General features: G+C 56.1%; 52 protein-coding genes and 2 pseudogenes (1 of these 54 only partly in view). 23 read left to right on the top strand and 31 right to left on the bottom strand.

All coding sequences use genetic code 11. The annotated features are described in order from the left end of the window. The 4 genes from pqiB to F568_RS0109415 form a co-directional block, all read left to right on the top strand. On the top strand, window positions 1–131 hold the end of the coding sequence (gene pqiB, locus F568_RS0109430; protein WP_019018473.1) for an intermembrane transport protein PqiB. The gene continues 1,516 nt to the left of window position 1, outside the view; 131 of the gene's 1,647 nt are visible here — the last part of the coding sequence; its start codon lies off the left edge, out of view; its stop codon occupies window positions 129–131. A 59-nt stretch (window positions 132–190) separates the two neighbouring features. Continuing rightward, window positions 191–763: a PqiC family protein gene (locus F568_RS0109425; protein WP_019018472.1), complete on the top strand. Its 573-nt coding sequence runs from the start codon at window positions 191–193 to the stop codon at window positions 761–763. Between the two features lie 162 nt (window positions 764–925). Continuing rightward, a complete protein-coding gene (locus tag F568_RS0109420) occupies window positions 926–2,251 on the top strand; it encodes a DEAD/DEAH box helicase (RefSeq protein WP_019018471.1) in 1,326 nt (441 codons plus the stop codon). Between the two features lie 161 nt (window positions 2,252–2,412). Further along, on the top strand, window positions 2,413–3,639 hold the full coding sequence (locus F568_RS0109415) for an EAL and HDOD domain-containing protein (RefSeq protein ID WP_019018470.1): 1,227 nt from the start codon (window positions 2,413–2,415) through the stop codon (window positions 3,637–3,639). A gap of 18 nt (window positions 3,640–3,657) precedes the next feature. Here the strand turns inward: F568_RS0109415 and F568_RS0109410 are convergent, their stop codons facing one another. The 26 genes from F568_RS0109410 to fliD form a co-directional block, all read right to left on the bottom strand. Continuing rightward, window positions 3,658–4,359: an RNA polymerase sigma factor FliA gene (locus tag F568_RS0109410; RefSeq protein WP_019018469.1), complete on the bottom strand. Its 702-nt coding sequence runs from the start codon at window positions 4,357–4,359 to the stop codon at window positions 3,658–3,660. 153 nt (window positions 4,360–4,512) lie between these two features. Further along, window positions 4,513–4,929: a flagellar protein FlhE gene (locus F568_RS0109405; RefSeq protein WP_019018468.1), complete on the bottom strand. Its 417-nt coding sequence runs from the start codon at window positions 4,927–4,929 to the stop codon at window positions 4,513–4,515. Then, complete coding sequence (locus F568_RS0109400; protein ID WP_019018467.1) at window positions 4,926–5,426, bottom strand: hypothetical protein; 501 nt, start codon at window positions 5,424–5,426, stop codon at window positions 4,926–4,928. Before F568_RS0109400 ends, F568_RS0109405 begins: the two co-directional genes overlap by 4 nt. A 19-nt stretch (window positions 5,427–5,445) precedes the next feature. Next, entirely contained in the window at window positions 5,446–7,722 is a 2,277-nt protein-coding gene (gene flhF, locus F568_RS0109395) for a flagellar biosynthesis GTPase FlhF (protein ID WP_019018466.1), read from the bottom strand. Then, window positions 7,719–9,803 carry a flagellar biosynthesis protein FlhA gene (flhA, locus tag F568_RS0109390; RefSeq protein WP_019018465.1) on the bottom strand — a complete coding sequence of 695 codons (2,085 nt, stop codon included), beginning with the start codon at window positions 9,801–9,803 and terminating at the stop codon, window positions 7,719–7,721. The genes flhF and flhA overlap by 4 nt, the downstream gene beginning before the upstream one ends. Beyond that, the gene (gene flhB / locus F568_RS0109385) at window positions 9,800–10,966 is read right to left on the bottom strand and encodes a flagellar biosynthesis protein FlhB (RefSeq protein WP_019018464.1); all 1,167 of its coding nucleotides are present in this window, start codon (window positions 10,964–10,966) and stop codon (window positions 9,800–9,802) included. The genes flhA and flhB overlap by 4 nt, the downstream gene beginning before the upstream one ends. Before the next feature lie 191 nt (window positions 10,967–11,157). Next, window positions 11,158–11,817, bottom strand: a complete 660-nt coding sequence (gene cheZ / locus F568_RS0109380; protein ID WP_019018463.1) for a protein phosphatase CheZ — start codon at window positions 11,815–11,817, stop codon at window positions 11,158–11,160. Window positions 11,818–11,834: 17 nt separating this feature from the next. Next, window positions 11,835–12,224 carry a chemotaxis response regulator CheY gene (cheY, locus tag F568_RS0109375; protein WP_019018462.1) on the bottom strand — a complete coding sequence of 130 codons (390 nt, stop codon included), beginning with the start codon at window positions 12,222–12,224 and terminating at the stop codon, window positions 11,835–11,837. 163 nt (window positions 12,225–12,387) lie between these two features. Then, window positions 12,388–14,115, bottom strand: a complete 1,728-nt coding sequence (locus F568_RS26060; protein ID WP_019018461.1) for a methyl-accepting chemotaxis protein — start codon at window positions 14,113–14,115, stop codon at window positions 12,388–12,390. A gap of 36 nt (window positions 14,116–14,151) precedes the next feature. After that, window positions 14,152–15,213, bottom strand: coding sequence for a protein-glutamate methylesterase/protein-glutamine glutaminase (locus F568_RS0109365; RefSeq protein ID WP_019018460.1), 1,062 nt, complete (start codon window positions 15,211–15,213; stop codon window positions 14,152–14,154). A 63-nt stretch (window positions 15,214–15,276) separates the two neighbouring features. Further along, entirely contained in the window at window positions 15,277–16,179 is a 903-nt protein-coding gene (locus F568_RS0109360) for a CheR family methyltransferase (protein ID WP_019018459.1), read from the bottom strand. A gap of 23 nt (window positions 16,180–16,202) precedes the next feature. After that, the gene (locus F568_RS0109355) at window positions 16,203–16,442 is read right to left on the bottom strand and encodes a hypothetical protein (protein ID WP_019018458.1); all 240 of its coding nucleotides are present in this window, start codon (window positions 16,440–16,442) and stop codon (window positions 16,203–16,205) included. 67 nt (window positions 16,443–16,509) lie between these two features. Then, on the bottom strand, window positions 16,510–18,213 hold the full coding sequence (locus F568_RS26055; RefSeq protein WP_019018457.1) for a methyl-accepting chemotaxis protein: 1,704 nt from the start codon (window positions 18,211–18,213) through the stop codon (window positions 16,510–16,512). A gap of 349 nt (window positions 18,214–18,562) precedes the next feature. Then, window positions 18,563–20,164 (bottom strand): methyl-accepting chemotaxis protein, encoded by a 1,602-nt coding sequence (locus F568_RS0109345; RefSeq protein ID WP_026300445.1) that lies wholly within the window; start codon window positions 20,162–20,164, stop codon window positions 18,563–18,565. A 161-nt stretch (window positions 20,165–20,325) separates the two neighbouring features. After that, window positions 20,326–22,497, bottom strand: a complete 2,172-nt coding sequence (locus F568_RS0109340) for a methyl-accepting chemotaxis protein (RefSeq protein WP_019018455.1) — start codon at window positions 22,495–22,497, stop codon at window positions 20,326–20,328. A gap of 139 nt (window positions 22,498–22,636) precedes the next feature. Beyond that, window positions 22,637–23,152 (bottom strand): chemotaxis protein CheW, encoded by a 516-nt coding sequence (locus tag F568_RS0109335; RefSeq protein WP_019018454.1) that lies wholly within the window; start codon window positions 23,150–23,152, stop codon window positions 22,637–22,639. Next, window positions 23,149–25,260 (bottom strand): chemotaxis protein CheA, encoded by a 2,112-nt coding sequence (gene cheA / locus F568_RS0109330; protein WP_019018453.1) that lies wholly within the window; start codon window positions 25,258–25,260, stop codon window positions 23,149–23,151. Before cheA ends, F568_RS0109335 begins: the two co-directional genes overlap by 4 nt. A 19-nt stretch (window positions 25,261–25,279) precedes the next feature. Then, the gene (gene motB, locus F568_RS0109325) at window positions 25,280–26,236 is read right to left on the bottom strand and encodes a flagellar motor protein MotB (RefSeq protein ID WP_019018452.1); all 957 of its coding nucleotides are present in this window, start codon (window positions 26,234–26,236) and stop codon (window positions 25,280–25,282) included. After that, on the bottom strand, window positions 26,233–27,105 hold the full coding sequence (gene motA / locus F568_RS0109320) for a flagellar motor stator protein MotA (protein WP_019018451.1): 873 nt from the start codon (window positions 27,103–27,105) through the stop codon (window positions 26,233–26,235). The genes motB and motA overlap by 4 nt, the downstream gene beginning before the upstream one ends. A 145-nt stretch (window positions 27,106–27,250) precedes the next feature. Then, entirely contained in the window at window positions 27,251–27,841 is a 591-nt protein-coding gene (gene flhC / locus F568_RS0109315) for a flagellar transcriptional regulator FlhC (protein ID WP_019018450.1), read from the bottom strand. A 6-nt stretch (window positions 27,842–27,847) separates the two neighbouring features. After that, on the bottom strand, window positions 27,848–28,174 hold the full coding sequence (gene flhD / locus F568_RS0109310; RefSeq protein WP_026300444.1) for a flagellar transcriptional regulator FlhD: 327 nt from the start codon (window positions 28,172–28,174) through the stop codon (window positions 27,848–27,850). Between the two features lie 313 nt (window positions 28,175–28,487). Then, entirely contained in the window at window positions 28,488–28,763 is a 276-nt protein-coding gene (locus F568_RS0109305) for an EscU/YscU/HrcU family type III secretion system export apparatus switch protein (protein ID WP_026300443.1), read from the bottom strand. After that, window positions 28,760–29,974 carry a flagellar hook-length control protein FliK gene (gene fliK / locus F568_RS23875; RefSeq protein ID WP_019018447.1) on the bottom strand — a complete coding sequence of 405 codons (1,215 nt, stop codon included), beginning with the start codon at window positions 29,972–29,974 and terminating at the stop codon, window positions 28,760–28,762. The genes F568_RS0109305 and fliK overlap by 4 nt, the downstream gene beginning before the upstream one ends. Continuing rightward, window positions 29,971–30,339 carry a flagellar protein FliT gene (gene fliT / locus F568_RS0109295; protein ID WP_019018446.1) on the bottom strand — a complete coding sequence of 123 codons (369 nt, stop codon included), beginning with the start codon at window positions 30,337–30,339 and terminating at the stop codon, window positions 29,971–29,973. The genes fliK and fliT overlap by 4 nt, the downstream gene beginning before the upstream one ends. Before the next feature lie 6 nt (window positions 30,340–30,345). After that, entirely contained in the window at window positions 30,346–30,741 is a 396-nt protein-coding gene (fliS, locus tag F568_RS0109290) for a flagellar export chaperone FliS (protein ID WP_019018445.1), read from the bottom strand. An 11-nt stretch (window positions 30,742–30,752) separates the two neighbouring features. Further along, window positions 30,753–32,117 (bottom strand): flagellar filament capping protein FliD, encoded by a 1,365-nt coding sequence (gene fliD / locus F568_RS0109285; RefSeq protein ID WP_019018444.1) that lies wholly within the window; start codon window positions 32,115–32,117, stop codon window positions 30,753–30,755. A 210-nt stretch (window positions 32,118–32,327) separates the two neighbouring features. On the opposite strand from fliD, the gene F568_RS0109280 reads away from it, so the two are divergent. From F568_RS0109280 to F568_RS0109265, 4 genes are all read left to right on the top strand, one after another. Then, window positions 32,328–32,834, top strand: a complete 507-nt coding sequence (locus F568_RS0109280) for a hypothetical protein (RefSeq protein WP_019018443.1) — start codon at window positions 32,328–32,330, stop codon at window positions 32,832–32,834. Window positions 32,835–32,878: 44 nt separating this feature from the next. Beyond that, a complete protein-coding gene (locus F568_RS0109275; RefSeq protein ID WP_019018442.1) occupies window positions 32,879–33,391 on the top strand; it encodes a hypothetical protein in 513 nt (170 codons plus the stop codon). A gap of 8 nt (window positions 33,392–33,399) precedes the next feature. Then, entirely contained in the window at window positions 33,400–34,617 is a 1,218-nt protein-coding gene (locus F568_RS0109270) for an MFS transporter (protein ID WP_019018441.1), read from the top strand. A 70-nt stretch (window positions 34,618–34,687) separates the two neighbouring features. Beyond that, complete coding sequence (locus F568_RS0109265) at window positions 34,688–35,734, top strand: asparaginase (protein ID WP_019018440.1); 1,047 nt, start codon at window positions 34,688–34,690, stop codon at window positions 35,732–35,734. Here F568_RS0109265 and F568_RS0109260 read toward each other — a convergent pair. Further along, complete coding sequence (locus tag F568_RS0109260; RefSeq protein WP_026300441.1) at window positions 35,731–35,964, bottom strand: DUF2835 family protein; 234 nt, start codon at window positions 35,962–35,964, stop codon at window positions 35,731–35,733. The genes F568_RS0109265 and F568_RS0109260 overlap by 4 nt on opposite strands. Before the next feature lie 206 nt (window positions 35,965–36,170). Between F568_RS0109260 and F568_RS0109255 the strand changes: the two genes are divergently transcribed. Both F568_RS0109255 and F568_RS23870 read left to right on the top strand, forming a co-directional pair. Further along, a complete protein-coding gene (locus F568_RS0109255) occupies window positions 36,171–37,253 on the top strand; it encodes a FliC/FljB family flagellin (RefSeq protein ID WP_019018438.1) in 1,083 nt (360 codons plus the stop codon). A 198-nt stretch (window positions 37,254–37,451) separates the two neighbouring features. Then, entirely contained in the window at window positions 37,452–42,641 is a 5,190-nt protein-coding gene (locus F568_RS23870) for an O-linked N-acetylglucosamine transferase family protein (protein ID WP_083933009.1), read from the top strand. 390 nt (window positions 42,642–43,031) lie between these two features. On the opposite strand, the gene F568_RS26050 is transcribed toward F568_RS23870, so the two are convergent. The 3 genes and pseudogenes from F568_RS26050 to cysC form a co-directional block, all read right to left on the bottom strand. After that, window positions 43,032–43,721 carry an acetyltransferase gene (locus F568_RS26050; protein ID WP_280513485.1) on the bottom strand — a complete coding sequence of 230 codons (690 nt, stop codon included), beginning with the start codon at window positions 43,719–43,721 and terminating at the stop codon, window positions 43,032–43,034. Between the two features lie 55 nt (window positions 43,722–43,776). Beyond that, window positions 43,777–44,886, bottom strand: a complete 1,110-nt coding sequence (locus F568_RS0109240; protein ID WP_019018435.1) for a DegT/DnrJ/EryC1/StrS family aminotransferase — start codon at window positions 44,884–44,886, stop codon at window positions 43,777–43,779. A 395-nt stretch (window positions 44,887–45,281) separates the two neighbouring features. After that, a pseudogene (cysC, locus tag F568_RS25655) lies at window positions 45,282–45,819 on the bottom strand (adenylyl-sulfate kinase). A 400-nt stretch (window positions 45,820–46,219) separates the two neighbouring features. Between cysC and F568_RS25650 the strand changes: the two are divergent. The 9 genes and pseudogenes from F568_RS25650 (at window position 46,220) to F568_RS0109185 (ending at window position 51,757) form a co-directional block, all read left to right on the top strand. After that, window positions 46,220–46,638 (top strand): annotated as a pseudogene (locus F568_RS25650) (flagellin N-terminal helical domain-containing protein). Next, window positions 46,635–47,549: a hypothetical protein gene (locus F568_RS0109220; protein ID WP_019018432.1), complete on the top strand. Its 915-nt coding sequence runs from the start codon at window positions 46,635–46,637 to the stop codon at window positions 47,547–47,549. Before F568_RS25650 ends, F568_RS0109220 begins: the two are co-directional and overlap by 4 nt. 44 nt (window positions 47,550–47,593) lie before the next feature. Next, window positions 47,594–48,481, top strand: coding sequence for a flagellin (locus F568_RS22535; protein ID WP_229804080.1), 888 nt, complete (start codon window positions 47,594–47,596; stop codon window positions 48,479–48,481). Between the two features lie 100 nt (window positions 48,482–48,581). After that, complete coding sequence (locus F568_RS0109210; protein ID WP_019018430.1) at window positions 48,582–48,941, top strand: hypothetical protein; 360 nt, start codon at window positions 48,582–48,584, stop codon at window positions 48,939–48,941. Between the two features lie 28 nt (window positions 48,942–48,969). After that, entirely contained in the window at window positions 48,970–49,224 is a 255-nt protein-coding gene (locus F568_RS22530; RefSeq protein ID WP_019018429.1) for a hypothetical protein, read from the top strand. A gap of 125 nt (window positions 49,225–49,349) precedes the next feature. Continuing rightward, on the top strand, window positions 49,350–50,036 hold the full coding sequence (locus tag F568_RS0109200) for a hypothetical protein (protein ID WP_019018428.1): 687 nt from the start codon (window positions 49,350–49,352) through the stop codon (window positions 50,034–50,036). 11 nt (window positions 50,037–50,047) lie between these two features. Further along, window positions 50,048–50,608: a FlgO family outer membrane protein gene (locus tag F568_RS0109195; RefSeq protein WP_019018427.1), complete on the top strand. Its 561-nt coding sequence runs from the start codon at window positions 50,048–50,050 to the stop codon at window positions 50,606–50,608. Window positions 50,609–50,821: 213 nt separating this feature from the next. Continuing rightward, window positions 50,822–51,310, top strand: coding sequence for a hypothetical protein (locus F568_RS22525; RefSeq protein ID WP_019018426.1), 489 nt, complete (start codon window positions 50,822–50,824; stop codon window positions 51,308–51,310). Between the two features lie 66 nt (window positions 51,311–51,376). Next, window positions 51,377–51,757 (top strand): flagellar protein FlaG, encoded by a 381-nt coding sequence (locus F568_RS0109185; protein ID WP_019018425.1) that lies wholly within the window; start codon window positions 51,377–51,379, stop codon window positions 51,755–51,757. 285 nt (window positions 51,758–52,042) lie between these two features. On the opposite strand, the gene fliE is transcribed toward F568_RS0109185, so the two are convergent. Further along, on the bottom strand, window positions 52,043–52,372 hold the full coding sequence (fliE, locus tag F568_RS0109180; RefSeq protein WP_019018424.1) for a flagellar hook-basal body complex protein FliE: 330 nt from the start codon (window positions 52,370–52,372) through the stop codon (window positions 52,043–52,045). 317 nt (window positions 52,373–52,689) lie between these two features. Between fliE and fliF the strand changes: the two genes are divergently transcribed. The 4 genes from fliF to fliI are packed head-to-tail and all read left to right on the top strand — an operon-like array spanning window position 52,690 to window position 57,565. Next, the gene (gene fliF / locus F568_RS0109175) at window positions 52,690–54,438 is read left to right on the top strand and encodes a flagellar basal-body MS-ring/collar protein FliF (protein WP_019018423.1); all 1,749 of its coding nucleotides are present in this window, start codon (window positions 52,690–52,692) and stop codon (window positions 54,436–54,438) included. Further along, entirely contained in the window at window positions 54,431–55,426 is a 996-nt protein-coding gene (gene fliG / locus F568_RS0109170) for a flagellar motor switch protein FliG (RefSeq protein WP_019018422.1), read from the top strand. The genes fliF and fliG overlap by 8 nt, the downstream gene beginning before the upstream one ends. After that, window positions 55,419–56,153 (top strand): flagellar assembly protein FliH, encoded by a 735-nt coding sequence (fliH, locus tag F568_RS0109165; RefSeq protein ID WP_019018421.1) that lies wholly within the window; start codon window positions 55,419–55,421, stop codon window positions 56,151–56,153. Before fliG ends, fliH begins: the two co-directional genes overlap by 8 nt. Further along, window positions 56,150–57,565, top strand: coding sequence for a flagellar protein export ATPase FliI (gene fliI, locus F568_RS0109160; protein WP_019018420.1), 1,416 nt, complete (start codon window positions 56,150–56,152; stop codon window positions 57,563–57,565). The genes fliH and fliI overlap by 4 nt, the downstream gene beginning before the upstream one ends. Window positions 57,566–57,671: the final 106 nt, after the last annotated feature.

The following is a 57,671-nucleotide window of genomic DNA, read 5'->3' as shown; positions in this document are numbered from 1 at the left end:
CGCTGGAGAGCCTCGATCAGCTGATCCGCGATCTTCAGCCGATCGCCAGAACGTTGAGCGAGCAGCCCAGCGCCCTGATCTTCGACCGTAGCGGCGGCACAGATCCGGTTCCCAGGGCCCCGAGTCGCTGAGTGTTGCCGGCGCCCAGACGGCGCCGGCAGAAGATTTACCAACGGAGGACGACACCACGATGCGAGTCCTGTTCTTGCTTTTGCTGATGGTTTGGCTGACGGGGTGTGCCGCGGGTGGCGGTGGCTCCTCGCTGGAGCGCTATACGCTGCCACCAGGCACTTATACTGCCGAACAGACAGAGCCATCGCCCGAACGCACCCTGATCATCGATAGTGTTCAGCTAGCCAACTATCTTGCGGGGCAAGGCATCGTCCTGCAGCGTAACGATGTTTTGATGCATCAAGCCAGCTCCCACTTGTGGGCCGAGGATCTGGGCCGACAGTTGCGCCGTGGCCTTCGTCAGCGGCTGGCTGAGCGTCTGCCCGACACTCGCGTGCTGGATAGTGGCAACACCAGTAATGCCTGGCATCTCCGCATGGAAGTCGATGAATTCCAGGGTCGCTACGATGGCATGGCCGTGGCCGGAGGCCGCTGGCAACTCCGTGATGCCGACGGCGAGATCCTGACGGTCGAGCCCTTCTCTGCAAGTGTCCCACTGACCAGCGATGGCTACCCGGCCCTTGTCCGCGCCTTGGGCAAGAGCTGGGACGAAGTGGCCAACAACGTGGCCCAACGCATCCGGGCTCTCTAAGCCGCGCTCCGATCGGCGTGCATCATGCATGACTTTCTGTCATGATGCGCGTCGCGGCTTTTTCGTCCCCCTGCTGCGCCTCCACTGTCACCGTTTTTTTCTACGCATTGGCCCGGGACGCACCCTTCAGGTGTGCGGCAAGTGCGTTTATCCGGAGCTTGCATGAGTTTTTCCGACCTTGGCCTGCGCACCGAACTGCTACGTGCCGTCGAAGAGCAGGGCTATTCTACACCGACCCCTATCCAGCGCCAGGCGATACCCGCCGTGCTCAAGGGCGGTGATCTGCTGGCCAGCGCCCAGACGGGCACTGGCAAGACCGCGGGGTTCACCCTGCCCCTGCTGCAACGCCTTAGTGCTGGTGGCCGCCCCGGCCCCCGTCAGGTACGTGCCTTGGTTCTCACCCCGACACGCGAACTTGCCGCCCAGGTCGGTGACAACGTGGCTACTTACGGGCGTTATCTCAAGCTGCGTTCACACGTCATCTTCGGGGGCGTTGGCGCCCAGCCACAGATCGATGCCATCCGTCCGGGGCTCGATATCCTCGTTGCAACTCCTGGCCGCCTGCTGGATCTGCATCAGCAGCGCCATATCGACCTGTCACAGGTCGAGACGCTGGTACTCGATGAAGCCGATCGCATGCTCGACATGGGCTTCATTCATGACATCAAGAAACTGCTGAAGCTGCTGCCGGTCAAGCGACAGAACCTACTGTTCTCGGCGACCTTTTCCGACGAGATCCAACAGCTCGCTGGCAAGTTGCTGGACCAACCCACAATGATCGAAGTCGCACGCCGCAATACCACGGCCGAGACTGTCGATCAGGCCGTCTATAGTGTGGACAGGGAAAAGAAGCGCGACTTGCTGGCCCACCTGATCAAGCGCCATCAGTGGTACCAAGTGTTGGTATTCACGCGCACCAAGCATGGGGCCAACCGGCTTGCAGAACAGCTGGGCAAGCAGGATATTCCAGCCATGGCCATCCATGGTAACAAGAGCCAGTCCGCACGCACCCGTGCGCTGGCTGCCTTCAAGGATGGAAGCCTCCAAGTGCTGGTGGCAACTGACATCGCCGCCCGCGGCCTCGATATCAGTGAGCTACCCCACGTCGTCAACTTCGAGCTTCCTAACGTCGCTGAAGATTACGTCCATCGTATTGGACGTACCGGTCGGGCCGGTAGCGAAGGTCAGGCAGTCTCGCTGGTCTGTGTCGACGAACATGGCCTGTTGCGAAACATCGAGAAGCTGATCAAGCGCGACCTGCCCAAGCATGTCGAGACGGGATTCGAGCCCGACCCCAACGCCAAGCCTGAGCCCATCGAGAACGGTCGCCGCAGTGGCAATGGTCGACAGCAGCCACGCAACAAGGCTGCAAGCCCTCGTCAAGGGAAGTCGCAGAACGATTCACGCAACGACACCCAGCAACGCCAGGGTGACAATCCCGCCAACAAGCGCCGCCGCCGCCGTCCCCAACGTTCCCAGCAAGCCTGATCACGCTCACGCCGGCACCGACATCGCTCGGTGCCGGCGACCTTGCGTTGAAGCCCAGGCCCTTGATGCCGCATGGCATCAATTGTTTCAACTCGCCTGGCCGAGTACTCTTATGCTTTGCAAAAGATTGACTTGTCTCACTTTTTATCGAGAGATCCTGTGTGAGCGCTTCCGTCGAGGACGACGATCAATACTGCATTGCTCTGCAACCTGTATGCGATGCGCATTTTCATCATGTTGGCGATGAACTGCTCTATCGATCATCACCGCAGGCAAACACGGCTGAAATATCCGACCCTCTGCTGGCCACCGCTCGCGCCTGCAGTGCTGCCATCTACGATATCGGCCTGGAAAAACTGGTCGGAAATCGCTGGCTGTTCCTGAATGTCTCTAGCGAGTGGCTAGCCCGCCCCGAGTTGCTGCCCACGCCAGCGGAACAGATCGTCATCGAGATAACCGAATCGGTTGCCGCGGATAGCGAAACCATTCGTGCCATCCAAGTCATCAAGGCTTATGGCTACCGCATCTCGTGGACCTTGGGAAGCGATGACAGCCGCACTCGCATGCTTGGCGAACTCGCGGATATCATCAAGGTCGATACGACCCAGCCCTACGACAAGAAAGCCATTCAGTCGCTGGACAATGGCGAGCGCACATTCCTTGCCGAGAAGGTCGATGATCTGGACGTCTTCAAACGTTACAGATCGCTGGGTTTTCGGTTATTCCAAGGCTATTTCTTTGCCAAGCCGAAGACTCATGCCTCAAGCATGAACGCGCGCCGTGGCAATCAGAGCATTCAGTTGAGGCTGATTACCGAACTCTACCGCGACACGGTGAATCTCGACGAACTCGCCAAGCTCATTGCCCAGGATCCGTACCTTTATGTCACGGTGCTCAAGCGTGCCAACTCGGGGTATTTCGGCCAAGGCAGGCAGATAACCCAACTCAAGCGCAGCCTGCAATTACTGGGTTTGATCGAGCTGCGTACCTTGGTTGCCACCGTGATGTTGTCTCAGAACGGGCCGGTCTGTCGTTTGACCATAAAATTGGCATTGACCCGTGCGCTGATGTGCCGGCTGCTGGCCGATCCTTTCCCTGGTATCGACAGGGAAAGTGCTTTCACGGCAGGCCTGTTCTCGCTGATGGATGTGATGCTCGGCCTGCCCATGGAGACCTTGTTACACGAGGTCCCCTTGCCGGAAGACGTGATTGTCGCGCTGCGCTCTCGCGCAGGGAGCCTCGGTGCCCTGCTGACCCTGGCGGAGGATTACGAGAAGATGGCTGTCGATGACAGCGGGTCTACAGAACGCGCCCAGTTGCGCCGCTGTTATCTGCAAGCCAACGAAGAAGCGGATGCCCTGCTGCAATCGATCAAGACATTCGGTTAGGGCAATCGGTCTGGCCGATCAGATATCGGCCAGTTTCGCACGCAAACGCGCCACGGCCTGGCTATGAAGCTGGCACACGCGTGATTCACTGACTCCCAGAACCGCCCCAATCTCCTTGAGGTTCAAATCTTCCTGGTAGTAAAGGCCAAGCAGTAACTTTTCACGCTCGGGCAGGCGCTCAATGGCCGCTACCAGGCGCTGGCGCTGTTCGCCGCTGGCGAGGGCATCGAAAGGCGATTGTGGCGAACGCTCGTCCGCCTCGGGCTCGCCGCCTTCAGCCACGATATCCTCGTAGCCGAGCAGCTGCCCACCATTGGTGTCCGCCAGACGCTGATGATACTCCTCCAGACTCAACGACAGCGCTTCAGCGATCTCGCGCTCTTCTGCAGTGCGCCCCAGTTGCTGTTCCAGGCTGCGAATCATCTCTTCGATTTCGCGGGCATTGCGCCTGACACTGCGCGGTACCCAGTCGCGGCTACGCAACTCGTCGATCATCGCGCCGCGAATACGCTGGCTGGCATAAGTGGTAAAGCTGGCTCCCTGGGAGGAGTCATAACGTCCCAGAGAGTCCAGCAAGCCGAGCATGCCTGCCTGAATCAGATCATCAAGCTCGACGCTGGCCGGCAGCTTCACCTGAAGCGCCAGCGCCTGTCGCCGCACGATGGGAAGGTATTGATCGAGTAATGCGCGTTGGTCGATCTTGCCCTGTGCCGTGTACATTCCACTCGCCTCGAAAAGAGTAAGCGGCAGCACGTAAACATATGTGATTGGCTGCCGATATTTACATTATTGCGTTGTGCCGGCAGCGACCAAGCAACGAAAACCCCCTATTGCCATGGTTTATTCGTGCTTTAGCGACACGCGATGCACTCACTATCGAAAATCCACGATGACCTGAAGACCCTCAACGCGAAACGGCTTAGCCGGCTGACGCCCCTCGGGTAGGCGGAAACGGAAATGCAACGGTTGATCCGCCGCCAGGCCGGCCAAGGCACGGCTGGATCCACGTGCGCCTCCCAGGCGAATGCATTGCCGTGAAGCGCAGAGCCAGGCCTCAAGGAAAGGCTGGCCGGGGGGGCTCCGATATTGCCAGTGGATCTGACGAATACGAGTGCCCTTCATCAGATCACCGCGCGGCACCAATGGCTGCGATTCGACCGCCCGGCCAGCAGTGAACAATCGCACGCTCTCCCCAGCACTTACCCAACTACCCGGTGCGGCAATACTCGTTGTGGGGGCCAAGCTGCAGGCTGTCAGCATCAGCCAAGCAATACCTTTGAGGAGCCTCATCTACGCTTACTCTTGGGTTTCGCGAAACCGATCATGACGAGTTGGATTTCAAAGAAGTGGGATGCCGCATCGCGCAGATTACCCAGCAGGCCGGCACCTGATAGTAACGGCGGATGTACCATCAGCAGTCGACGCGGTGCCCCTGGATGCTGAGCCAATTGCTTCAACGTGCGGTAGGCGCGCCGAAAGCCATCCGCATCATCGTCCACCCAAAGGGCCCAGCGTTTCTGCTGGCTGGCCAACGCCGTGAAGTGCGGGCTTTGCACATCCAGTGCCACCACTCGCCAAGCCGAAGGGTCGCCGACCCATGATTGCCCCTGCTCATGCCAACGACGCAGCGCGTCAACGACAGGCTCAATATCGCTCCCCGCACCCTCCGGCAACCCCAGCGTCAACAAAACGCGTGAAGGCATAGCCTCGAAAGAAGGCTTGGGCTCTGCCGGCGCCATGGACTCAGCCCAGCGACGCAGTCCCGCCGCCTGATCCGTCTGACTCACCTGTTGCCTCCCTAGACAATTACTGTGCGCCGACCAAGCGGAAGGCATCACGTGCCGTCAACACGTTTATCAATCCTTCCAGCAAGGCAGTAGATGAGCGTGCCCGCCGCCCTCCAAGCACGGCCATGACGTGTGCCCGAACGTCCATCGCCCAATCGGCACTCTCCTGATCGAGGCGGGACGCGACCGCAGCCAGACTCGCAGCGACCAGGAGCTGCAGTTCGGGATCGAGGGGAGTTCGACTGGCCTCTCCCACCATGCGCCAGGCACGGCGAGTCAATAACGGCAAGTCGTCATGGCCCAATTGAGAGACCATTGCCTTCATGATGGTCTGCTCCCTCGCATCGTCGCGCGGTGCCAACCAGTAGCGCTGCCCCAGCTGTCGGCCGGTTTCGGTTTCCGAAAGGGTGCCGAACCAGGCATGGAGTCGCTCGCCATCGTTCAAGCCAACAGCCAGGCGAGACAACTCGAGGCGCGAGTCCCGACCACGGTACCGGCATGTGAGATGGGCGCGTGAGTCCGCATGAACATTCAGGTTTGCCAGCGCATGTCGCTCCCCAGCGGCAATGACCCGGGAATTTGCCTGTCCTATCGCTAGCCATGCCATGCCAAGGTTGTCCAGCATGTCACGCGCCAGCACACCAGGGCAGCTGGGTAGCAGATGCCAGGCCGGCCCCAACTCGGCTTCGGCCCACATCAAGCGCTCGGCCTCGCCCGCCGGCAGCAGATGCGCCAACCACGGCATGGCCTGGGCATGGCCGGCCGTATTCAAGCTGACCGCCGGCATCGCCCAATCCATGCCGCTAACGGTTTTTGAGCGTCCCCAGAGTAAGGCGTGCAGGGATTCCTGCTGGCCATGTTGCAACCGGTGATCGGTATTGACCAGGCCAGGAACCCGAGCCCGCTGCTGCTCCAGCGGATAGCCCAGCAACGGCCAGGCTTCCTCGAGCAGGGCGAAGCCGGCGATCTCGCGACGCAGGTTCGCCAGCGTGGAGGCCAAGGCGCGGCCTTGACCCAGCAGACCTCGAGATAGCGCCTGGATACGCTGTCCGGAGGATGGCGCTACAGGCATATCGATAGCGAACGAGGACTGCCCTGCAGCACTGAGCGCCTGCTGCACAAGTGCATCGCGCTCCGCCAGACGCAGGTCTTCAGGAACCTGTTGACCATGCGACACATAATGCAGGCACAACCCATGGCGGATAGCGATATCCAGCACCGCCCCCAGCCTTGGCGCCTCATCGACCTTGGTCAGAATCGCGCCATAAAGCGGGGCACCGGCCGCCAACGAAGCGCGCTGGTAAGTGTCGACGACTTCTTCGAGTGTATCGCCATGGCTGGCCGCATTGAGCAGCAACAGGCGGCGGATCGGCCGTTGTTCCGCGCCGCCCGAGGTGTCGCCGAGCATGGCTATCTGGCCGACCAGGCGCTGGTCACGCTGGCTCATGCCGACGGTGTCAATGATGACCAGGCGCTTGTCAGCCAGCCTGGACAGAAGATCGCCGAGTGGTGCATCCGCCTCCAGCGCGTGCACTTCGATACCCAGCAAACGTGCATAGATTCGCAACTGTTCATGAGCACCGATACGGTAGCTATCGGTGGTGACTAGCGCGACCCCGTTCCCGCCATGGCGCATCACATAACGTGCAGCCAGCTTGGCCGTCGTCGTTGTCTTGCCGATCCCGGTCGGTCCAACCAGGGCAAACACGCCACCGGCATCAAGCAGCCCAGCTTCGTCATCGAGGACAGCCAGGCGTGACGACAGCTGTCGGGCCAGCCAAGCCTGGGCCTGCTCGTCGCTGGCAGTCAGCAGTTCCGTAGGTGGCGTCTCGAGCAGCTCCTGCACCAGGCGCACCCCAAAGCCGGCCGCATAAAGGCGCTGGCGCAGGCGATCAACAAGAGTGTCGCCTTCCGGCCCCGCCGGCTTGTGCGCCTGTGACGCCAACAGGGTGCGCAAGTCCTGCATCTCACCGAGCACCCGTTCACTGAACGCCGCAAAATCGACAGGCACCGCCTGCACGCCCGAAGACATTTCGCTATCGAGATCGGTCGCCTTGGGAATGCCGCCCCCTCCCAGCGAACCAGCTGGGGGAGCAGGAAACGGCCGCTCGACGGGTGCTTCCACTGATGGAGCCGGAGCCGTCATACGCCCGTGCTCTTCGTCGGCCAAGGCTAAAATCTCTATCCCTTCGGGTACCCGGCGGTTGGAGAGAATCAGGGCATCGTCACCCAGGGCGGCTCGCACCTGACGCATAGCATCACGACTAGTGACGCCTACAAATCGCTTGACGCTCATGTACGGCCTCCGATCAGGGTAGTGACCCGCAGGGTACGGTCATCGGGGATTTCCGCTTGGGAAAGGACGGCAAGTTGTCGTAGACGGCGGCGCAGGAAGCGCGCCAGCAATGGACGCAGTTCATGCTGTACTACCAGCACACTCGGTTCACCGCTGGCCTCCTGACGTGCAACACCGGCTTCCGATTGTGTCATCAGAGTTTCGGCCAAACCCGGCTCGAGGGCTCCACCGCCGTGCAGAGCCTGGCTCAGCACCTGCTCAAGGTTGGCATCCAGGCCAATCACATGCAGTTCGTCCTGGCCCGGGAACCACTGCTGCGTGATGATACGGCCCAAGGCAATACGCACCATGGCAGTCAGCTCATGCGCGTCGCTCTGCGGCGAGCCATGCTCGGCCAGCGTATCCAGGATGGTGCGCAAGTCACGGATCGGGACATCCTCCTCAAGCAGATTCTGCAGCAGCCGCTGCAGCGTGGTCAGCGAGACCAGCTTGGGTACCACATCCTCGACCAGCGTCTTGTTTTCCTCGGCCAGCTTATCGAGAAGCTGTTGGACTTCCTGGCGCCCCAGCATCTCGCCGGCATGCCGATGCAGCAAGTGGTTGAGATGCGTGGCAACCACCGTACCGGCATCCACCACGGTGTAGCCATACACTTGGGCGTGCTCGCGCTGGTTGCTGTCGATCCACACCGCCGGCAAACCGAAGGCGGGATCCTGGGTTGGCGTGCCTTCCAGGTGGCCGGAGACCTGGCCTGGATCGATAGCCAGCCATTTGCCGGGATAGGCCTCGGCACGCCCGATTTCGGCACCCTTGAGCGAAATGACGTAAGTATTGGGCCCCAACTCGAGATTGTCGCGAATGTGCACCACGGGCGGCAGGAAACCGACCTCCTGGGCAAACTTCTTGCGTACGCTCTTGATGCGCCCGAGCAGCTCGCCACCCTGACGGTGGTCGACCATAGGAATCAGACGGTGGCCGACCTCGAGACCCAGGGTATCGACCAATTGCACGTCATCCCAGCTTGCCTCGGGCACTTCTTGCTGTGCCGGGGCTGCCGATGTGTTGATGGTCTCTTCGGCCAACTTTTCATCGTTACGACGCATTATCCACCAAGCCAGACCACCCAGCAGTACGGTGAACAGCAGGAAAACGAAGTTGGGCATGCCCGGCACCAGGCCCAGCAAGCCCATGACACAGGCTGCCAGAATCAGGACCTGGGGCTTGTTGAACAGCTGACTCATCATCTGCTGTCCCACGTCCTGCTCGGTATTGACGCGGGATACGGTGACACCGGCCGCGGTGGAGATGACCAGCGCGGGAATCTGCGCAACCAGGCCGTCACCGATAGTTAGCAGCGTATAGGTGCGGGCGGCATCGCTGAAGGCCATGTCGTGCTGCATCACGCCGATCATCAGACCACCGATCAGGTTGACCACCATGATGATCAGGCCGGCAACCGCATCGCCACGTACAAACTTGCTGGCACCGTCCATGGAACCGTAGAAATCGGACTCCTGAGAGATTTCTCCACGGCGACGCTTGGCATCTTCTTCCCCGATCAGGCCAGCGTTGAGGTCGGCATCGATGGCCATCTGCTTGCCTGGCATGGAGTCGAGCATGAAACGTGCGCCGACTTCTGCAATACGTCCGGCACCCTTGGTGATGACCATGAAGTTGATGATGACCAGGATCAGGAACACCACCAGACCCACAGCAAAGTTACCACCGATGAGGAACTCGCCGAATGCCTCGATAACCTTGCCCGCCGCATCGCCGCCCTCGTCCCCTTCCATCAATACCACACGGGTCGAGGCTACGTTGAGCGATAGGCGCAGCAAGGTGGTAAACAGCAGCACGGCAGGAAACGCCGCGAAGTCCAGCGGCTTTTGCGTGAACATGCTGACCAGCAGCACCATGATCGACAGCGCGATGTTGAAGGTAAAGAACAGGTCCAGCGCGAACGGCGGCAGCGGCAGGATCATCATCGACAGGATCATGATGATCAGTACCGGACCGGCCAGCAGCTTCATGTGGGCATTGCCCAGCAAGTTCTGACGACCCAGGGAATCCAACAGGTTCATTGAGCATCCTCGGAAGGGGTTTCGCGCCGCGTGGCGTCGTCGAGTTCAGGGGGCACCGGCAAATCGCGCGGCGTATCGGGCATGTCGCCGCCTTCGCGACGGACTTGCTTGAGGCGGAACGCCCAAGCCAACACCTCGGCCACGGCGGTATACAGGTCAGCGGGTATTTCCCGGTCGAGATCGACATGACGGTACAGGGCACGCGCCAGCGGCGGTGCTTCCAGCCGAGGTATCTTGTGTTCGTCACCCAGTTCACGGATACGAACCGCCACGGCATCGACCCCCTTGGCGACAACTCGCGGCGCGCCCATCTTGCCATCCTGGTAGCTCAGTGCGACGGCATAGTGGGTGGGGTTGGTAACGATGACATCCGCCTCGGGTACCTTGCTCATCATGCGTCCACGAGCCATGGCCTGCTGTTGCTGACGAATACGTGCCTTGACGTGCGGATCGCCCTCGGACTCCTTGTGTTCCTTCTTGATTTCATCCTTGGTCATGCGCAGCTTCTTGTTGTGGCTCCACAGTTGGTAAGGCACATCGATCAGAATGACCACGACCAGCGAGAGCACGATGAGGCCACAGCACAGCGCCGCCAGTTTCAAGGCATGAAATAGCGCCATCTCGAGGGGCTGATCCGTGAGGGCAAGCAGGTCGCCACGCTTGGACCACAAGAAACCGATCGCCACACTGCCGGTCAGTACCGACTTGGCAATCGCCTTGGCCAACTCGGCCAATGCCTGGGTGGAAAACATCCGCTTCAGGCCCTTGAGCGGATTGAGCTTGGATAATTGGGGTTTCAGGGATTTACCGGAAATCAGCCAGCCACCGAGCAGCGCCGGAGCAATCAGCGCCACCACGGTCCACAGCAAGAACAACGGCAGCAGCGTTATTAAGGTCTGAGTACCCAGGGCCCAGAAATTCGTCAGCATCAAGGCGGTATCGAAGGCTATGCCGCGATCGAAGAGGAACGTTTGCTCCATCATCAGGCCTAGCTGATCGTAGAGCAGCGACCCCATGAACCACAGGCTGGCGACACCCGCCATCAGCATCATGAAGGTGGCTAGCTCACGGGATCGGGCAACCTGGCCTTCCTCTCGCGCTTTTTCGATGCGTCGAGGTGTCGGCTCTTCGGTCTTGTCATCCTGGCTGGTCTCTTCGGCCATGGTTCCTGCGTGCGAATAGCGTAAACGGAGTGGACGCTGGCTATTCTGCGTGGTGCAGGCGAGGGACGATCACACAAAAAGCGCGACGAATCGTGCGTTAATTCACGATTGTCGCGCGTAAGCGGGCAAGTTAAGCGGGGGCACAACGCATCGGGAAGCCAGCGATACGCCGTGGATCGATCCTCAGCAGGTTAGAACCCTAGCGAATCGAGCAGGTCGTCCACCTGGTCCTGACTACTGACTACATCGAGAGCATCGGGCTTGATCTGCGGGCCGTTGAGCAGCGACGACTCACGCTCGGCGTCCATCGCGCGACGCAATTCCTGGCGGTCGTCGCTGTCCGGCACGTTATCCAGCAGCACCTGTACCAGCTGATTCTCGATCTGCTTGATGACATCCATCATCTTCTTGATCACTTGGCCAGTCAGGTCCTGAAAATCCTGGGCCATCATGATTTCGAGAAGTTCGGCGTTGGTCGCCTGGGTCTGCACCGGTACATCAGACAGGTAATTACGCGTATCCGTCACCAATACCTTGGCGTCATCGAGTTCCTTCGGCTCGGCAAACCATTCCGCCCAGCGTTTGTCGAGTTCGTTGGCCCGAGTCTCAAGCCCTTCCTGTATCGGCTGTGCCCGATCAATGGCGTTGAGAGAGCGCTCGGCCGCCTGCTCTGTCATTGACGCCACATAGCTCAAGCGGTCGCGCGCATCGGGAATGGCTTCAGCCGCTTTTTCGATTTCCTTATCCAACCCCAGTTCACGCATGCTGTCTCGAAGCATACGTGTCAATTGTCCGATCCTAAGGATCAGATCATCGCCGTTATTAACGGCTTGCTGCGCTTCACCGCTCATGGCCGGCCCTCCTCTAATTATTTGCCCAGTTTTTCAAAGATCTTGTTGAGCTTTTCTTCCAGCGTCGCGGCGGTGAAAGGCTTGACTACGTAACCATTGGCTCCGGCCTGCGCCGCAGCGATGATGTTTTCCTTCTTGGCTTCCGCCGTGACCATCAACACTGGAAGCGACTTGAGTGCGTCATCGGCACGGATCTGCTTGAGCATTTCCAGGCCATCGAGGTTAGGCATGTTCCAGTCGGAAACGACGAATTCAAAGCCGCCGGAGCGCAGCTTACCCAGGGCATCCTGGCCGTCTTCCGCCTCTTCCACATTGGTATAACCCAGTTCCTTGAGCAGGCTGCGCACGATACGGCGCATGGTAGGGAAATCATCTACCACCAGAATGCTCATATTCTTATCGGCCATCTTTCTTCCTCGTCGTCTAAGTGGCACGCCAAACGGCTATCGTGATTGTGTCAGTAAAATGATGGGTACAAAGTCGCGAGATAACCGGCATTCCCAGCGCATTTTACCGTTGCATTGCCCTGTCTCGACGATTGGCGACACAGGGCGGTCCTGTCATGTTCGATCAGAATTCTTGCCAGTCATCGTCGCTCTCGGTGACCGGCTGAGGTTTGACCGCCGCTCTCCCTTGGGCGACCTGCGGCTGGGGCGTGGCAGGCTTTTTCACTGCAGGGGTGGCCGCCGGCGCATTATCCCGCGGCAGCTTGGCCACCGCCTCGTTTCCCGCCTGGACACGGCCTGCCAGACGGAACACCGCTACGGCATGCTCCAAGCGACTGGCCTGCTCTTCCAGGGAAGCCGCCGCTGCGGCCGCCTGCTGAACGAGTGCCGCGTTCTGCTGGGTAACTTCATCCATTTGGGTAATCGCGGTATTGACCTGCTCGATGCCGTCGCTCTGCTCCTGCGACGCTGCAGAGATCTCGTCCATGATGTCGGTGACCCGGCGTACCGCCGAGACCACATCACGCATCGTCGCGCCAGCCTCTTCCACCAACGTCGAGCCTTGCTGGATCTGTGCGACGGAGTTATCGATCAGTGCCTTGATTTCCTTGGCTGCACCAGCGGAGCGGCTAGCCAGGTTACGAACCTCACCGGCAACCACGGCGAAACCCCGACCCTGCTCACCGGCGCGCGCCGCCTCCACGGAGGCATTCAAGGCCAGGATATTGGTCTGGAAGGCAATGGAGTCGATCACTCCCGTGATGTCGGAGATCTTCTTCGAACTATCGGAAATGCCATGCATGGTAGAGATGACGCGCTCAACGACCTCACCGCCATGGCCTGCCGTCGAGGACGCATCGTTGGCCAGCGTACTTGCCTGGCGGGCATTGTCGGCATTCTGCTTCACGGTCGCGGTCAGCTGTTCCATGCTGGCTGCAGTCTCTTCTATAGACGCGGCCTGCTGCTCGGTACGCGATGACAGGTCGGCATTGCCACTGGCGATTTCACGCGTACCAATATGGATGGAGCCGCTGCTCTGACGTACGGTGCCAACGGTCTTGCTCAATCCCTGCTGCATATCGCGCATGGCCGCGAAAAGCTGACCGATCTCGTTGCGGCTATATACCTTGATTTCATGAGACAGGTCCGCCTTGGCGATGCGCTCGAAGTGTTCTCCCGCCTCACGTAGAGGCCGCACGACCATGGTCACCAGGCCGAAGCGCACGGCCACCAGCATCAACAGGGCAAAAATCACGACAGCCAGGCCAATGGCTTCGAATAGTTGAGTGCGCTCCTGATAATCCGTCATGCTGGCCTGCCCCAGCTCATTGGCATAGTGCACGAACTCGGTCATGGCGGTAGCCAGCACAGCTTCGACTTTCTCGAGCTCCGCCTTGAACGTGTCGTAGCCAGCAATGTTATTGCCGGCCAATGCCTGCTGCTGATGGTTCAATAACTTGAGAACCTCAGCGAAATTGGCTTCTACAGGATCGATGAACTGGCGCACTTCATCGCTCCTGGGCACGGCCTGGAACGCCTCAAAGCGTGCCTGGGCCCGGTCCAACAGTTCTTTCGCCTTATCAACCTGCGCCTCGGCCAGGTCGCTGCGGCCCAGGTAAAGCGCCGAGGATGCGCCTTCCATGTTCAGACGCGCCCTGAGCATAAGCACATCGGCACGGCTGATCTCGCTGAGCTGCCTGACGTTGACCTTGTTGAGGGTGCCAATCGACGTTTCAGCACTCCGATTGCCGGTATAGGCCAGACCAGCCAGCCCCACGAAGAACACACCGACGCACACCAACACCGAGGTCAGCAAGGTATTGATCGAAATGTTTCCGAGCAGGCGTTTCATCGTTCTAATTCCCTGTTCTGTTTGAAATAATTGTGTTTATACGCGCTGGGCACGCCCCGACGCAGCAACCTGATGCATGATTTGACTGGCCATCTGGTCCAGATCGACGATTTCAGCGGCGCCTCCCAGCGCCACCGCCTCACGAGGCATGCCATACACCACGCAGGTCGCCTCGCTCTGCGCCAAGGTATGCGATCCCGCTTGGCGCATGGCCAGCAACCCCGCTGCACCGTCCTTGCCCATGCCCGTCAGAATGACGCCTATGGCGTTACGTCCGGCCTGCTGAGCGGCGGAATTGAACAGCACATCCACCGATGGACGGTGTCGATTCACCGGCGGCCCGTTATCCAACAGCGCGACATAGTTGGCACCGCTTCTGCCCAACTTGAGGTGTGTATCACCTGGTGCGATATAGGCATGCCCCGGCAGCACGCGCTCGCCGTCCTCGGCCTCCTTGACGGTGATACGGCACAAGCGGTTGAGTCGTTCGGCAAACGAGCGGGTGAACCCTCCCGGCATGTGCTGAGTGATCAGAATCGCCGGGCTATTGGCCGGCAACGGTTCCAGCACACTACGAATTGCTTCGGTGCCGCCTGTGGATGCGCCGATAATGATCAGCTTTTCACTGGAGATCAGCGGCGCCTTGATGGCCGGGGGTGGCGGAGTACCCTCACGCCGTATGCTGCGGGGCCGCGAACGTGCCGCCGCGCGCAACTTGTCGGCGATCATATTGCTGTAATCCAGCATGCCGCTACGAATGCCCAACTGCGGTTTGGCAATGAAATCCACGGCGCCCAACTCAAGGGCACGCAAGGTGATTTCCGACCCGGCCTGAGTCAGTGATGACACCATTAATACCGGCATCGGCCGCAGGCGCATCAGGCGCTCGAGAAAGTCGAGCCCATCCATGCGCGGCATTTCCACGTCCAGAGTGAGCACATCGGGATTGGTACGCTTGATCAGATCACGGGCAACGAGCGGATCCGGCGCCGTCGCCACGACTTCCATGTCCGACTGAGAATTGATGATCTCGGTCATCAAGTCGCGAATCAGCGCCGAATCGTCGACACACAGCACCTTTATCTTGGGTGCACTCAATGGAAACTCTCCTTTCCGTTACGCTGACATGTATCGGTAGCGTAAGAGGATGTAATTCTCAGACTATCGGCCATGGCCCGGTCGGCTTGAGGGTGAGCTGGCCAATTCATAAACTGTCTGGCCGCGCAGACGGAAGGCTTGGCTAATGTACGAGAAATTCTCGGAATGGCCTGCGAAAAGCAGTCCGTCCGGCTTGAGAAAAGGCACGAATCGCTCGAGTATCTTTGCCTGGGTTGCCTTGTCGAAATAGATCATCACGTTGCGGCAGAAAATGGCGTCAAAGGGCCCTTTCATGTCCCATTTCGGCGCCAGCAGATTGAGCGCCTGAAACTCGACCATAGCGGCAAGTTCCGGACGTATCCGCGCTAAACCCGCTCGCGCCCCGCTACCGCGCAGGAAAAAGCGCTTACGGCGCTCTTCGGTCAGTTTATCGACCTGATCCATGGGATAGACGGCTGCGCGCGCCTTGTTCAGTGCGTCGGTGTCGATATCGGTAGCCACTACACGGGCATCGCGTGCCCTGCTCCCCAGCGTTTCCTGCAAGAGCATGGCAATGGAGTATGGCTCCTCGCCGGTAGAGGCGGCCGAGCTCCAGATGCGTACGGGCCCGGCACTTTTCGCCACGTGGGCTGCGAGCAAGGGGAAATGGTGCGCCTCCCGGAAGAATGCCGTCAGGTTCGTGGTCAGGGCATTGGTGAATGCCTCCCACTCCTTGGACTCGGGTTGCCGTTCGAGACGTACCAGGTAATCCGCAAAGCGAATCAGGTTATGCTGACGCAGCCGGCGCGCCAGGCGACTGTAGACCATCTCGCGCTTGTGTTCCGCCAGCACGATGCCGGCGCGCTCGTAGATCAGCTTGCGCACGCGTTCGAAATCTGCATCGGTCATCACAAGGTCACGTTCGAGGCCACTGCCTCCCGGGAAGCTACCATCAAAGGCTGTCTCCCGGGTGGCATCACCCTCCATGACGGACCGATGGATTGGTGTGCTCAAAAAGCCTCCCATTCATCCTCACTGGCCGCGTGATGCTTGATCTGTGTCTTCACAGGTTGCACCGCAGCCGGCTCTGTCTGCCTAGACGGGAGCGCACAACGTGCCCCCGCCGCCTTGAAACGCGTCTCACGGTCGACGGTTTCCTTTCCGCTGCCACTCATACGCAATACCGCCATGGCCTGGCCCAGCAGTGCTATCTGCCGGTCGCGTTGGGTGACCTGTCGGTGGTTGTGCATGTCAATACTCTTTGCTGCGGGTAACTTCCCAGGCGTGCTCTTGTTGTTGTTTTTCGCAGTAACAGCCCTAGAAAGCTTCCCACTCTTCCTCGGCAGGCTGCGCCGAACGGGAGCTGGGCAGCCTGGTTTGCGTATCGGCGTTCGGGGCTGCGGGAGCCCGGGTCGCACTTCGCGCAGTTGGGGCCGGTAACGGGTCGTGCTCGGCGCCGGCCTGCTGCGCCAAGCGGAACAACGCTACGGCTTCACGCAGTGCCTCGGCTTCGCGCTCGAGTGCGGTAGCGGCAGAGGCAGCTTCCTGCACCAGGCTGGCATTCTGCTGGGTGACCTGGTCCATCTGGGTGATGGCCTGATTCACTTGGCCGATGCCGTTACTCTGTTCCTGGGAGGCAGAGGCAATCTCATCCATGATGTCGTTGACGCGCTGTACGGCAGCGACGATATCGCCCATGGTGCTGCCGGCCTGGTCAACCAGCTTCGACCCGAGATCGACACGCTCGACCGAGGCTTCGATCAGGCCGCGGATCTCCTTGGCGGCGTCGGCCGAGCGTCCGGCCAGGTTACGCACCTCGCCTGCAACGACCGCGAACCCCCGGCCCTGCTCGCCGGCACGCGCCGCCTCAACCGAGGCATTGAGCGCCAGGATGTTGGTCTGGAAAGCGATCGAATCGATGACGTCGATGATGTCGACGACCTTATGGGAGCTGGCGCTGATGTCTTGCATGGTATCGACGACCTGGCCGACTACCTCGCCACCGCGCTGGGCGGTCTGCGACGCACTCTGTGCCAATTGACTGGCCTGACGGGCATTGTCTGCGTTCTGGCTGACGGTAGAGGTCAGTTGCTCCATGCTGGACGCGGTTTCTTCGAGCGAGGCCGCCTGCTGTTCGGTCCGCGAGGAGAGGTCGGTGTTGCCCTGGGCAATGCTTCGCGAGCCGGCATGTATGCTCTGGCTACTGCTTCGCACCCTGCCTACGGTACGTGACAGGCCTTGCTGCATTCGCGCTAGCGAAGAGAACAGCTTGCCAATCTCGTTGTCGCCGCGCTGTTCGATACTGGCCGACAAATCGCCTTCGGCCATGCGCTCGAAGTGCTGCACGACGCGCCCCAGCGGACGAATGACGTTTATGGTAATGCCCCACAACACGACCAGAATCATGATAATGGAAATCACCACGGCCGCGCCGATAGCGATCTCCAGTAACAGAGCCGTCTCCTGGAAGGTTCCGTAAAGCTGACGACCATCGCTTTCGGCAGCGACGAAGAAATCGACAGCACTGCTGTAAAAGGCATCATTTAGGGCCTGAGCGGTTGCTGCGTTCTCGCTGAACGTGAACAGGTCCAGATCCTGCAACGCGGCGATTTGTGGTGCCAGCGCTCCTTCTACAAGCGTGTTGAAATCCTGTTCGATCTGAGCGACCAGCGCCTCATGATTGGGCTCGATGGGAATCGCCTTGAATTCTTCGAAGGTATTGCGCAGTTCATCGAGCATGTCGGGCAACGCATCCATCTGCGAATCCTGACTCCCCCACCCCGCACCATTGAGCTGGGCATATTCGCTCTGAATCGCCAGTCTCAGATTGAGCAGCTGACTGTTGGCCCGGTTCAGCGTGGACTGTTGCTCGACATTGACCTTATTGAGCGTACCCAAGGCTTGTTGGCTGTACATGACTGCATAGCCGCCCAAGCCACTCACACAGAACACCAACACCGTGAACACTGCCAATACCAGCAACCAGCTGGTCTTTACGGTCATGTTATCGATCAGCTTCATAAGATCCCTGCGTCTTATTGAATGTGAGGCGCCTCAGCGGATCGCCACCGACTTTCTGCGCTGCCTCTTTATCGCCATGTTCATGCATGGTCTTTAGCTGCGCCCCGGCCAGTTGTAAGCAACCGGAATCCAACAGGCAGTACGGTACGGCTAATAAAGGAACCCGCCCTCGGGAAGATGCCCGATAGTCCCAGCCGTCGAGAGAACTATCGGCCGTTATGGAAAAGACTTGATAGTGAAAGGCTTGTCCTGCGCTCTTGCGAGACAGGAGGTACAAAAAAAACCACCCTGGCCATGACCAGGGCGGCTACAAGAGCTGTAAAAACAGCCTTAGGATTAATACGGGCCTTTAATCGGCGCTTTCATAAGCCAGTGCCTTGGGCGCGGAGGACGCCTTTTGCTGCGAGACATCCGCCAGTTTGAACCAAGCCACGATCTCTTCCAGCTGATGAGCCTGGGCCTCCAGTGAACTCGATGTGACACTGGCCTCCTGTACCAGGCTGGCATTCTGCTGTGTTACCTGATCCATCTGGCCAACGGCCTGCCCCACTTGCTCAATGCCGGCACTCTGTTCCTGGGAGGCCGAGGCGATCTCGCGCATGAGTTCCGACATGCGTGCCACCGAAGTCACGACATCATGAATTGTATTTCCGGTCTGGTCGACAAGGGTAGCCCCAGCCTCGACCTGCTCGTTCGATGCCTGGATCATGGTTCGAATTTCGCGCGCCGCTTCGGCACTACGACTGGCCAGCGTGCGCACCTCGCCGGCGACGACGGCAAAGCCGCGCCCCTGCTCGCCGGCACGCGCAGCCTCAACCGATGCGTTGAGCGCAAGGATATTGGTCTGGAAGGCAATCGAGTCGATGACGCTGATGACTTCATTGACGCGCTGGGTACTTTCAGAGATACCCCGCATGGTCGTTACTACCTCACCCATCATCGTGCCGCCCTGACGTGCCGTACTGCTGGTTTCATCGGCAATCGTGCTGGCCTGGTGGGCGTTGTCGGCATTCTGGCGTACGGTCTGGGTCAGCTCTTCCATGCTGGATGCCGTCTCTTCGATGGACGCGGCCTGCTGCTCGGTGCGGGCCGAGAGGTCCTGGTTACCGGCTGCAATCCTGCTGGAGCCTGAATTGATCTGTTCAGCCGCCTGGCGCACTTGCGCCAGCGATGACGAAAGCCGCTGACGCATGCCTTCAATCGCCGCCAACAGGCTGCTCGAATCACCCGACTTCAACTGAAGCGGGCGGGTCAGGTCGCCGCTGGCAATTTGCTGGACGACATCGCGGGCGTGGCGCGGATCGCCGCCCAGGCTTTTCAGAACGTCACGAATGATAAAGAACATGGCTGTTGACAGGGTGGCTCCAACCGCCAACAAGATCAGTCCCAATCCGAACAAGCTGCTCCAGAACGCCGCCTGGACATCTTTCAGGTAGACACCAGTCGCCATTTGCCAATCCCATTCGGGAATACGAAGCACGTAACTTAGCTTAGGCTCTTCAGTATTCCCTTCAGTATTTCTCGACATGTAGTCGACGAAACCGCCCCCTTCGGCCTGGGCAACCTGAGTCAGCTCACGATAAAGATATTTGCCGTTATCATCCTGGAACGACGTCATGTCACTGCCCGGCTCGCGACGCGGATGATAGACAATGTCCTGCTGACTATCGAAGACGAAAATATACCCGCCATCGCCGAAGCTCAGGGTCGCCAGACGCTCGGTAGCACGTTGCTTGGCCTCTTCGACCGTAAGTTCACCACTCTCTGCCCGGCCGACAAAATCTTCGACCATGTTATGGGCGCTAGTTATGAAAAGTTGCAGGCTCCGTTTACGCTCTTCAAGCAGCGTTTCGCGCTTATCGAATGCGGACCAACCAACGATCAACATCATTCCGACCCACATCAGGACCAGAATCGCCCAAAGCTTCCTGTTCATTGTCCAATGTTGCATATAATTCTCTGTCGATGATTGCAATAAACTTTCAAGGGTTGTTGGCAAGCCCATCGGCCGGCGCAATAACTAAAGTCGACCAAGTTCAGTTAGGCTAAAAAGCATGTGCCTACGGGCACATGCTTGGGAGCACGTAGCTAAAGAGAAAAGAGGCAGGCAGCTTAAAACTCTTCCCACTCCTCTTTTGTTTCGGTCTTGACCAACCTGGCTGCTTTCTTTTCATTGGCACCGATAGACAGTGAGTTAGTCGTGGATTGGTGACGTGCGTCAGCAGCCTTGAAGCGCGTTGCACGATCAACCGCTTCCTCCCCCTGCCCCCTCAAGCGAAGCACGGCCACGGCATTGGCAAGCTGCGCGACCTGTTGAGTCAGGTTGGTCGCTGCCCTTGCGGAAGTCTGGACACGTTCAGCGTTTTGCTGCGTCACTTCATCCATTTGCGCAATGGCCTGATTGATCTGTTCGATACCGCGCGTCTGCTCATCGGAGGCAGAGGCGATCTCGCCCATGATGTCGTTGACCTTGAGCACCGAGGCCACGACCTGTTCGATGGAGGATTCGGCTTTCTTGACCAGGTCAGCCCCACCACCAATTTCCTGGGCCGAACCATCGATCAAGGCACGAATCTCACGTGCAGCGTCCGCAGAGCGACCCGCCAGGTTGCGTACTTCACCAGCCACTACCGCGAATCCGCGTCCCTGCTCACCAGCCCGTGCTGCTTCGACCGAGGCATTGAGCGCCAGAATATTGGTCTGAAAGGCAATCGAGTCGATGACACCAATGATTTCAGAGACCTTGCGCGAACTTTCGGTGATGCGATCCATGGTGGTTACCACCTGCCCCATGACCTCGCCACTCTCTCGCACGGCTCCTGCTGCACTGCTGGCCAAGCCGCTCGCTTCACGCGCATTGGCCGCGTTCTGCTTCACGGTCGCCGTCATTTCTTCCATGCTCGAGGCGGTTTCCTCCAGCGAGGCAGCCTGTTGCTCGGTTCGTGACGACAGGTCTTCGTTACCCGACGCGATATCGCGCGACGCCGGACGCACCACACTCACGCTCTGATTAACGTCTACCACGATGCTGCCGAGACTTTGGCGCATGGTGTCCAGAGCACGCATGAGCAGCCCTAGTTCATCATTTCGCTGGCTGGGCATGCTGGCGCCCAGATTGCCCGCCGCGATCTGCCGGGTGAACGCCACCGATTCATTGACAGGTCGCAGAATGGCGCGAATGATGAACGCCCCCATAAGGATCAGCAACGTCAATCCCGCCAGCAACAGCCCGGCCTGAAAGAGCCACATCTGCCGCTCTTCGGCAGTAGCCTGTTCAGCCAGGGTACGCGCCTGTGACTGCTTCTCCGCGATCAGTTCATTGACTTGCTGCGAAGTGAGGTCACCTTCCTTTTGTAACTCTTCAATCATGCCTTCCAGTGCAACGAACGCCTGGAAGGCATCCTCGCTGCGCAGCACATCGACTGTATCTTGAAGATCCTCATCTACATAATGATGCAGATGCTTGCCGAACTCATTGATCAACGCAGTCTGGTTGGCAGGGCGGTTAAACTCGGCCCAATATGCATTGATGCGCTCGATCAGGCCCTGCAATTCGTCGGCGCGCTCGCCACGAGTATCGAGCAGTTCGAGCCGCTCGAGACGAGAAAGGGACTGATGGCTCTGGGTGACTAGCTGTTCGATCTTTTGCAGACGCGCAACGTCTTCTAAACCGTCCTGATTCAACCGAGTAAAACGCTGGCCTGCTTCTTCGAGGGCATAAAGCCCCATTCCCCCGCTCGCCAAGATCAGCGCTGCGGCTACCCCTATCAGCATCACTAACCGAGCGCGCATGGAACGCAGGTTGAGCCGTCTCAGCCGTGCCACCAAGCCACGCCGCCGGAGCTGGCCATGATGCAGCATCAACCGCTTGCCCTTACCTTCACGCATCAGCGCGTAGGACTGCTCGGCTTGCTGACACTCTTCGGCCGTCGCCTTAACGCGCACCGAGGCGTAGCCCTGGATTTCCCCGCCTTCGAAAATCGGCGTTACGCTGGCATGAACCCAATAATGGTCACCGTCCTTACGGCGATTCTTGACCAGTCCTTCCCAGGATTTGCCGGCTTCGAGGGTTTGCCAAAGATCGGCAAAGGCCGCTTCCGGCATGTCGGGGTGCCGAACGATACTATGTGGCGCCCCAACCAGCTCTTCATGAGAAAAGCCACTGACCTCGATAAAGGCCGGGTTAGCGTAAGTAATCCGGCCCTTCAGGTCGGTACGGGAAATCAGATAGCTATCATCATCAATGACATATTCCCGGTGCGTAACCGGTTGATTGTTCTGCATGACGCTTCCCCTGTTCTTGTACCCAAGGCTCAAGGCCTCGCTGGGTTCTTTTGTTATGGTCTATGCCTATCATTCGACGCATCCCGCGCAGGCTACTGTTTAGCCGCGCGGGTGATACCAGGAGGGTTTCCTAGCCTGTTTACTTGGCCGTCCGGTCGACCAGGGCCATTTCCTCACTGGTCAGCAACTTGTCGATGTCGACTAGCACCAACATCCGATCATCCAGACTGCCCAGGCCACTCAGGTAGTCTGAGGACAAGGCCACACCGAACTCCGGTGCCGGCTTGATCTGATCGGGCGACAGCGTCATGACATCGGAGACACCATCGACCACGATGCCTACCACACGGTCGGCAACATTCACCACGATCACTACGGTCTGGCCACCATACTCGACCTTATCGAGGTGGAACTTGATACGCAGATCGACGATCGGCACGATCACGCCGCGCAGATTGGTTACCCCTTTGATGAAGTCGGGCGCGTTGGCGATACGCGTAACGTTCTCGTAGCCACGAATCTCCTGAACCTTGAGAATATCGACGGCATATTCTTCCTCGCCCAGCGAGAAGACGAGGAACTCGCTGCTTTGGGTGTCGATGGCAGCGTGGCTGGCCTGCTGGAGCGAGTTGTTAGCCTGAGAAACGGCAGTCATGACGGAAGTACCTCCTGAACGAGCTGGTGCTGTTGATCATTGCTACGGCGCGGCGCCTTACGGCGACTGAGGCGATGCAGGTCGGCAATATCCAAAATCAGTGCGACGCTGCCATCGCCGAGAATGGTGGCCGCGGAAATCCCCGGCACCTTGCGATAGTTGGTTTCAAGATTCTTGACGACGACCTGCTGCTGTCCGACAAGGTCGTCCACTACCAGAGCGTAGCGACGACCTTCACCCTGCACGATGACCACGATGCACTCGGTGAGCTTGGTACGCGCCTGCTGCACATCCAGCACCTGATGGAGGGCAATGACCGGCAGGTACTCGTCCCGCACCTTGAGCAGCAGGTCGTTACCGGCCATGGAATACAGGTCGTCTTCGTTGGGCTGCAGCGATTCGAGGACAGCACCCAGCGGCAGAATGAACACCTCTTCACCCACCTTGATCGACATACCATCGAGGATCGCCAGCGTCAGCGGCAGTACGATACGTGTCGTCGTGCCCTGACCTTCACGAGAGACTATCTCGACATGGCCGCCCATCGACTGGATGTTGCGCTTGACGACATCCATCCCAACGCCACGGCCGGACACGTCACTGACTTTGTCAGCGGTAGAGAAGCCCGGGGCGAAGATCAACTGCCAGACTTCGTCGTCACTCATGCTGTCGGAGACAGCCAGGCCATTGGCCTCGGCCTTGGCGAGGATTTTCTTGCGAGACAGGCCGGCACCGTCGTCGATGACTTCGATCAAAATGTTGCCGCCCTGATGCTGGGCGGACAACGTTAGCTTACCGGTACGCGGCTTGCCGGCGGCTTCACGCTTGTCCGGCGACTCGATGCCATGGTCGAGACTGTTGCGGACCAGGTGGGTCAGCGGATCGATGATGCGCTCGATCAGGCTCTTGTCGAGTTCGGTAGACTTGCCTTCAGTGACGAGTTCGATGTCTTTGTCGAGCTTGGCAGCCAGATCACGAACCAGACGCGGAAAACGGCTGAACACGTAATCCATCGGCATCATGCGGATCGACATGACCGCTTCCTGCAGGTCGCGCGCGTTGCGCTGCAGCAGATTGAGTCCGTTATGCAAGGCGCTGTGAGTCACGCCATCGAACTCGCTAGCCGTCTGGTCGAGCATTGACTGGGTGATGATCAGTTCACCGACCAGGTTGATAATCTGATCGACCTTGTCCACCGGCACACGCAGGGAAGATTCCCCGCCTGCCTTGTTCTTTCCGCCCTGCACCTTGGCAGGCGGCTTGGCAGCCTTTTCGGCAGCAGGCTTGGCCGGTTCATCCGGCGCTTGGGCCTTGGGAGCCGGCTTGTCTTCTACCGCTGGCGCCTCGTCCTTCTTGGCACTGATGTCAGGTACCGCGGAGGCAGCTCCTCCACTAACGCTGCTGATCTGAACCTGCTCGGGCTCGACGATAAAGCACATGACAGCTTCGATATCGTCAGTGCTCACACCGGTCGACAGGATGACTTCGTAGCGCTTGGCATCGCCCCGCTGCTCACGAATCTCACCTAGCTGGCCCAGTTCTTCGACGAGCAACTCGCGGTCCTTGTCATCGACACCCAGCAACGCCACACATAAGGCGTTACCTTCATCTCCCGCCCCAACAGACGCTTCGGCAACCGGTTCGGGTTCAGGCTCCGGCTGCGGTGGGGCCGGCTGCGCCGAGGCGGAGGCACCACTCGCAACGTCACCCATCGACTTGCCCAACTCATCCAAGGCCAGCTGCTTAAGGGTTTTGCAGATGCGCTCGAAGGCTTCCGGGTCGGGCTCGGCGCTATTGCGATAGGCGTTTAGCTGGTCGTGCAACATATCCTTGGCTTCCAGAAAGGTGTCGACGATGTCACGCCGCAGTGTTAGTTCTCCACGTCGCGTGTGATCGAGAAGGTTTTCGAGAATATGGGTGGTTTCCTGCAACACCAGGAAACCGAACGTCCCGGCCCCCCCCTTGATGGAATGCGCAGCACGGAAAATCGCATTGAGCTGTTCGGAGTCCGGGTCGTCGACATCCAACTCGAGCAGGTGACGCTCCATGTCGCCCAGGAGCTCCTCCGCCTCCTCGAAGAAGGTTTCATAGAATTCAGTAATATCCATTCTCTAATCCACACAGGTCTCAAGGGGCATTGATCGCATCGTTGAGCGACTCCAATGCCATATTGGGTACCACTACGGCCGACTCTTCCGGTACATCTTCACCGGCGGGAGACGCTATTTTCGGCGGCGCTTCAGACCAGGTCTGCACGCTTTGGTTGGTGATAGACGCGGTTGCTCGCTTGTCGAGCACAAGAATGCTAATCCGCCGGTTGGCGGCATCGTTGCCATCAACCTCTGTAAGCGGTATACGGGCGCCCATCCCCGCGACGCGCAGCAGCTTTTCGGCATCGAGCCCGCCGACTACCAGCTCACGACGGGAGGCATTGGCACGATCGGCTGACAACTCCCAGTTGCTGTAGCCTTTCTCACCATTGACGTAAGGCACGCTATCGGTGTGGCCACTCAGACTGATGCGATTGGGCAGCTCATTGAGTACGGGGGCAATGGCCCGCAAGATGTCCCGCATATAGGGGGCAACACGGTCACTACCCAACTCGAACATGGGGCGCTTTTCAGTATCGACGATCTGGATACGCAGGCCTTCAGGCGTCATTGCCATCCGCAGTTGGGAACGCAACTCCCTCAGGTTAGGCTTGCTCTCGATCACTGATTCAATGCGCTTTTCTAGATTGATGAGGCGACGCTGCTCATCGCTCGGGCGGGTTTCCTGGCGACGATCGACACGCATCTGCTCTCCATCGACGTGCGCCGGATCAGGCCCGCCACCAGGAATGGCACTATTACTGGCCGTGTTCTTGTCCCCTCCTGCCATGGCGACCGGCAGCGGCGTACGAAAGTATTCAGATATGCCCTTGAGTTCTGACGGCGATGCCGTCGACAACAACCATAAAACGAGAAACAAGGCCATCAGCGCGGTCATGAAGTCGGCGTAGGCTATCTTCCAGGCCCCTCCATGATGTCCGCCAGCAACTTTCTTCTTGCGCTTGATGACAATGGGACGATGGGCGCCGCTCATGATCCCCCCACCGAGCTCTTGGAATTTCGCACGTGATCCTCCAGCTCGCTGAAGGTAGGACGTTCGGCGGTATAGAGCGCCTTGCGACCAAACTCCACGGCCAATTGCGGTGCGTAGCCATTGAGACTCGCCATCAGCGTGACGCGAATGCAATGCAGCATTTTCACCGCTTCAGCGATTTGCAGGTTGATACGCGCAGCCAGCGGATTGACGAAACCATAGGCCAGCAGGATACCCAGGAAGGTGCCGACCAGAGCGTGGGCGATCAGGATTCCCATCTCAGCGGCGCCCTGATCCGCTGAACCCAAGGCATGAACGACCCCCATCACGGCGGCAACGATGCCGAACGCGGGCAAACCATCACCCACCGTTTGCAGGGCGTGTGCCGGCACTTCCGCCTCATGCTGAAAGGTTTCGATCTCGTGTTCCATCAGTGCATCGATCTCGAACGGATCCATGTTGCCGCTGACCATTAGACGCAGATAGTCCGTCAAAAAAGCCATCACCATGGGATCCGCCAACAGCTTGGGATAGTCGGCAAAAATGGCGCTGTTCTGCGGGTCGTCGATGTCTCGCTCGATGCCCAGCATGCCGTCACGGCGCGCCTTGGCCAGCAACTTGTACTGCAGTGCCATCAGCTCCATGTACATGAGCTTGTTGTACTTGGCGGTTCGCTTGAGCTTGGAAAAGGTCCGGAACGTTGCCTTGATGGCTTTGCCGCTGTTCGACGCCACAAAAGCGCCGACAGCCGCGCCACCGATCATGACCAACTCAGCAGGCTGATAGAGGGCGCCGAGATGGCCGCCCACCATCAAGTAACCGCCGAAGACCGACGCGATAACAATGAAATAGCCGATGGGGATTAACACGCGGACACGTCCTCGCCTTGCAGAATGAGTTACTTAAATCTGTTATCGGCAACGTTGCGTTGAGCTTGAGGGCTACGAGCACACAGATTTCGCGCAAAAAAAACCGCAGCGTAAAACGCTGCGGTTTAGCGGGAGAGGGCCTCTGCTAGGCCCGACGAGCTTGTGACAATGTCATTTCATTATCGCTCGCGGCCCGTCGCCCTGCTTCGAGTGCCTCACGGCGCTTGCGGGTCTTACCAGCCCGTGATGGAGGCTGACAAATGCCACAGACAAAATCGCGCGATGGCGTATGCGCATGAACCACGAATTGGCCGCTGCAGCTGGTGCATTTACATAATTCGAGCATATCGCTTTCGAAAAAGCGCACCAGCGTCCAGGCGCGGGTTAGCCCTAGCACCGGCTCGGCGTCTTCAAGAGCCAACTGCTCAAGATACAGCCGAAACGCTCTGACGAATGCGCTCATCCGCTCACAGCCGTGATCTTCCACCAGCCGTTCATAAATATTGTAAAACAGCGAGGAATGGATGTTCGGCAACCAGGTAACAAACCAGTCTGTGGAGAACGGCAGCATACCCTTGGGGGGAGACATGCCACGGACTTCCTTATAAAGTTTGATAAGGCGCGCACGACTTAGATCTGTCTCGGTCTCGAGAACCTGCAGCCTAGCACCGAGCTCAATCAACTCGATGGCCATCTGGACCTGCTGCATTTCACTGACCAGGCTCTTCTCGGCCATGTCGACTTACCCCGCCTGAACGTTGGAGCGAGTCGACACCGAGGCCATCAGAAGCGCGGCATGCGTCTGGCCCAGCCCCTGCTCACGCGGATCAGTGGTCAGCTTCAAGAGCTGCTCGGGGTCATCGAAACACAGACGGCACAGTAACTGGTTGGTCCGTGATAACTGGCCCAGTTGCTTGACGGAAAGCGAAGCCAGCATGTCTGCCATAGGTTCGCTGATCTTGAGGCGGAACATGGCAGTGGCGCGATCTTCATTAATGAGACGCTGCACCAGCAACAGGTACGAGAGATTAATGTCCTGAATGTCATTCAGGAGGCTATCAGTCAGCATGTTGGTCATTCCCTGCGTTTGCGTAAAACGATGGCCTAAGGCCATTCGGTTATTATGAGCCTGTCTCCAGAAGACGACTCTTGGTGTTTCATTATGTCCCTATTGTGAGACGTTTTTATGAAACGTTGCAACACTTTACACAAAAGAAATGACTAAAGTTCTAATCTTATTGACCAAACGCAAGAGTTTTACGTAAGCGACTGTTTTTAAAAGAATTTACTAAATATTTCTCAAGTAATAGTTAGGCTGAATATTGTGATAATTCTAACCTGCGTTAAATGCGAGACGAACCGCTTCAACGAACATGGCCACTTTATTGAGAATCAATCCCATGCGCCCAAGCCAACAGCTCTGCAATGACCTCGTATAAAACCGGTGGGATACGCGAGTCCAGGTCGACTTGCATCAACAAGCTAACCAACTCGGGGGCATCGTGGACGAAAATGCCTTGCGACTGAGCCTCATTGATGATGCGCTCTGCCAGCTCGCCATAGCCCTTGGCAAGCACCGTGGGGGCTTGGTCACCCCCCGTGTAAGCCAAGGCCACCGCCTGGCGACGCCGGCTTGGCATCTGCCGCTCTTTCGTCATGGTTCCATACCCTCCGATGCATCACGCTTCGGCATGATACTGACCTTGACATCAGCCAACCCACAGCGGCCCAGACGAGCCTCCAGATCATGACTTTCGGTTCGCAAGGCAGCAACGCTGGACTCATCGTCACATTCCAAAGTCAAGTTCAGCGAGGTCCCTTTGAGATAGAAATTGACACCCAGCGTGCCCAGTCTGGGCAGGCTCAAGGTCAATTCACTATGCCAAACGGCTTCGTCTTCCTCGCTATCTTGTTCCGCCTCTTCTCCACCTCGTTCCCCATGCCTTCCCATCGCCTCGGGAACATGAATGGCTAACGCCATGAAGATCCCAGACCAAAGGTCCCCCTCCCAGCGAAGTGTTGGCGTTACCATCAGTTCCAGCTGATGCCTCACGATGCCTTGCAGCGCGTCATCAGCCAGCTCACTGCCATTGGCTAGTGCCATGCGGGGCGCATCAGGACCATTATCGCCGGTTTGAGCAAATGCATGCCCCTGAGCCGGCTGCATTCCCTCCTGCTGCATAGGCAAAAGCGGGCTTTGAGTCGTTGAGGCTGTCGAGGATGGAGGGGTGTAAATCAAGGTACCAGGTGCTTGTGGCTGCGCCCGCCCCTGTTGCGCTCCTATCGCATCGCTTCCACGGTTTCCGGTAAGACTTCTACCCTGTTGCCCCTCAGGCACACCAAGCGGCCCGCCTTGATGCCGCTGAAAGAAGAGCTGCATCTGTGGCTCGCGCTCAAGCAGCGAGCGAGATATGTCACCACGATGCCAGCGCGCCAAATGCGCCTCATAAAAGAGGCCAGACGCTTCAATGTTCTGGCGCAGACGTGAAGCTAGCTGGGACGGCTCAATGGATTCGCCATTCTCCACGAGTGGCGCAGGCGACTTAACGACAGACGGGGGTGCCGGGAACTTGACAAGAATATCGGCAATGCTGCGCGCTGCCGCGCTGAAATGGGTATATGTGGAGGCCGGCGCCAAGGAAGGTGACTGGGAAGCCTGCGATGTGGCCGCCCCCCCAACTCCACTCTGCCGCTGGGTAGCGGCTTGTTCGGCATTAAGACGGGAGTCACTATGCACCGCTCTTGGCGCATGTCCCGTGGTAAGCGGCTTGACTGGCTCGAGCAGATCTCGATTGACCTGAGTCTCGACACGCTTGCCCAGCACCTCATGCAGAAGCGTGTCGAGAATCGGGGTGATGATGCCGCTCACCGCCGCCCTTGTTCGATCGGCGTTGGCTGGGCAGCCGCTACAGCACCATAAGACCGAGACATATCATGACGACGACGAGTCTCGCCGATGAGCCCGCTCAGCTCATCACGGCGCGCTTCCAGGCACTGACGCACCTCGACATCCTGTTCAAGGATACGTTCAAGCAGGTCGGCCTTCCGCTGCATACTTGCTGAGTCCAGCATGCATTCGGCTTCCAGTCGCTTCAGGTTTTCGACTGCTACAACGTATACGGACTCTTCCTGCACGAGTTGCGCCCACTCCCCTTGTCGGGCCCAAGCCAACATACGCGCCGAGCGCTGCAGTAGCTTCTCATAACCAGCAAGCACTTCGTTTGCCGCCGTCATTTATGGTTAACTCCTTGCCTGCGGCGCGATTTCACGCCAGGCAGAACTAATGTCTTCAAGCAGCTTCGCCGCCTCGTCGAGGCGCTGCTCATCGTTATGCAGGTTGGCCTGCAAGAGTAAGCGGCAAGTGTAATCATAGAGCGAACCGAGATTGTCAGCGATTTCTCCGCCTTTTTCCCGATCCAGCGCCGCCAACAAGCCGTTATTGACAATATCAATCGCTTTCGAAAGCGACTTGCCCTTCTCAGTCACGTTACCTTGCTGCATATGCAGCTTGGCAGCCCGAATCGCCGCCTGAGCCCCGTCGAACAGCATGACGATCAATTGATGAGGTGATGCTGACATCACTCCCGTTTCTACGCCTACCCGGGCATAAGCACCGGCACCACGCATTGCACCCATTTTATGCTCCGTTAACTCTTGCCCAGTTGAGCGTTCATGGCTTCAAATTGCTGGCTCAGATAGCTCATGGTCGAATTCATTTGAGACACCAGCATGTCCATATCCGCAAACTGCTTTCGATAGCGCTCGATGGTTGAGTTGATGCTGCTCTCGACACGATCGTAGCGATCATCAAGCGAGCTTATCCGGTCTTTCAAACCGGAAGTAGCGTTATCAAGCATCCCTTTGTCGTCAAGCATGGTCTTTAGCGTGGCTTCCAGCTTGTCGGAAAAGCCATCGACTGTTTCGCTACCGCCAAAGAAGCGACTCAAGCCCTCTGGGCTATTGGCCACCAGCTCGTCCAGCTTCTCGGTATTGACTTCCAGCTTGCCATCAAGCTTCAGTTCGACACCGATATCTGACAGCATTTGCAAGCTGCCTTCTCCCAGACTGCCTGTCATTACGCTACGCAGACGGGTTTCTACGCTGCGCATGGTATTGTCACCAAGCAACTGCCCAGCAGAGCCGGTTTCAGCGTTGTATGACGTCAGGCTATCCATGGTGGTTTTGAGAGAATTGTAGGCATCAACGAATGACTGAATATTCTTGGTGATGGCCTCGCTGTCTTGAGAAATAGTCAGGGTTTCTGGCGTAGCCGCGTCAATTGTCTTGGTGAGATTGAGCGTCACCCCCTGCACGGCTTCCTTGACACTGTTTGACTGGCTGGTAACACCGATACCATTGACTGAAAGCTTGGCATCCTGCGCCGCAACCGTTTCCACTAACGTATTGGAACCATCGGCATTCAGCTGCGTATTGCCACTGATAGCGACACTCATGGCAGAATCGGTGCCAGTACTTTTGGATGTAAGAACCAATCGATAAGGCGTCGCGCCACCATCATTGATAATGGATGCAGTAGCTCCGCCTTCTTTCGTATTGATGGCATCACGAATATCTTCAAGGGAACTCTCGCCATCCACGATGGAGACATCCATGGTTTCGCCACCCATGGTGATGCTCATGGTTCCCGCTCCAAGCTCTGCTGTTTTGTCTGCGACACCAGTAGAAGCTAGAGAGTGGGCCTGAGCCAACTGGCTCACGCTGATCTTGTAAGTCCCAGCCACCGCTGTGGTGTCTGCGGCCGCCGTAAATGCATCCCCAGTGACGCTACTTTTTACTGCACGAAAGGCATCTGCGTTGTTGAGCTTGGCTGCGGCTTGCTGAAACTTGTCCAGTGCCGACTCCAGCTTGCCAAACGCCGAAATCTTGGCGTTATAGCTACTTTTCTGTGCTGTAATCGGCGTTAGCTTCTGCCGCTCGGCGGACTCGAGCTGCCCGAGCAGCCCGTTCAGGTCCATCCCCGAACCGATACCCAGTGAAGAAATACTCGCCATGACGATCCCCTATAGATAAGACCTTTTTACCAGCCCCTAGAGAGTTCAACGTCTCAAAAAGCTTGGTGATAGCTATTCATTTCACTGTATCGGCGTAAACGGCTGTAGCTTTAGGGCTCGTGACAGGGTGAATCAGGTGCGCCATCATAGGGGCCTTTCCTGGTTCAGCCCTACCTGAGCCAACGCGCCATATACACCAAGGAAGCCGTCATGGATTCGACCAATCTGTTTGCCGACTATCGACGCTGGCAAACGTTCCAACGCCAGGATCAGTTGCAGCGCGAGCATGCCGCCGCACTACGCAAGCTGGCCGACTCGGGGGCCATGGCCAGCCGGGTCACGGAAGCGTATCGCAGCATGGCCGACAAGGGTGCCAAGGAAAGCGCCTGTTATCGCACGCTTTTCGAGCGAAAGCGGGACAATGGCGAATCTCTAGCCTGTGAGGGCTGGTTATTCGTTCGCCGCGTGCTTGCAGAAGGCGGAACGACTCGGGTCCGCGCCACGCTACTGGAGTCCTTCACCCTTGAAGATGGCTTCATCGAGCCCGGTGAAAAAACCGCCAGCAAGGTGACACTGGAAATCTTCGACGAAATTCTCGTTAAACGAAGCATGACCATGGGTTGTCGCATCGATCGACATGACCAGACTCAAGACATCCGCTTCGTGACGTTTTTGGATAGCGTTCGTGGTGATCTGGCAACGTTCATGAAACCATGACCACCTCACCGACTTTTTCTATGGAGCCGCTCGGGCACAACTGAATGAGACTCGCTGACTGGTTAACACGCAAGAAAGTCCTTTCGCTCTGGATCGTCAAGCAAGTCGACGAGGGCTTGCTGCACGTGTGCGGCAAGGGCAGCGTGGCGGCGAAAGGCAATGCCAATAAAACGCTTCAGCAATTACGCAACGGAGAATTCCGCGGCCCGGTGCGCATGGGGGGCAACGACGCCGTACTCAATTCCGCGCAATTCGCTGCATTGATTCCTGAAGAGGATTTCCGGCTCGATAGCGACAATCATGCCACATGGCGCGATTGTCACTGGAAGGTTGCCTGGGTCCCGCAGCGCTGCTGGCTTCACGAAGGACGCCTGGTTATCCAGCCAATCGATTACCAGGGCCAACCTCGCCGAATCAGCGTGGAAGACACCAGCGGGATTCGTGCCAAAGTCGAATCTCCACGCGCCAAGAGCGAATTCATTCCTATCGAGCCTCTCGGCCACACCTCGCCTCAATGGCAACGGGCCGACAAGGACAACGACCCTTATCAATCGTAAGGATCCCAATGACGGCTACCGTTAACTGGCGCCAGCTCGCTCCCTTCCTAGCACTGATGATTCTGGTCGCGCTCAACTTGCGTCCGGCGCTCTCCTCCATGGCCCCGATGCTAGTCCGCATACAGCAGGACATGGGCCTGTCGGCGATGGCAATCGGCGCGCTGACGACCCTACCGGTGCTGTGTCTAGGAATTTTCGCACCCTTGGCACCTTGGCTAACCAAACACCTCGGCGCGGAACGAACGCTTAGTCTGGCCCTGCTGCTGCTGGGGTGCGCCCTGACCCTACGTGCCAATAGCCATCCCTTCCCCCTATACGCCGGCACCCTGCTTGTCGGCGCGGCGATCGGCATTTCCGGAACGTTGCTGCCTGCCCTGGTCAAACGTGAATTACCTAAAGGGGCGGATATCGTCACGGGCGTTTACACCATGGCGCTGTGTCTGGGCGGCTCGCTAGGTGCAGGGCTTAGCGTGCCGTTGGCCAACTGGTTGGGGAGCTGGCAGCTAGGGCTCGGTAGCTGGGCATTGCTGGCATTCCTGGCGCTGATCGCCTGGCGTCTACGCATGCCACATCCTCGCCCTACCCAATCCACCGACGCTACGCCAAGCATGCCCAAGGTGCGCCTACTCCGTAATCCGCTCGCCTGGCAAGTCACCGGCTATATGGGCAGCCAATCGGCGCTAGCCTATATCGTCTTCGGTTGGCTGCCCGTCCTGCTGCAACGCCGCGGTCTTGGTGAAGCCGAAGCAGGATGGCTGCTCGCGGCATCCGTCATGGGCCAGTTAATCACCGCATTGGGCGCGCCCTGGCTGGCACGACTGGGTCGCGATCAGCGCCCCACGATACTGTTGCTGCTCAGTTGTACGGCGGCCGGCATCGTCATCCTTCTTCAGGCGCCCCTATCCTGGCGCTGGCCGGGCGTCATCCTGCTGGGCCTCGGTCAAGGCGGCAGCTTCAGCATGGCCCTGACACTCATCGTGCTACGTAGTGCTAATTCTCGGTTGGCCGGCAAGTTATCGGGTATGGCACAGGGCATTGGCTATAGCCTTGCTGCCACCGGTCCCTTGCTCGTTGGCATTTTGTTGGAGTACACCACCGGGCTGGGTGTGCTGACCAGTGTTCTCCTGGCCTTCGTGGCAGCCGCCATGGCTTGCGCGTTGCTAGCCGGTCGCCAGCGTCAACTGGACCTGGACCCGCAAGGCCAATTGATCACTGCGCGCCAGTAACTCGACCTGTCTGAAACGTGCCTGCGCTCGCCGACTTTAGACAGGGCTTAACACACAGGTAAACCGTCCCATGACTTCTACCCCCCTTCTTGTCATCTACACTGGCGGCACCCTTGGCATGGTACCGGGTGAACGCGGCCTGATCCCGGGTAAAAATATCGAGCAGCGGCTGCGCAACGCGTTGAGCCAGTTACCTCCGGATCGCCAGGCTTCACTCCCCGATTTCGAGGTGCTGGAGTATACCCAGCCGATCGATTCCAGTGCCGCCACACCCGCCGATTGGCAGCGGTTGGCGCGCGACATTGCGGAACGGTATAGCGACCCGGTGACCTACGCAGGTTTTGTCGTCCTGCATGGCACGGATACGCTGGCCTGGACCGCCGCTAGCCTGGCGTATCAGCTTCAAGGCATCGACCGCCCCGTCATCGTGACCGGCGCCCAGTTGCCTTTGGAAGCGGAAGGTAGCGATGCCCTGAACAATGTAGAAACCGCCCTGCGCTTCGCTGCCCTGCCTTCGCTACAGGAAGTCGCCGTCTGCTTCGCCGGCAAGCTGATGCGGGGTGTTTGTACACGCAAGTGGGATACCCACCGCTTCGATGGCTTCGCCAGCCCTAACTACCCACTGCTAGGCGAGATGGTAGATTGCGCCCCTGTGCTTTACCCATCACGCGGGCTCGAGGTTCAGCAGCGCGGCCTGCCGCGCTTCGAGTTACCCGATTATGCCGCTCTCGGTACCTCGCCTATCGTACGCATCGCGCTGTGGCCAGGCATGTCGCCGCGCCTGCTTGCCAACTGGTTGCTTGATGAAAACGTGCATGGCGCATTACTGGAAGTTTGGGGCAGCGGCAACATTCCCGATGACCGCGAACTGGCCGGTGTATTCGCTCAAGCCGTCGGCGAAGGCAAGCTGCTCGCCGCGATCAGCCAATGCCCGCAAGGCCCTGTGTCGATCGGCACATACGCTGCCGGCCAAGCGCTGATCGAGGCCGGCGTTATGGCAGGTGATGCCATGACGCCCGAGGCCGCCATGACCAAACTGATCCATTTGTCAGCCCAGCCCCTTAGTTCCGAAGAAAAGCGAAAGCGCTTCCTAACATCTCTGGCTGGTGAGCGTTAGCCACTAGCTGACCGCAGGGCGGTGATCGACTCGAACCGCCCGTCTTCGGTAAAGACAAGCCGAAACACGCCGTTAACCCCATCGCGGCGCAAAATGCGCCGCAGCGCCCTGGCAGGAAACAGCACGCGACGCCCATCGACGCTGGTCGCGTAAACGCTCTGTACCTCACCCCGGTAATGCCTAAGGCACTCATCAGCAGATAGCTGAACGACCACATCGATACTCGGCATGCACAACCCCCAGATGGCGCCATTAAAAGGGCCGTTTCCCTTCTTCCTGTTTCCCTTCCAAAAAAAGTGCAATTTACCCTAAAGCATTTCCCGATAGCGACGATATACAGGGTAACGGCCAACGGCGCCGTTGTGGTGAGGGCGAACAAGCAGCCTTCACTGCTGGAGCCCCCAAGACCTAACTAGGTTTTTAGAAGGAAATACAGATGTCAGTCATCAATACCAACATCACTGCGCTGATCTCTCAGCAGAACCTGACCAACTCCAAATCGGCGCTGACCACCTCCATGGAGCGTCTGTCCTCCGGTCTGCGCATCAACAGCGCCGCCGATGACGCTGCTGGTCAGGCCATTGCCAACCGCATGTCAGCCCAAATCACCGGCCTGTCAACTGCTCAGCGTAACGCCAACGACGGTATTTCCGTCGCGCAGACCACCGAAGGCGCCCTGAACCAGATCAACGACAACCTGCAGCGTGTTCGTGAGCTGACCGTTCAGGCTCAGAATGGCACCAATAGCGATTCCGACCTGGAGTCCATCCAGAACGAGATTGGCCAGCGCCTCAACGAGATCAACCGTATCTCAGAGGAAACCAGCTTCAACGGCGTCAAGGTACTTGCCAGCGATCAGGAGCTTTCCATCCAGGTTGGCGCCAACGACGGAGAGACTATTAACATCAGCTTGAAGGAAATTAATTCTGACGAGTTGGGCCTGCAAGGGTTCGATGTTACTGGTGGCTTCGCTAAATCCGTCCAAGCAGGTGGCTTTGAAGACGCTGGCGGCGATGTTGCAGCATCCGACGCCACCTTTAATTTCACTGACAGCAGCGCTTCTTCGACTGTCACTGTGGATGGTGTGTTTAAGGGTAGCGACGATAGTTACTACGTGCGTGACACAGAAGGAAACTACTACGACACTGCTACAGTCGATGTTGCTAGCGCAGGTTCGAGTACTGTAGACGTCACGTTTGATGGCACATCTACTCCAAAAACTGAAGCCGAAATGCAAGCAGCCGGGCTTGGCAGCCTTGACCGACTGGATAGTGCATTGAATGAAGTAGATGCTCTGCGCAGTGACCTGGGTGCCATCCAGAACCGTTTCGACAGCGCCATCAATAATTTGGCGACAACCGAGACCAACCTGTCAGCAGCACGTTCACGTATCGAAGACGCCGACTATGCCGTCGAAGTCTCCAACATGACCCGCGCCCAGATTCTTCAGCAGGCTGGTACTTCTGTACTCGCACAGGCTAACCAAGTTCCGCAGGGCGTACTGTCTCTGCTGGGCTAAGACCAAGCCTACGGTGAACCTTAGATACCTTCAGGTATCGCCGGCCCCCATATTGGGGGCCTTTTTTCGTATCTGCCCCCTCCATCCCGCTTACACTTGAAGGTCACATATACGCGACTTGGGAGAGCCTTTTCTTCGATTCAGCTGGCTGATCGTACTGATAAGCTCCGGATTTGTAATTATGGTCTGGTGATTGTCATGTCCCGCAAGTCAAGAAAGTCGCTCTCCCCTTCAACACGCCAGAGCACGCCGAGCACTATTTCTCGGCAAAGCGATAATGCTTCCACCATCCCTGTGGCGCAACAGCATACACTCTTGAAGGCTTACCAATCAGGGGAAATGGCCAAGGTACGCCGCTTAGCAGATAAACTTACCCAGCGCTATCCCGACCAAGCTTTCGGATGGAAGTGGCTGGGCCTGTGCCTCACCCATAGCCAGCGAACGGAAGATGCTATTGCCGTGTACGACATGGCGCTATCTTTGCACCCCGGCGATACCGAGCTACTGCTAGCGTTGGGCAAGGCCAACCTCAGCCTGCATCGCTGGGAAGAGGCCACCGATGCATTGGAGCAGGCACTGACTATCCATCCAGATATAGCTCACGCACACCTAGGCATCGCCCGGGCCCGCTTCGGTCAGGGTAAGTTTCTGCAAGCCGTGGATGAGATTGATAAGGCTTACGCCTTGTTACCAAACGATGACGAAATACTTACCTATTACATTACGATACGCGCCAAGGCCAGACGTTTCGATGGCATGCGGGAAAAATGTCATCAACTAATCTCAATTAATAAGTCAAATCCATCTCTTTACACACTGGTAGGCAACAAGCTCGCTGAGCTTGGGCACTTCGATGAAGCGGAACAGCATTTTCAAAAAGCCTTGACGCTGGATAGCCAAAACGTGTTGGCCTTTTCGAGTTTGGTGTTCAACTTGCACTACAATCCGGCCCACAATGCCGAGTATATTCATTCGCAGATTCTTCACTGGGGTCGAAAGCTGTCCTCTGCTGGCGAAGCGCATCTTGAGCACTCGACACAGGCCGAGTCTAGAAAACGGCTACGTCTGGGTTTGATTTCGGCAGGCTTACGCAGTCATCCAGTAGGCTTAATGATTACTACGGTTTTGGAGGCCCTGCCAGTCGAAGCATTCGAGGTCATAGCCTACCCCACCAATGATATTAATGACCATGTCACTGCACGTCTCAAGCAGTGTGTTCAATATTGGCACCCTATCGCGTCTTTAGATGCCGAAGCATTGGCTAATAAATTACGTAGCGATAAAATCGATATCCTGTTTGATTTAAGCGGTCATGGAGATGGCAATAGGCTAGACACGCTGGTCCGCAAGCCGGCTCCGCTCATTATCAAGTGGGTCGGTGGATTGGTAAATACAACCGGACTTGAGGCAATCGATTACCTACTCAGCGATGTTGTGGAAACCCCGCCAGGCATTGACGATGCTTATCTGGAAAAGCTGATTCGCCTGCCAGATGATTATATTTGCTATATGCCTCCTGAATATGCCCCGAATATCCAGTCACTTCCTGCCTTGGCTAACGGGCATGTTACCTTTGGCTGCTTCAACAACCCAGCCAAGATCAACGATGTTTTACTTATCGAGTGGGCGCAGCTACTTCAATCAGTTCCCGATTCGAGGCTATTGCTGAAGGGAGCGCAGTATGATGATCAAGGATTCTGCAATAGGATTTTCGCCACATTAAAACAGCAGGGTGTCGAGGCACACCGCGTCATTATGGAGGGGCCTGCCGGGCATAAAGAGTTTCTCGAAGCCTATAATCAAGTAGATATCGCCCTCGATTCCTGGCCTTACTCCGGCGGCCTGACTACCTGCGAAGCCCTCCTTATGGGCGTCCCAGTCGTTACAATGCCCGGGCCTACCTTTGCCGGTCGCCATTCGGCAACTCACCTGGTCAATGCCGGCATGCCGGAGCTGGTAACGAACAGCTGGGATGAGTACCGTGCCCGTGTCATTGAGCTGGCAAGTGACTTGGATAGCCTAAGTACTATTCGTACTCATTTGCGTGATGTTCTCCTGCAATCCCCAGTCTGTGATGGCCCGCGCTTCGCAAAGCATTTCACCACTGCGATGCGCGCCATCTGGCAGCGCTACTGCGAAGGCAAATCCCCTGCTGCCCTTACCCTGGATAAGGAGGGAATCGCTCAGTTTGAGGATGAAGATCAGCCAGTCGAGATTACTCACCCTGAGGCATTGGAAGAAGGTCGCAGCGAATTCAGCTGGCAATTCAAAGGCAAGATCATTGCGATCAACAATGGTGGTCAGCTGCTGCATAGCGATGTAATACGTCAGATGCTCCAGAATAAGACGCTAGAACTGATCGTTTTCGACCCAGCTAGCCATGCACTGGACACCTCGCTTAAGAACCATGAAGGGGTGCACTACTATCCCAATACAACGTTGGGCAATGGGCAGCCCGGAGCACTTTATGCCTGCCTTGATCCCAAGCTCAGCGCTTCACTGAAGCCACTTCAGGGTAGTGACCTGCCTGAAGACATTGCCAAAGGCAGCCAAATTCTGACGCAGGTGCCGCTTAGTACCATTGCATTGGATAAGGTCGAGGGCCTGCCCGCTATCGATTGGCTAGTCTTGGACGCCATGAACGACAGCGCCGCCATTCTTGAAAATGGTGGGCAAGCGTTGAAAGATGCCCTGCTCATTCAGGCCAAAGTAGTCTTTCAGAATAGTCACGAACGCCAACCCAACTTGGCGGAGATGAGCCATTGGGCTTCTCGCCATGGGTTCCGCTTCTATCGCCTACATGAGCCGCAACATCGAAGCCGTTTGCCTAAAGATAAGCTCTCGGAGCAGTGCCAAGCCACAGAACTGGTAACTGCTGACGCGCTATACCTGCCCAGCCAAGAGCGGTTAACGCAACTCAATGATAACCAGCTAACAAAGCTAGCGTTTGTTCTGCGTACCATGTATGGCGTGAAAGACCTAACATATGAACTGCTCTCACAAATGGATGAGACAAGAGCCGATCAGTACTTAGCGGGAGAGGAAGCAACATATAAAGGCAATTTGAGCAGCAGGGACCACTTTGCCACTCTGCTTACAAAGACCGCGATTACCCCACCGTCGATTGCAGTACCCAATCAGCATATTTCAGAATATGCCGTCATGGTTGATGTTCGAGACTTGCCTAGTTTCATATTACAAGATCCAACTGACATTGTTGTATTGATGCCGACCATTGACACCGAGAAAGGTCTGGCAACGGCCCGTATCCTTAAAAAGCGGGCAGGAACTGATTGCAATATCATACTTTTACATGACACTGTTCGCCAAGGCTTTATCAAGACGATCAATGACGCATTTAAGTATATCGAAACAAAATATATTGTATATCTTGCTGAAGATGCTTTTCCAGGACGCAACTGGCTTCGATATGCGTATCAGACGCTAGAAAAAAGCGGCAAGGGACTCTTGGCATTTAATGATGGGAAATGGAATGGGCTCATAGCATCCTTTGGAATGGTGAGGAGGGATTGGATAATCAAGTTGTACAATGGAAGCTTGTTCTATTCAGGTTACCAGTCACATGCAGCGGATGATGAATTGACAATCCTAGCGCGGGCCAATGGCGAACACATTTATAGCCCAGAGGCCACACTGATTGAGGTTGACCCAGAGAAAGACTTTGTCGGTAAAGCGAATCGCCAAGATCGTTTGCTTCTACAGGAGCGCTTTTTTACTGGATTCGACCAGCTAGCTTCATTAAACAAGCTAAAGAAGATCTCAAAAGACTATGGCATTGATTTAAGAGATAAAAGATTAAGTCTCCCTAATGGTAAAAATGCGACACGAGGCTATGACTCTATAGAGAAAAGATCGAGTGAACCTGATATTGAGGTTTCCATTGTCATTCCAGCGTTTAAGCCTCGCTGGTTTGAAGAGGCCTTACTAAGCGCACTTTCTCAAGATTATTCATCTTTTGAAGTGGTCGTCTGTGATGACTGCCCTACAGATGGTATTAGAGAGATTGTTATGCGTTACCTCTCTACATCAAGAGTGCCACTTAGATATTTTAGGAATGAAAAACCTTTAGGCGAGATAGAAAACATCACTCGATGCATAAGAGAGTCGCGCGGCAAATTTATTAAACCACTCTATGACGATGATACTTTGTCAATTAACTCCGTCAAGAATCTAGTAAGCGTATTTTATAATACTCCGAATACAGCACTAGCAAGCTCTCAGCGGAATATTATTGATGAAAAGGGAGCTCTTATGCAATCTAAGCCTATTGCATATCAGTTCCCATTTGATAAAGACACTTACATCAATGGTGAAGACCTAGTGTCATTATATGCGCATGGCTTAATTAATTTTATTGGCGAGCCTACGTGCGTTATGTTCCGCAAAAGCCTAGTTGAGCATTATGGAAGAAATCTTTTTTTACTAGGGGGGGAAGATATATATGGACGTGCTGATTTAGCAGCGTGGATGAATATTCTACGCAGTGGAAATCTAGTTATGCTAAAGGAAAACCTGTCGAGTTTTAGGATTTCCGCTGAACAGTCCAGCCACACCTCTAGGCAGTATGGAAACCAAGAAGGAATTAGAACATTCTGTCGAATGATACGTGAGCTAGGATGGCACAAGGGAAACAAAATGGTTCGCATTTCACCATTAAATGCTATTGACAATGTTCAGTATTTTGACTTTATAGATTTTTGGAAAAAAACATCTAGCCTAAATAAAATAAATCAGGCACATTCCCCACGTGAAAAAAATAAGATATTCTGTATAGGTCGTAACAAAACCGGCACAACATCTCTACAGCACCTTTTCTTTGAGCTTGGCTATGTAGTAGGTGATCAACGTGAAGCTGAGCGCTTGGCAGATACTGACTATTTTGATGGATACTTTCATCGCATTATTAAATATTGCGAAAACGCTCAGTTTTTCCAAGATGTTCCATTTAGCTTACCGGAAACATACAAGCATGTAGATAAAGCATTTCCTGGCAGTAAATTTATCTTAACTATCAGGGATAACTCTGAACAATGGTACCAATCTTTGCTAAACTTCCATATTAAGAAATTCAGTAGTGGAGCACATGCACCAACTAAGCTTGACCTCCAAAACTCTGGATACATAAGCAAGGATTTTTTATACAAGAGCTTGAAGATCTGCGGCATAAACGACAATGATTTATATAACAAGAGCATATTAAAGAGACATTATGACAACTATAACAGCGAGGTTATCAAATACTTTGAAGGTAGGGACAACTTCATAGTAATAAACATTTCAAAAGATGAAGACCTTCCTCGTCTTCTGGAATTTTTAGGAATAAGCAGCACGAGAATTAAAAATTTTCCTTGGCTGAACAAGTCTTGAAAATGTAAAGCAACAATATACTAAACGGACAGGGTGAAGGTGCCTGTCCGTTGTTGTTATGGCTTATTACCTCAGCTCTTTGCGCTCTGCCCCCTCCTGATGACTACACTATAGCTCTGAGGGGATCATTTCACTGTACACCGATTTGCGCCTTGGGCCGGGTTCATCAACCTATGGGACTGAGATCCGATAGCGGCTCGTGGAACGCTCCTCTTCCTTTTGCTGAAAGAGGAGCGCATCTGGCTGCATCGGTTCGGGTCACTGGGCCAAGCCTGAGCAATCATAAGCAGCTGGATCCGGTACTACAACGAAGAACATCCATATCGTCACTGATGTGTAGCACCGAGCACATGAATTAGCCGCTTGAAATGAAACCATGGATCGCTATCCTTAAATTTTTATACCTTTATGACCATTCTCTATGTATGCATTTCTTCTATTAATGGGTTTTGCCGGGTTACCAATAACTGTAGCTCCTGGTAGAACACTTTTAGTAACCACGGCCCCCATCCCAACTACAGCACCATTCCCTATAACAATAGGCTTTTCTGTCCCATCTTTTATAATCGCCCCAGCTCCTATATAAACATGATCTTCTATTACCACACGCCCATTACACATAACCCCAGGAGCAAATGTTACGTAATCACCAATTACGCAATCATGCGCGACATAAGAGTATATATTACAGTGGAAAAATTTTCCTATATCCGCATTTGAAGTTACATGAGTGAAGTTGCAAAAAACCGCACCATTGCCAATCATACTATTGGCAAACAATACAGAGCTATCTGCAAACACCGTGAACGGCTCAGCCAAGTTTGAAGGTATGTTTTCATTAATTCTTTTTCTAGCATAAGAGTCACCTATGGCAATGTTAAAATACCTTCTCTCGGCATCAAGTGACAAAAACTCAGAAAGCCTTATTACTTTCACGCCATTTATAAACTGCGCTTTTATTTCATAATGATCCTCAACTACGAATACATACTCGTCTTCATGTTTATTATCATTATTGACATTTATCATTTTATCGACCAGTGGCATTACTTCTCTTCCGAATCCACCACATCCTATCACACCATAAATATTCACTTCCAGCGCCCCTAAATCGAGTTAAAAATATGAACTCATCTCAATTGCCACGAATGATTTCAACGATATGAGATATATCGTTTTCACACAATGCCGGATAAATTGGCAAGCACAATACCTTCTTAGCGATAGCTGTGGCGACCGGCAAATTCTCTGATTGCGCCGACGATATCCCCCGATACATTGAAAACTCGCTGATTAGTGGAAAAAAGTAGCGCCGTGCGTATATATTTCTATCTTTTAACTTCTGGTACAATTCGTCGCGGCTAAGCGGATATTCCGGCTCAACCAGTATCGGAAAATAGGCATAGTTAGCTACCTTTTGGCCAGCCTGCTGCAATAAAGTAATACCCAGCATATCGTTAAGCTGCTCACGATAAACCTGATCAATTTCGCGCCGGCGGGCAATAGCGCGATCGATATGCTGCAATTGCAGCAAGCCGAAAGCGGCATTCACCTCACTCATCTTTCCATTGATGCCGGGAGCTACTACAGTAACTTCATCGACAATACCAAAATTTTTTAGATTGTTAACGTGCTGTTTGGTCTTGAGATCAGGACAGATAATTGCCCCACCCTCAAATGTATTGAAAACTTTGGTGGCATGAAAACTGATCGCACTGAGATCACCGTGGCGCAGAATACTGCCAATGCTGTCTTGTACGCCAAAGGTGTGGGCGGCGTCATAAATTACTTTTAAGTTATAGTTATCTGCAATATGCTGAATGGCTTCCACGTCGCAGGGATTCCCGTAGCAGTGCACTGGCATGATTGCAGTGGTCTTGGGTGTAATCGCTGCTTCAATTCTGGACGGGTCAATATTCAGGGTCTTATGGTCGATATCCACAAACACTGGCTTGATACCATTCCACAGCAACGAATGGCCGGTTGCTACAAATGAATAAGGCGTAGTGATCACCTCGCCGGTAATGCGCAGTGCTTGTAACGCAGTTAACAATGCCATTGTGCCATTATTAAACAGCGCCACTTCCGGCACTCCTAAGTAGTCGCACAGTGCCTGTTCAAACTGCTGATGCATAGAGCCATTATTAGTTAAGCGCTTGCTTTCCCATATTTTTTCAAGGTAAGGAATGAATTCCTCCAACGGTGGCAGGTACGGCTCAGTCACATAGATAGGCCTATCACTCATGCATGCACCTCTGTTAGCGTACGGAAATCGACATTGCTGTCCACCGTCAGATGTATGATCAAACTATTAGAAGGGTAATTTGCAAGGTTAGCTTTCACGCCCCGTCTCAAATGCCGCCTCGTACAAACCCACAGCGCGTAGACTGGGCACATCCCCTCACAGCTCAAGGTTGCTAGGCATAGGTCAGCTTACCAAAATTCATCACGTCGCAAACCGTACGCTGGAAGACACGACTAATATATCCCGCTCCGCCCAAGCACTCTCACACCACTACCCTGCCCCGTTCTGATGGCATCGGAGCAGATCATCGCGTATCCCTGCCAGGCTTACTCTTTCGATAAGGAACCAAATTCCATCGCTAATTTCGACACGCCGTTAACAGAGCCGCGTCCAGGTCAGGTCAGGGTAAGCCCACTCAACAGTCTTTGCATGATCGCCTCTTGCCCATGCTCCGCGGTGTTGACATGAAACTCAGGACATTCCGGCGCCTCGTAGGGGCTATCGATACCAGTGAAGTCACTAATCACTCCGGCCCGCGCCTTCGCGTATAACCCCTTCGGGTCGCGTCGCTCACAGGTGGCCAGCGGTGTATCAACGTAAATCTCAATGAAGTCTTCTGCAGCGAAGAGCTGTCGCGCATTATCCCGATCATGACGATACGGAGAGATAAAAGCTGTAATCACGATGATCCCCGCCTCGGCGAATAGCTTGGCGACCTCGCCAATCAGGCGGATGTTCTCAACTCGGTCGCTCTCTCATGCCGAGATCCTTGCATAGGCCGTGGCGGACATTATCTCCGTCCAGCAGCATCGTATGGTAGCCACGATTATGCAGCTCGATCTCCAAGGCGTTGGCCAGTGTCGATTTTCCCGAGCCTGACAATCCCGTGAACCAAATGCACTTGCCCTTGTGACCTTTGATCTCGGCCCGCATGGCTGGCGTGACGCTGAAGTGGTTCCAGACCACCTCGGCCTTGCGGCTATAATATTCATAGGGCGAAGCAGGTGCACTGACTTGGTATTTCATCCCCCTTCCCATCCAAACGACTCCGGAAGCGCCAGTGCAAACTGGACTACTTGTACATGGCATGACTATAGCGGATGTAATAGGACCCAAGGTTATGAAAAGCACGGGATAAACTGCGCTCTTTATCAAACTGACATCGATAAGCATTTCTGCATTCTAGGCCAGCGCAAACCGGGCTCACTTCGTTTCCTAGACAGATGCCATCTAGCAAGCTGCTCACGCTCGTCTTTTCCCACCCTAAGCAGGCTAAAGTTTTCTCCGGCTATGCCGATAGCCGTACAGAGCTGACTCAGACCGAGATACGACATTGACTGTAATCAATAGCAACCTGCTGGCGCTGACCTCACGCCAACGTCAGAGCCATACGCAAAGCAACCTGAGCATTGCTATGGAGCGCCTATCGTCCGGTCTGCGAGTCAACAGTGCGCAAGATGATGCTGCGGCAATCGCATGACCGCTCAGATCAGAGGCCAGCACCAGGCCGCTCGCAATGCCAATGATGGCATTTCTCTGGTACAAACGGCAGAAGGGGCGCTGGATCAGATCAATGATCGCCTGCAGCGTGTACGTGAGCTATCCGTACAGGGATTGAACGGTACGATTACTGCTGATGATGCCGATGCAATACCGGCGGAGATCAATCAAAACCTCCAGGAAATCGATCGGCTCGCTGAGCAGACAGAATTCAATGGCATGTCACTCTTGGATGGGGGGCTGGCAAAATGAACCTCCAAGTTGGCACGCAAGATGGCCAACAACTGGCGGTCGACTTGGGCAAGACGAGTTTCAGCTCTACGGCATTAGGACTGGAGGACTTTACCATCTATGGGATCGAAGGCGAGATCACACCCCGCGATACCCTACGGGGCAGGGCCCATGACATTGTGCTGAAGCCAAGTGAAGGCGCCGAGGTCACCACGAAATTGTCGATGTACGTCAATGGCGCGTTACAAGATAACGCCACGACGGAATATGTCCGTGGACTCGGTGCGGATGGTAGTCGGTCAGACACTTTTGCGGGACGGTATATCCAGACACAGGATAGCAGCGGTAAGCTACAGTATTACTATTACAGTACTGAGTCTGCAACGCTTTATACTGAGACGAATCATAACGATGTGACCCTGAGCGCTAATAGCCCGGTATTTTCTGAGACAAGTACGATCGCGCTCCCCACCAGCTCACAGCAAAGCTTTCAACTAAGTGATGGTACCTCTTTTGCACCGGGGGCGTCGCCTGAGTTGGTGAGCGCCGATGGTTTGTATTACATTAAAAGCCAAGAAGAAGGCTTCACTGTGTATCGAGAAGCAGAGGTCGCCGTGACAAGTAACGGGACCAACTCATCTCTCACCAAGGCGAAAGACAGTACGGTCTATACCCACGCGATATTCCTTGCGGTGCAGCCAGAGGATACGATTACCGTTAATGTAAATGGGACACCTACATCTAGCACTTATGATACCTATAGCAGTGCCAACTTTACCGACTCTCCCGGCACAGCATTCCGCAGTGGCACGCAGTCATTAGTCTCTTATAACGGTGATTATTACATTCAACATACAGACGGTGGGACAACACAGTACTTCGAAGCGGCGCTTAGCTCGACAGATGGCACAACCTTTCTATGCAAGCCATAGAGAGCGAGGGGTTGACGCAAGCGTCTTTTTCTTCACCAAGCTCCGTGAACAAGTTTGATTTCGATAGTTCTGCGCTCAATTATACAAACGCTGGGACCGATTTCTCCAATGCGAGGCTATTGAATGATGTGTTTCATGACAGCGGCTATTACGTTGAAACCAATGATGGTGCGGGCTACGAATATTATCATGCGTCGCTTTCCCTCACCGCAACGGACACCAGCACCAGCACGGCGTCTGTAGATTTCACTTCTCCCGACCCGGGGCGCTTCGAAACGATTGAAAAAATAAATGGTTCTTCGGTTGTCAAGTTAGATGAAGCGAACGTGGAGGTTAACTACACCGCTCAGAATGAAAATGGCGTAACCACGACATATAGCGATGTCCTCCGTCAAGACACGGACGGTCGGTACTACTTTCGGCTTTCCAACGATCTTGACGCCGACACCGAGAGTTTTCTGAAAGCGACGTTGACCGATAATCTCAAAACCGGCAATACCCTTGTGCAGACCTCCGAAGGCGCGAGCAAGGTATTCGTCTACTTTGATTTCGATTTCTGGGCGAGTACGGATGCGGACTTGCTGCAAGCGGGCTCTGGCGAGAAACGAACGGTTATCAATATAACGGCCGAGAGTGACAAGATCCGCATCAAGCAGCCTAGCGATCCGTTGGCTACGCTAGATCGCGCGATTGCACGCATCGATGAAAAACGCAGCTACTTGGGAACCATGGAAAGCCGCTTGGACTCAGCCATCGAAAACTTAGCAACCACCAGCACCAATCTGACCGCAGCACACTCACGTATCCTTGATACCGATTACGCCATGGAGATTTCCAACATGACCAAGGCACAAATATTGCAGCAAGCCTCCACGTCCACTCTTACCCAGGCCAACCAGGTGCCGCAGTCCGTACTGTCTCTGCTGGGTTAATCCCAAGCATAACGGTACACGCAGTAAAGGGCGGGGCTTCGGCCCTGCCCCTTCATAACAGGCTCTCGATTCGGGCGCCTGCTCTTTTATGGAACAGTCCATGCTAGATACAGTCGAAAGAATTTCTGCTCGCGATATCGTCTATGACGTCATTCCCAAGCTGAAGGCTACCGAAAAACTCACCAACAACACGCTTAGGGACATGATTGCCGAAGTTGAAAACTCTGACGAGCGTAACCGTTGTCAGCTTCTGCAGCAGGAATTCGAACTAGAAATCATGATGATCCAAATGAACCTCGATCATCTACTGAAGCGTTACGCTCAGGAAATTCAGACCGTGGCCGAGTCTGGCGGTAATGATGCTGGTGCTACGCTGGAATTGGACCAGCATGAACGTTTCGCCATCGACAGTGCTAAGAAATTATATGAGCGGGCACGCGCCATTCAGGCTGGAGAATGAAGATTCTACGGGCACAGGCCACAGAGATATGAACCACGCCGATCATCAGCACGCCATCAAAGAACTCGACGCCCTGATCACCGATACCCGTACACTGATGGGCCAGTTTGAAGACACAGGCATGAACGACGAAATGCCAGACGACTATGCCAAGCTGGAAATGATCATTACCCAAGCGCTGAAAGAACAGCATCGCCACACGCAGGAAATGCTGGATAGTGTAGAAAATTATAGAACCGAGCTATGCCCAGCAACGCCAGACAGCTTCCAGGCACCCACATGAGCAGCATCAGGCATAGCACCTGCTTTCCCCTTCTATTCTGTTGACGCTTAAGCGAATCAAGTTTTCCCTGTTGCCGCCGATAGAACGCTAAAGTGATTTAGTGATTCATAAAAAGGCGTTTACCCATGCCCTACCGACCACCCTTTCTCACCACCCTAGCTCTAGTTCTGCTCAGCACCACCCTGCTCAGCGGCTGCTTCAACGTAAATACCTCACAAGTGCCCATGGCGGTGACGTACCCTTACAGCGAACAGCGCAGGATGCAGGCTGCGCATCATTGGGAAGTTCTCGCTGCCCATGAAGCCGAGCGAATCATGCGCAGCCCACGGCTCGAAGGGCACGCTTTTTTCGTGACGGGCAGCACCCAGGCAATGCCGTTTGCACAAGGCTTTGGTTTGCTTTTGACCAGTCATCTCGTCTCAAACGGCGCGATTGTACGTACCGACCCAATCAATGCCGCACAGGTCGATTATCAAGTGCAGATCGTTGAACACGACGATAGGGATAACATACGCCCGCCGCGTGGCGCACTAACCACGCTGGCCGCAGGTATTGCAGTGGCAACCGTACCGGTCAATCACTGGAGCGAGCCGGCATTGGCCCTGATACCGGCAGCGGCAGCAGTCGACGCATTCAGTGGTAGCTGGACAAGCATCAGCCCCAAGGAAGTCATCATTACGACCCAAGTCATCGACAACAATCGCATCCTGTACTCTTCATCGAATATTTATTACATCAATCAAGAAGATGCCGAGCATTATCGCAGCGTACTGGACAATCTTAAGACCATTCCCGTAACGAATAGCTGGTAAAGGAGCTACCGATGTTTTCATTTAAATGCCTGCGCCTTGCCGGAATGTCTCTTGCCTGTCTCGCACTATTGCTCCTCATCGGCTGCGCTAGCCAGAATCGCGACCCTCTGATCGCCAAGGATCCACGGGTCGATATGATCGAACTGGTCGAAGAGGCATCCGCCACACTGCTGGCTAGCACCAACGGGCTTGACCCCGAGAAACCGATAATTACCGCGACATTCGTGGATATCGACGACTTGAAGAAATCCTCGACCCTAGGCCGCGCACTATCGGAAATGTTCGCTTCTGGCCTGGTACAGGCTGGATTGACCGTGGTCGAAGTTAAGATGCGCGACAGCCTTTTCATTGAGGAGAGCGCTGGCGAGCTCATCCTCTCACGCGACGTGCACCGGCTCTCGACGGCCCACAATGCCCAGGCGATTCTCATCGGTACGTATGCCCAGGCGGAGAAGACTGCATACGTCAACGTCAGGATTGTCCGGGCCCGCGATAACGTCATCCTAGGGGCGACTACAGTCAGGCTGCCTCTGGACCGCGATATCCGTGCCATGCTCCCTGCGGCCTGGTAAATATAGCGAGACCTAACCAGTATCAGTCACGCCATCATCGTTTCTTCGGTGATGGCCTTTTTTAAGAAAGCGATCCGTTTGCATCTCAAGCCACGCTAAATGCCCTGGCAGGGTAAATTCCTGCCGCATGCTGCCGATAATTAATACGACAAATTCGAATTGGCGGCATGCGTACACTTGCCATGCTAGCGCCAGCCGGAAGCGAGAAGACTAATGACTCTGCTGCAAGCCATCGAAGCCATACCCGAAGAGAATGACACGTCCTTTCTGCAACACCTCGACAGCGCAGTACAACAACTTGTCGAGAAGGATCGATTCATTCTTCAGGAATCAGTCAACGAACGTGCCGTCACGTTCAGGCTGGCAATATATCTTCAGGAGCGCTTTCCCGATTGGCATGTTGATTGTGAATACAATTGCTGGGAAACGTCGTGCCGAGCCATGCGTCAAATGATTACCGCGACCAATGCGGCTGCCACCGAAGCGCGCACGATCTATCCTGATATCGTCATTCATCAACGAGGCACCTCGAGAAACTTGGCCGCCATCGAAATTGCCAAGAGCAGTAGCCGCTTTGGCAAGCATCAGGACCTCAAGAAGCTGCGCGCCTACAAAACGCAAATGCAATACCAGCATGCCGTACTCTTGAATATCGGGGTCGGGAGTGAGATCGGCAATGATAAGGTAGAGGTTGTTGGTTAGCGCTTTGACCTAACGGGTACTTGAGTTTCACCACTATTATTAAACAAAACCATGTGCGGGAAACCTATGACTTCAATATTGACCGATGCTTTATCGCCAACGCCTCGTACCGAGAAGCTGACGCCACATCAGCGACTGGAAAGCGCGTTGTCCCATTTGCCGGCACCACCGGGAAGTCTCGTCACTCAGAAGCAGACCGACAACGACCTTGCCCCAGGAACCCGTTACACCGAATTACTGGAACCGGTACAGCGCATCAACGAAGTCATGCGCAGCTATGGCGTCGAGTTCAAGCTTCAGGAGTTCTCGCAGGGCCAGCGTATCGTGACACAAATCGTAGATCGCGACAGTGGCGAGATGATACGCCAGATCCCCAGCGAAGAGGTGCTTCGCATCGCCGAATCGCTCGAGCAAATGCAGGGAAGATTAATCCAGTTGAAGGTATGATTCAGTGCTTTGACACTGGGTGCTCACGCGTTACCTTACGCATTCTCGCCTTGACCAGTGAATGCCATAAAAATAGGTGAACTCTTGGATTAATCCGGGCAGACAGGGCAACATCTCCTTGTTCCAGCCAGCACCATATGAGGCTGAACCATGCTGCCCGCTTACCTTAGGTTTATGATAAAAAATAACTTACCGGGACGTTGCTTTGCTTTAAACCCAAGCAGCGCTTCTCGGTAATTACAGACCCTTTCGACACCAGCAGCAAACGAACATGTGCTACACGTATTAGACTTGCATATTCATGATGTCTTTATAGGACGTTACCAGTCGGTTTCTAACCTGTACTCCCATCTGAAAGCCGACGCTAGCCTTCTGCATATCAACCATTACGTCGTTCAGCGCTACGCCAGGATCTCCGGACTGAAAGGCCTCGAGCTTGGCGTTAGCCGTCTGCTGCAATCGATTGATGCGCTGGACCGACGCCTGCAGCTCACTGGCGAAGCCGCCCTGCCCGATGGCCGTAGCGACATGTTGGCCTTTGGCAGCTTGGCCGGCCGCCTGAGTCGCCAGGCTCTGCATTTGGCTCAGGGCGGCTTGGATAGCGGGTGTACTCATATATATGCTTCCTGCCGGATTAGTAATGCTGGCAAGCCTACCAAGCCAACCACTACTGCCATATCAGTAAATGACGTAAAAAAGTCGGGCTTTTCTACCCTTTAGCCTTGCGCTCTCTACGCATAATGGCCCCCTATCACCCGACCGCCCATGCCTGGCACCCCGTAATCCGGGAATGAAGTCCAAGGCGCTGGGCGATGAACCGAGACGGATGCTGGAGCCGGAAACCGAATGCACTCTGGACCGACCCGCGGCTACCGGGCCGACATGGTTATCACTGCCCGGACGGGCCACATTAATTTCGCCGGGAGGCGCGCATGACCGACGCCGTTTCGGCCAGCCAGACGACACCCCCGCAAAACGGACGTGACAAGGCGGCTAACAAAGGGGGCCAGATGTCAGGACTCGTTTCACAATTGCGTAGCAATCCTCGTGTCCCACTGCTTATTGCCGGGGCGGCTGCAATCGCCATCATTGCTGCAATGCTGCTCTGGGCTCGCGCTCCTGATTATCGTGTCCTGTACAGCAACCTGAGTGACGCAGACGGTGGGCGTATCGTCAACGAGCTTGATACTCGCGGCGTTCCTTATCGGTTTACCGAAGGTGGTGGCGCTCTATTGGTCCCTGGCGACCAGGTTCACGCCTTGCGCCTGCAACTGGCAGAACAGGGCCTGCCCCAGGCCGGCGATGTAGGTTTCGAGCTGATGGACAACCAGGCATTCGGTATCAGCCAGTTCGCCGAGCAGATCAATTATCAGCGTGGTCTCGAAGGCGAGCTGTCCCGCTCCATGCAATCCTTGGGACCGGTTGCCCAGGCGCGCATCCATCTGGCCATGGCCAAGCGGTCGGTCTTCGTGCGTGAAAGCGAGCCTGCCAAGGCTTCGGTTGTCCTGACGCTTCATCCCGGCCGCACCTTGAGCGACGGCCAGATCAACTCCATCGTTCACATGGTGTCCAGTAGCGTCCCCGAGTTGGCCTCCGATGCCGTTACTGTCGTCGATCAGGCGGGCCGCCTACTCTCTACCAATGGGGCTGGCTTGGGCAAACTGGATGGCACTCAGTTGAGCTATGTCCAGGACGTCGAACATTCCTACCAGACGCGCATCGAACGCATCCTGACTCCAATTCTGGGGGCTTCTAACATCCGCGCCCAGGTGGCCGCCGATATCGACTTCTCTACCCGTGAGCAGACTGCCGAGCGCTACGGCCCCAACCAAGCGCCTAACGAAGCTGCCATTCGCAGCCGCCAGCTCAACGAAAATTATACTGGTGGTGATGAGTTGGCCATGGGCGTCCCGGGCGCCTTGACCAATACACCGCCGGGCGTCGCCCCCTCCCCCATCGATGAGGGCAAGAATCCCGAAGGCGAGGAAGGTGAAGAAGGCGCTGCTGCCGAAGCGCAAGACGCGGAGACTGCCACACCGCCCAGCCGCCTGAACCGTGGCGACGTAATCAATTACGAAGTCGACCGCAGCGTAGAGCACGTTAAGCACCAGCGTGGCCAGGTCGAGCGGCTTTCCGCCGCCGTGGTCATCAACTACCGCGACACGATCGATGAAGAAGGCAATCCGGTTCGTGAGCCGCTTAGCGAGGCCGAACTAGAACAGATCGAGCGTCTGGTCAAGCAGGCCATGGGCTTCTCCGAGGCCCGCGGCGACGAATTGGCACTCGTTAACAGTGCCTTTGCGCAGAACGACAGTGGCGCCGAACCGCTGCCCTGGTGGCAGACGCCGCAAGCCATCGAGCTAGGCATGACCTTGGGCCGCTACCTGCTGGTTGCGCTGGCCGCCCTGTTCCTGTGGTTCATGGTTCTGCGCCCGATGGTCAAGCGTTACAGCCAGCCCGCTACCACTCCTGCCGTGGGTACGGACAAGCTGACAGGCGAACCGGCCGTCGCTCTGGATACGGATAACGATGAGGAAGATTCCGTCGAGGAAAGTTCACGCCGTCGTCGTCGCAAGGCCACTGCCTACGAGCAGCACCTCAAGCAGGCTCGTGAAATGGCGCTGGAAGATCCGCGCATGGTTGCCATCGTTGTCAAAAGCTGGATGAACAAAAATGAGTAAGTTGAGCGGCGTCCGCCGCAGCGCAATCCTCCTGCTGTCCCTGGATGAGGACAGCGCTGCTGAAGTCTTCCGTCACCTTTCCACCAAGGAGGTGTCGGCGATCAGCCGCGAGATGGCGACCATCGACCAGATTTCTCACGAAGAGATGCGCCAGGTACTCGACGATTTTCATGATGAGGCCGAACAGTTCGCCGCGCTGAACCTGCACTCCAGCGACCACATTCGGGCTGTCTTGACCAAGGCTCTCGGTACCGAGCGCGCCTCGAGCGTGCTCGATGAAATCCTCGAAGCCCAGGGATCCAACTCGGGAATCGAGTCGCTTAACTTGATGGAAGCGCCGATGGTGGCCGAGCTGATCCGTGACGAGCACCCACAGATCATTGCCACTGTCCTGGTGCACCTCGAGCGCAGTCAGGCCGCCAATGTTCTCGAGTTATTCGACGACAAGCTACGCAATGACGTGGTGCTGCGTATCGCCACGTTCAGCGGCGTTCAGCCGGCCGCCCTGCAAGAGTTGACCGAAGTCCTCGGTGGCATGCTTGATGGCCAGAACCTGCGTCGCAGCAAGATGGGCGGCGTGAGAACGGCAGCCGAGATCCTCAACCTGATGAACTCCTCCCAGGAGGAATCCGTCATCGAGACTGTACGGGCCCATAACGAAGATCTGGCGCAAAAGATCATCGATGAGATGTTCTTGTTCGAGAACATCGTCGATATCGACGATCGTGGCATTCAGCTCATCCTCAAGGAAGTCGACACCAACTCGCTGGTGGTGGCACTCAAGGGTGCCCCGGATGCCCTGATGGACAAGTTCATGTCGAACATGTCCCAACGTGCAGCCCAGTTGCTCCAGGAGGATCTCGAGGCGCGTGGCCCGATGCGCGTTTCCCAGGTCGAGGCCGAGCAGAAATCCATCCTGCAGATCGTTCGCCGTCTGGCGGACAGTGGAGAAATTGTCATAGGCGGTGGAGACGATTCTTATGTCTGATCGCCTGGTCGTTCCAGAGCACGATTACGGTGACTGGCGTCGCTGGGAAATGGATGAGCTCAGCACGCCAGAACGTGAGCGAGGTCAGCGCGAACGTTCGCGTCAGGAAGCCATTCGCCAGCAACTTTTCAAGCGCAATGCCGAACTCGAGGCGTTGCGTGAAAAAGCCCGCCAGGAAGCCTATGAAGCAGCCTACAAGGAGGGCTTCGAGGAAGGTCGTCAGGCCGGTTATGAACAAGGGCTGGAGGAAGGGCGTACTGCCGGTGAGCAGGAGCTACAACGCCAGACCCAGCAGGCCCTGGCTCCACTGTTGCCCTTGGCCGAGCGCTACCGCGAAGCCCTCGACACGCTGGATGCAGACATGGCAGAAGGCCTCGTCGATCTGGCGCTAGCCACCGGCAGACGACTGGCCGGGGAAGCGCTGGACGCTCACCCCGAGATCGTTCTGGATATCGTGCGTGAGCTGTTGCATGCCGAGCCGGCGCTTTCCGGACGTCCCAGGCTCTGGCTACACCCGGCCGACCTGACCTTGGTCAAGGGCCATCTAGGTGCTGAATTCGAGGCCGCTGGTTGGCAGTTGCAACCCGACGACACCATCAGCCGCGGTGGCTGTCGTGCCACCAGCTCTAGCGGTGAACTGGACGCCACACTGGAATCGCGCTGGGAAAGCATTACCCAACAGGTTCGCCGTCGCCACAAGGACGGCCAGAACGAGGAACAGGCATGAGTGCGGCGACAGCGGCCAACAATCTACACAAGCAACGTTGGCAGGATGCCGTTAGCGGCGTACAACGCCGCGTTGCCGGTGTTGCCGCCTATCGAACCAGCGGACGTATCGTACGAGCGACCGGCCTGGTACTCGAGGCGGTCGGACTACGTGTTCCTTTGGGTAGCGCCTGTCGCATCGAACTTACCCCTCATCCAGTGTCCGGTCTTCCCGGCTCGGAACAGCCCCGCTTCGCTGAAGCGGAAGTCGTGGGATTTTCCGGCGATAAGCTGTTTCTGATGCCGCTGGAGGAAATCAGCGGATTGCTCCCCGGATCCCGGGTCTTTCCGCTGGGCGAAGGTAGCGAGAGCGGCAGTGCCAGGCGTTTTCCGCTCGGCGACACCCTGCTCGGTCGCGTCGTGGATGGCAATGGCCGCCCCCTGGATGGGAAAGGACCACTGACCGACGCCCCTCATGCTCCGCTCGCGACGCCTCCCCTCAATCCGTTATCACGCGCACCGATCGATACCCAGATCGATGTTGGCATTCGCGCTATCAATGGCTTGTTGAGCGTCGGTCGCGGTCAACGCATGGGGCTGTTTGCCGGCTCCGGCGTAGGTAAGTCCGTGCTGTTGGGCATGATGGCCCGCTATACTCAGGCCGACGTAATCGTGGTCGGTCTGATCGGGGAGCGTGGCCGCGAAGTCCAGGATTTCATCCATAACATCCTCGGCCCCGAAGGCCGCCGCCGTTCGGTGGTCGTCGCCGCACCTGCCGACACGTCACCGCTTCAGCGCCTGCAGGGTGCCGCCTATGCCACGCGCCTGGCTGAAGGCTTTCGCGACGCCGGACGTAACGTTCTGCTGATCATGGATTCGCTGACACGCTACGCCATGGCACAGCGCGAGATAGCCTTGGCGATCGGCGAGCCCCCCGCCACCAAGGGCTACCCACCCTCGGTGTTCGCCAAGCTACCTAGCCTGGTCGAACGTGCCGGTAACGGCATGCAGGGCGGTGGCTCAATCACCGCTTTTTACACTGTGTTGACCGAAGGCGACGACCAGCAGGACCCGATTGCCGACTCGGCGCGCGCCATCCTTGACGGGCACATCGTACTGTCACGGTCGCTGGCCGAAAGCGGCCACTACCCTGCCATCGATGTCGAAGCATCAATCAGCCGCGCCATGACCGCCATTGTAAGTGGCGATCAGCTGCGCCAGGCCCAGCGCTTCAAGCAGATGATGTCGCGCTATCAGCGCAACCGCGACCTGATCAGCGTCGGTGCCTATACCCCGGGACACGATCCCCAGCTCGACCAGGCGGTGAGGATGTATCCAGGACTCGAACAATTTCTGCAGCAACGTATCGACGAACGTGCCGACATGCCACAAACACACCAGGCCTTGAGCAATCTGGTGCCGGCAGGCCAGTAGATCAATTCTTGTCTTGCGGAAGAAACCGACGAGAAAACGCTATTTACATCCGGTAACCGGCGTTTTGTTTCATTGGATATCCCCGATAATGGCCAAAAGCCTAGCC

The organism is Modicisalibacter luteus DSM 23508 (assembly GCF_000378505.1).
GTDB classification, from domain to species: domain Bacteria; phylum Pseudomonadota; class Gammaproteobacteria; order Pseudomonadales; family Halomonadaceae; genus Modicisalibacter; species Modicisalibacter luteus.
Note: the sequence above shows the minus strand (reverse complement) of the source record. Positions and strands in the feature narration are given on the sequence as shown.

Coding starts and splice junctions, on each gene's coding strand:
- F568_RS0109425 (WP_019018472.1), top strand. CDS start 191: ATGCGAGTCCTGTTCTTGCTTTTGCTGATGGTTTGGCTGACGGGGTGT.
- F568_RS0109420 (WP_019018471.1), top strand. CDS start 926: ATGAGTTTTTCCGACCTTGGCCTGCGCACCGAACTGCTACGTGCCGTC.
- F568_RS0109410 (WP_019018469.1), bottom strand. CDS start 4,359: ATGTACACGGCACAGGGCAAGATCGACCAACGCGCATTACTCGATCAA.
- F568_RS0109405 (WP_019018468.1), bottom strand. CDS start 4,929: ATGAGGCTCCTCAAAGGTATTGCTTGGCTGATGCTGACAGCCTGCAGC.
- flhF (WP_019018466.1), bottom strand. CDS start 7,722: ATGAGCGTCAAGCGATTTGTAGGCGTCACTAGTCGTGATGCTATGCGT.
- flhA (WP_019018465.1), bottom strand. CDS start 9,803: ATGAACCTGTTGGATTCCCTGGGTCGTCAGAACTTGCTGGGCAATGCC.
- flhB (WP_019018464.1), bottom strand. CDS start 10,966: ATGGCCGAAGAGACCAGCCAGGATGACAAGACCGAAGAGCCGACACCT.
- cheZ (WP_019018463.1), bottom strand. CDS start 11,817: ATGAGCGGTGAAGCGCAGCAAGCCGTTAATAACGGCGATGATCTGATC.
- cheY (WP_019018462.1), bottom strand. CDS start 12,224: ATGGCCGATAAGAATATGAGCATTCTGGTGGTAGATGATTTCCCTACC.
- F568_RS26060 (WP_019018461.1), bottom strand. CDS start 14,115: ATGAAACGCCTGCTCGGAAACATTTCGATCAATACCTTGCTGACCTCG.
- F568_RS0109360 (WP_019018459.1), bottom strand. CDS start 16,179: ATGGAGGGTGATGCCACCCGGGAGACAGCCTTTGATGGTAGCTTCCCG.
- F568_RS0109355 (WP_019018458.1), bottom strand. CDS start 16,442: ATGCACAACCACCGACAGGTCACCCAACGCGACCGGCAGATAGCACTG.
- F568_RS26055 (WP_019018457.1), bottom strand. CDS start 18,213: ATGAAGCTGATCGATAACATGACCGTAAAGACCAGCTGGTTGCTGGTA.
- F568_RS0109345 (WP_026300445.1), bottom strand. CDS start 20,164: ATGCAACATTGGACAATGAACAGGAAGCTTTGGGCGATTCTGGTCCTG.
- F568_RS0109340 (WP_019018455.1), bottom strand. CDS start 22,497: ATGCAGAACAATCAACCGGTTACGCACCGGGAATATGTCATTGATGAT.
- F568_RS0109335 (WP_019018454.1), bottom strand. CDS start 23,152: ATGACTGCCGTTTCTCAGGCTAACAACTCGCTCCAGCAGGCCAGCCAC.
- cheA (WP_019018453.1), bottom strand. CDS start 25,260: ATGGATATTACTGAATTCTATGAAACCTTCTTCGAGGAGGCGGAGGAG.
- motB (WP_019018452.1), bottom strand. CDS start 26,236: ATGAGCGGCGCCCATCGTCCCATTGTCATCAAGCGCAAGAAGAAAGTT.
- flhC (WP_019018450.1), bottom strand. CDS start 27,841: ATGGCCGAGAAGAGCCTGGTCAGTGAAATGCAGCAGGTCCAGATGGCC.
- flhD (WP_026300444.1), bottom strand. CDS start 28,174: ATGCTGACTGATAGCCTCCTGAATGACATTCAGGACATTAATCTCTCG.
- F568_RS0109305 (WP_026300443.1), bottom strand. CDS start 28,763: ATGACGAAAGAGCGGCAGATGCCAAGCCGGCGTCGCCAGGCGGTGGCC.
- fliT (WP_019018446.1), bottom strand. CDS start 30,339: ATGACGGCGGCAAACGAAGTGCTTGCTGGTTATGAGAAGCTACTGCAG.
- fliS (WP_019018445.1), bottom strand. CDS start 30,741: ATGGGTGCAATGCGTGGTGCCGGTGCTTATGCCCGGGTAGGCGTAGAA.
- fliD (WP_019018444.1), bottom strand. CDS start 32,117: ATGGCGAGTATTTCTTCACTGGGTATCGGTTCGGGGATGGACCTGAAC.
- F568_RS0109280 (WP_019018443.1), top strand. CDS start 32,328: ATGGATTCGACCAATCTGTTTGCCGACTATCGACGCTGGCAAACGTTC.
- F568_RS0109275 (WP_019018442.1), top strand. CDS start 32,879: ATGAGACTCGCTGACTGGTTAACACGCAAGAAAGTCCTTTCGCTCTGG.
- F568_RS0109270 (WP_019018441.1), top strand. CDS start 33,400: ATGACGGCTACCGTTAACTGGCGCCAGCTCGCTCCCTTCCTAGCACTG.
- F568_RS0109265 (WP_019018440.1), top strand. CDS start 34,688: ATGACTTCTACCCCCCTTCTTGTCATCTACACTGGCGGCACCCTTGGC.
- F568_RS0109260 (WP_026300441.1), bottom strand. CDS start 35,964: ATGCCGAGTATCGATGTGGTCGTTCAGCTATCTGCTGATGAGTGCCTT.
- F568_RS0109255 (WP_019018438.1), top strand. CDS start 36,171: ATGTCAGTCATCAATACCAACATCACTGCGCTGATCTCTCAGCAGAAC.
- F568_RS23870 (WP_083933009.1), top strand. CDS start 37,452: ATGTCCCGCAAGTCAAGAAAGTCGCTCTCCCCTTCAACACGCCAGAGC.
- F568_RS0109240 (WP_019018435.1), bottom strand. CDS start 44,886: ATGAGTGATAGGCCTATCTATGTGACTGAGCCGTACCTGCCACCGTTG.
- F568_RS0109220 (WP_019018432.1), top strand. CDS start 46,635: ATGAACCTCCAAGTTGGCACGCAAGATGGCCAACAACTGGCGGTCGAC.
- F568_RS0109210 (WP_019018430.1), top strand. CDS start 48,582: ATGCTAGATACAGTCGAAAGAATTTCTGCTCGCGATATCGTCTATGAC.
- F568_RS22530 (WP_019018429.1), top strand. CDS start 48,970: ATGAACCACGCCGATCATCAGCACGCCATCAAAGAACTCGACGCCCTG.
- F568_RS0109200 (WP_019018428.1), top strand. CDS start 49,350: ATGCCCTACCGACCACCCTTTCTCACCACCCTAGCTCTAGTTCTGCTC.
- F568_RS0109195 (WP_019018427.1), top strand. CDS start 50,048: ATGTTTTCATTTAAATGCCTGCGCCTTGCCGGAATGTCTCTTGCCTGT.
- F568_RS22525 (WP_019018426.1), top strand. CDS start 50,822: ATGACTCTGCTGCAAGCCATCGAAGCCATACCCGAAGAGAATGACACG.
- F568_RS0109185 (WP_019018425.1), top strand. CDS start 51,377: ATGACTTCAATATTGACCGATGCTTTATCGCCAACGCCTCGTACCGAG.
- fliE (WP_019018424.1), bottom strand. CDS start 52,372: ATGAGTACACCCGCTATCCAAGCCGCCCTGAGCCAAATGCAGAGCCTG.
- fliF (WP_019018423.1), top strand. CDS start 52,690: ATGACCGACGCCGTTTCGGCCAGCCAGACGACACCCCCGCAAAACGGA.
- fliG (WP_019018422.1), top strand. CDS start 54,431: ATGAGTAAGTTGAGCGGCGTCCGCCGCAGCGCAATCCTCCTGCTGTCC.
- fliH (WP_019018421.1), top strand. CDS start 55,419: ATGTCTGATCGCCTGGTCGTTCCAGAGCACGATTACGGTGACTGGCGT.
- fliI (WP_019018420.1), top strand. CDS start 56,150: ATGAGTGCGGCGACAGCGGCCAACAATCTACACAAGCAACGTTGGCAG.